Annotated in this window: 53 protein-coding genes and 1 pseudogene (2 of these 54 cut by a window edge); 37 read left to right on the plus strand and 17 right to left on the minus strand. The window is 69.9% G+C overall.

Annotated features, from left to right (window positions below; genetic code table 11):
• Nucleotides 1-675, minus strand: the 5' portion of a protein-coding gene (locus DMC64_RS04525) for a cytochrome P450 (RefSeq protein ID WP_125732183.1). 258 nt of this gene lie to the left of the window's left edge; the window shows 675 of its 933 coding nt (coding positions 1-675); it begins with the start codon at nt 673-675; its stop codon lies off the left edge, out of view.
• 15 nt (nt 676-690) lie between these two features.
• Between DMC64_RS04525 and DMC64_RS04530 the strand changes: the two genes are divergently transcribed.
• The 5 genes from DMC64_RS04530 to DMC64_RS04550 all read left to right on the plus strand — a co-directional run bounded on the left by DMC64_RS04530 (nt 691) and on the right by DMC64_RS04550 (nt 6,104).
• The gene (locus DMC64_RS04530; protein ID WP_125732855.1) at nt 691-2,388 is read left to right on the plus strand and encodes a fatty acyl-AMP ligase; all 1,698 of its coding nucleotides are present in this window, start codon (nt 691-693) and stop codon (nt 2,386-2,388) included.
• Nucleotides 2,378-2,683 carry an acyl carrier protein gene (locus DMC64_RS04535; RefSeq protein ID WP_037332633.1) on the plus strand — a complete coding sequence of 102 codons (306 nt, stop codon included), beginning with the start codon at nt 2,378-2,380 and terminating at the stop codon, nt 2,681-2,683. Before DMC64_RS04530 ends, DMC64_RS04535 begins: the two co-directional genes overlap by 11 nt.
• A 138-nt stretch (nt 2,684-2,821) precedes the next feature.
• Nucleotides 2,822-3,136, plus strand: coding sequence for a hypothetical protein (locus tag DMC64_RS04540; protein WP_005166844.1), 315 nt, complete (start codon nt 2,822-2,824; stop codon nt 3,134-3,136).
• Nucleotides 3,136-5,538, plus strand: a complete 2,403-nt coding sequence (locus tag DMC64_RS04545) for a collagen-like protein (protein WP_125732185.1) — start codon at nt 3,136-3,138, stop codon at nt 5,536-5,538. The genes DMC64_RS04540 and DMC64_RS04545 overlap by 1 nt, the downstream gene beginning before the upstream one ends.
• A gap of 29 nt (nt 5,539-5,567) precedes the next feature.
• Nucleotides 5,568-6,104: a hypothetical protein gene (locus DMC64_RS04550; protein ID WP_037332627.1), complete on the plus strand. Its 537-nt coding sequence runs from the start codon at nt 5,568-5,570 to the stop codon at nt 6,102-6,104.
• Between the two features lie 50 nt (nt 6,105-6,154).
• Here DMC64_RS04550 and DMC64_RS04555 read toward each other — a convergent pair whose 3' ends face one another.
• Nucleotides 6,155-6,979, minus strand: coding sequence for a dienelactone hydrolase family protein (locus DMC64_RS04555; protein ID WP_037332625.1), 825 nt, complete (start codon nt 6,977-6,979; stop codon nt 6,155-6,157).
• 129 nt (nt 6,980-7,108) lie between these two features.
• Between DMC64_RS04555 and glmS the strand changes: the two genes are divergently transcribed.
• The 8 genes from glmS to tsaE all read left to right on the plus strand — a co-directional run bounded on the left by glmS (nt 7,109) and on the right by tsaE (nt 16,737).
• On the plus strand, nt 7,109-8,971 hold the full coding sequence (gene glmS, locus DMC64_RS04560) for a glutamine--fructose-6-phosphate transaminase (isomerizing) (RefSeq protein ID WP_125732187.1): 1,863 nt from the start codon (nt 7,109-7,111) through the stop codon (nt 8,969-8,971).
• Between the two features lie 14 nt (nt 8,972-8,985).
• Nucleotides 8,986-10,425, plus strand: coding sequence for an NAD(P)H-hydrate dehydratase (locus tag DMC64_RS04565; RefSeq protein WP_125732189.1), 1,440 nt, complete (start codon nt 8,986-8,988; stop codon nt 10,423-10,425).
• A 266-nt stretch (nt 10,426-10,691) separates the two neighbouring features.
• A complete protein-coding gene (locus tag DMC64_RS04570) occupies nt 10,692-11,507 on the plus strand; it encodes a DeoR/GlpR family DNA-binding transcription regulator (protein ID WP_125732191.1) in 816 nt (271 codons plus the stop codon).
• Entirely contained in the window at nt 11,497-12,924 is a 1,428-nt protein-coding gene (xylB, locus tag DMC64_RS04575; RefSeq protein WP_125732193.1) for a xylulokinase, read from the plus strand. Before DMC64_RS04570 ends, xylB begins: the two co-directional genes overlap by 11 nt.
• Nucleotides 12,925-12,928: 4 nt before the next feature.
• Nucleotides 12,929-14,020 carry an ABC transporter ATP-binding protein gene (locus DMC64_RS04580; protein WP_037332616.1) on the plus strand — a complete coding sequence of 364 codons (1,092 nt, stop codon included), beginning with the start codon at nt 12,929-12,931 and terminating at the stop codon, nt 14,018-14,020.
• Nucleotides 14,021-14,048: 28 nt separating this feature from the next.
• On the plus strand, nt 14,049-15,179 hold the full coding sequence (alr, locus tag DMC64_RS04585; protein WP_125732195.1) for an alanine racemase: 1,131 nt from the start codon (nt 14,049-14,051) through the stop codon (nt 15,177-15,179).
• Complete coding sequence (locus tag DMC64_RS04590) at nt 15,176-16,273, plus strand: alpha/beta fold hydrolase (protein WP_199754874.1); 1,098 nt, start codon at nt 15,176-15,178, stop codon at nt 16,271-16,273. The genes alr and DMC64_RS04590 overlap by 4 nt, the downstream gene beginning before the upstream one ends.
• A complete protein-coding gene (gene tsaE, locus DMC64_RS04595; RefSeq protein ID WP_199754875.1) occupies nt 16,273-16,737 on the plus strand; it encodes a tRNA (adenosine(37)-N6)-threonylcarbamoyltransferase complex ATPase subunit type 1 TsaE in 465 nt (154 codons plus the stop codon). The genes DMC64_RS04590 and tsaE overlap by 1 nt, the downstream gene beginning before the upstream one ends.
• A 73-nt stretch (nt 16,738-16,810) precedes the next feature.
• Here tsaE and DMC64_RS04600 read toward each other — a convergent pair whose 3' ends face one another.
• Both DMC64_RS04600 and DMC64_RS04605 read right to left on the minus strand, forming a co-directional pair.
• Complete coding sequence (locus tag DMC64_RS04600) at nt 16,811-18,142, minus strand: carboxyl transferase domain-containing protein (protein ID WP_125732199.1); 1,332 nt, start codon at nt 18,140-18,142, stop codon at nt 16,811-16,813.
• Nucleotides 18,139-19,560: an acyl-CoA synthetase gene (locus tag DMC64_RS04605; protein ID WP_125732201.1), complete on the minus strand. Its 1,422-nt coding sequence runs from the start codon at nt 19,558-19,560 to the stop codon at nt 18,139-18,141. Before DMC64_RS04605 ends, DMC64_RS04600 begins: the two co-directional genes overlap by 4 nt.
• Before the next feature lie 402 nt (nt 19,561-19,962).
• Between DMC64_RS04605 and tsaB the strand changes: the two genes are divergently transcribed.
• From tsaB to tsaD, 3 genes are read left to right on the plus strand one after another with little or no spacing between them, the layout of a single operon-like run.
• Complete coding sequence (gene tsaB, locus DMC64_RS04610) at nt 19,963-20,616, plus strand: tRNA (adenosine(37)-N6)-threonylcarbamoyltransferase complex dimerization subunit type 1 TsaB (RefSeq protein ID WP_125732203.1); 654 nt, start codon at nt 19,963-19,965, stop codon at nt 20,614-20,616.
• On the plus strand, nt 20,613-21,092 hold the full coding sequence (gene rimI / locus DMC64_RS04615; protein ID WP_125732205.1) for a ribosomal protein S18-alanine N-acetyltransferase: 480 nt from the start codon (nt 20,613-20,615) through the stop codon (nt 21,090-21,092). The genes tsaB and rimI overlap by 4 nt, the downstream gene beginning before the upstream one ends.
• Entirely contained in the window at nt 21,092-22,138 is a 1,047-nt protein-coding gene (gene tsaD / locus DMC64_RS04620; RefSeq protein ID WP_125732207.1) for a tRNA (adenosine(37)-N6)-threonylcarbamoyltransferase complex transferase subunit TsaD, read from the plus strand. Before rimI ends, tsaD begins: the two co-directional genes overlap by 1 nt.
• Here the strand turns inward: tsaD and wecB are convergent.
• The 3 genes from wecB to DMC64_RS04635 form a co-directional block, all read right to left on the minus strand.
• Nucleotides 22,135-23,286, minus strand: a complete 1,152-nt coding sequence (gene wecB, locus DMC64_RS04625) for a non-hydrolyzing UDP-N-acetylglucosamine 2-epimerase (protein WP_125732859.1) — start codon at nt 23,284-23,286, stop codon at nt 22,135-22,137. The genes tsaD and wecB overlap by 4 nt on opposite strands.
• Before the next feature lie 104 nt (nt 23,287-23,390).
• Complete coding sequence (locus DMC64_RS04630; RefSeq protein ID WP_007031099.1) at nt 23,391-23,570, minus strand: LPXTG cell wall anchor domain-containing protein; 180 nt, start codon at nt 23,568-23,570, stop codon at nt 23,391-23,393.
• A 21-nt stretch (nt 23,571-23,591) separates the two neighbouring features.
• Nucleotides 23,592-24,368, minus strand: a complete 777-nt coding sequence (locus DMC64_RS04635) for a choice-of-anchor P family protein (RefSeq protein WP_037332577.1) — start codon at nt 24,366-24,368, stop codon at nt 23,592-23,594.
• Between the two features lie 430 nt (nt 24,369-24,798).
• Between DMC64_RS04635 and xrtP the strand changes: the two genes are divergently transcribed.
• Nucleotides 24,799-25,302, plus strand: a complete 504-nt coding sequence (xrtP, locus tag DMC64_RS04640) for an exosortase P (protein WP_125732862.1) — start codon at nt 24,799-24,801, stop codon at nt 25,300-25,302.
• Complete coding sequence (locus tag DMC64_RS04645) at nt 25,302-26,690, plus strand: glycosyltransferase (RefSeq protein WP_037332573.1); 1,389 nt, start codon at nt 25,302-25,304, stop codon at nt 26,688-26,690. Before xrtP ends, DMC64_RS04645 begins: the two co-directional genes overlap by 1 nt.
• A 14-nt stretch (nt 26,691-26,704) precedes the next feature.
• Here the strand turns inward: DMC64_RS04645 and DMC64_RS04650 are convergent, their stop codons facing one another.
• The gene (locus DMC64_RS04650; RefSeq protein WP_125732209.1) at nt 26,705-28,600 is read right to left on the minus strand and encodes an N-acetylmuramoyl-L-alanine amidase; all 1,896 of its coding nucleotides are present in this window, start codon (nt 28,598-28,600) and stop codon (nt 26,705-26,707) included.
• A 142-nt stretch (nt 28,601-28,742) separates the two neighbouring features.
• Between DMC64_RS04650 and DMC64_RS04655 the strand changes: the two genes are divergently transcribed.
• The 3 genes from DMC64_RS04655 (at nt 28,743) to groL (ending at nt 31,608) form a co-directional block, all read left to right on the plus strand.
• Nucleotides 28,743-29,393, plus strand: coding sequence for an HAD family hydrolase (locus DMC64_RS04655; protein ID WP_125732211.1), 651 nt, complete (start codon nt 28,743-28,745; stop codon nt 29,391-29,393).
• A gap of 207 nt (nt 29,394-29,600) precedes the next feature.
• Nucleotides 29,601-29,894, plus strand: a complete 294-nt coding sequence (groES, locus tag DMC64_RS04660) for a co-chaperone GroES (protein ID WP_007031106.1) — start codon at nt 29,601-29,603, stop codon at nt 29,892-29,894.
• 100 nt (nt 29,895-29,994) lie between these two features.
• Complete coding sequence (gene groL / locus DMC64_RS04665; protein ID WP_037332565.1) at nt 29,995-31,608, plus strand: chaperonin GroEL; 1,614 nt, start codon at nt 29,995-29,997, stop codon at nt 31,606-31,608.
• Nucleotides 31,609-31,923: 315 nt separating this feature from the next.
• On the opposite strand, the gene DMC64_RS04670 is transcribed toward groL, so the two are convergent.
• Nucleotides 31,924-32,244, minus strand: coding sequence for a WhiB family transcriptional regulator (locus DMC64_RS04670; RefSeq protein ID WP_007031108.1), 321 nt, complete (start codon nt 32,242-32,244; stop codon nt 31,924-31,926).
• A gap of 230 nt (nt 32,245-32,474) precedes the next feature.
• Between DMC64_RS04670 and DMC64_RS04675 the strand changes: the two genes are divergently transcribed.
• The 5 genes from DMC64_RS04675 (at nt 32,475) to DMC64_RS04695 (ending at nt 36,878) form a co-directional block, all read left to right on the plus strand.
• Nucleotides 32,475-33,389, plus strand: coding sequence for a MerR family transcriptional regulator (locus DMC64_RS04675; protein WP_370323665.1), 915 nt, complete (start codon nt 32,475-32,477; stop codon nt 33,387-33,389).
• A gap of 9 nt (nt 33,390-33,398) precedes the next feature.
• A complete protein-coding gene (locus tag DMC64_RS04680; RefSeq protein ID WP_125732215.1) occupies nt 33,399-34,238 on the plus strand; it encodes a hypothetical protein in 840 nt (279 codons plus the stop codon).
• A gap of 140 nt (nt 34,239-34,378) precedes the next feature.
• Nucleotides 34,379-34,975 (plus strand): response regulator transcription factor, encoded by a 597-nt coding sequence (locus tag DMC64_RS04685; protein ID WP_003073605.1) that lies wholly within the window; start codon nt 34,379-34,381, stop codon nt 34,973-34,975.
• Nucleotides 34,976-35,357: 382 nt separating this feature from the next.
• Complete coding sequence (locus DMC64_RS04690; RefSeq protein WP_026467317.1) at nt 35,358-35,930, plus strand: sigma-70 family RNA polymerase sigma factor; 573 nt, start codon at nt 35,358-35,360, stop codon at nt 35,928-35,930.
• Complete coding sequence (locus DMC64_RS04695; RefSeq protein ID WP_199754876.1) at nt 35,931-36,878, plus strand: anti-sigma-D factor RsdA; 948 nt, start codon at nt 35,931-35,933, stop codon at nt 36,876-36,878.
• Between the two features lie 85 nt (nt 36,879-36,963).
• Here the strand turns inward: DMC64_RS04695 and DMC64_RS04700 are convergent, their stop codons facing one another.
• Complete coding sequence (locus tag DMC64_RS04700) at nt 36,964-37,350, minus strand: DUF5319 domain-containing protein (protein WP_005166667.1); 387 nt, start codon at nt 37,348-37,350, stop codon at nt 36,964-36,966.
• A 135-nt stretch (nt 37,351-37,485) separates the two neighbouring features.
• On the opposite strand from DMC64_RS04700, the gene guaB reads away from it, so the two are divergent.
• From guaB to DMC64_RS04715, 3 genes are all read left to right on the plus strand, one after another.
• On the plus strand, nt 37,486-38,997 hold the full coding sequence (gene guaB / locus DMC64_RS04705) for an IMP dehydrogenase (RefSeq protein ID WP_016331163.1): 1,512 nt from the start codon (nt 37,486-37,488) through the stop codon (nt 38,995-38,997).
• 81 nt (nt 38,998-39,078) lie between these two features.
• Nucleotides 39,079-39,549, plus strand: a complete 471-nt coding sequence (locus tag DMC64_RS04710) for a DUF3574 domain-containing protein (protein ID WP_037332555.1) — start codon at nt 39,079-39,081, stop codon at nt 39,547-39,549.
• Nucleotides 39,550-39,700: 151 nt separating this feature from the next.
• A complete protein-coding gene (locus DMC64_RS04715; protein WP_034304399.1) occupies nt 39,701-40,834 on the plus strand; it encodes a GuaB3 family IMP dehydrogenase-related protein in 1,134 nt (377 codons plus the stop codon).
• A 120-nt stretch (nt 40,835-40,954) separates the two neighbouring features.
• On the opposite strand, the pseudogene DMC64_RS04720 reads toward DMC64_RS04715, so the two are convergent.
• Nucleotides 40,955-41,517, minus strand: a pseudogene (locus tag DMC64_RS04720) (DinB family protein).
• A 77-nt stretch (nt 41,518-41,594) separates the two neighbouring features.
• Here DMC64_RS04720 and DMC64_RS04725 point away from each other — a divergent pair.
• Both DMC64_RS04725 and DMC64_RS04730 read left to right on the plus strand, forming a co-directional pair.
• Entirely contained in the window at nt 41,595-43,301 is a 1,707-nt protein-coding gene (locus DMC64_RS04725) for a GMC oxidoreductase (protein WP_125732217.1), read from the plus strand.
• A 10-nt stretch (nt 43,302-43,311) separates the two neighbouring features.
• Nucleotides 43,312-44,034 (plus strand): maleylpyruvate isomerase family mycothiol-dependent enzyme, encoded by a 723-nt coding sequence (locus DMC64_RS04730; RefSeq protein ID WP_125732219.1) that lies wholly within the window; start codon nt 43,312-43,314, stop codon nt 44,032-44,034.
• Nucleotides 44,035-44,053: 19 nt separating this feature from the next.
• On the opposite strand, the gene DMC64_RS04735 is transcribed toward DMC64_RS04730, so the two are convergent.
• Complete coding sequence (locus tag DMC64_RS04735) at nt 44,054-45,037, minus strand: ABC transporter substrate-binding protein (protein ID WP_199754877.1); 984 nt, start codon at nt 45,035-45,037, stop codon at nt 44,054-44,056.
• A 53-nt stretch (nt 45,038-45,090) separates the two neighbouring features.
• Here DMC64_RS04735 and DMC64_RS04740 point away from each other — a divergent pair, with 53 nt between their 5' ends.
• The 4 genes from DMC64_RS04740 to DMC64_RS04755 are packed head-to-tail and all read left to right on the plus strand — an operon-like array spanning nt 45,091 to nt 49,421.
• Nucleotides 45,091-46,098, plus strand: coding sequence for an iron ABC transporter permease (locus DMC64_RS04740; protein ID WP_233629562.1), 1,008 nt, complete (start codon nt 45,091-45,093; stop codon nt 46,096-46,098).
• A complete protein-coding gene (locus DMC64_RS04745) occupies nt 46,095-47,153 on the plus strand; it encodes an iron chelate uptake ABC transporter family permease subunit (RefSeq protein WP_125732221.1) in 1,059 nt (352 codons plus the stop codon). The genes DMC64_RS04740 and DMC64_RS04745 overlap by 4 nt, the downstream gene beginning before the upstream one ends.
• A complete protein-coding gene (locus tag DMC64_RS04750; protein ID WP_038519676.1) occupies nt 47,150-47,944 on the plus strand; it encodes an ABC transporter ATP-binding protein in 795 nt (264 codons plus the stop codon). Before DMC64_RS04745 ends, DMC64_RS04750 begins: the two co-directional genes overlap by 4 nt.
• A gap of 37 nt (nt 47,945-47,981) precedes the next feature.
• Complete coding sequence (locus DMC64_RS04755) at nt 47,982-49,421, plus strand: FAD-binding oxidoreductase (RefSeq protein ID WP_233629563.1); 1,440 nt, start codon at nt 47,982-47,984, stop codon at nt 49,419-49,421.
• On the opposite strand, the gene DMC64_RS04760 is transcribed toward DMC64_RS04755, so the two are convergent.
• From DMC64_RS04760 to DMC64_RS04770, 3 genes are read right to left on the minus strand one after another with little or no spacing between them, the layout of a single operon-like run.
• Nucleotides 49,418-50,863, minus strand: coding sequence for an aldehyde dehydrogenase family protein (locus tag DMC64_RS04760; RefSeq protein WP_125732223.1), 1,446 nt, complete (start codon nt 50,861-50,863; stop codon nt 49,418-49,420). The two genes, DMC64_RS04755 and DMC64_RS04760, sit on opposite strands and share 4 nt — an antisense overlap.
• A 19-nt stretch (nt 50,864-50,882) precedes the next feature.
• Nucleotides 50,883-51,917 (minus strand): zinc-dependent alcohol dehydrogenase family protein, encoded by a 1,035-nt coding sequence (locus tag DMC64_RS04765; RefSeq protein ID WP_125732225.1) that lies wholly within the window; start codon nt 51,915-51,917, stop codon nt 50,883-50,885.
• Between the two features lie 44 nt (nt 51,918-51,961).
• Nucleotides 51,962-52,498: a DinB family protein gene (locus DMC64_RS04770; protein WP_125732227.1), complete on the minus strand. Its 537-nt coding sequence runs from the start codon at nt 52,496-52,498 to the stop codon at nt 51,962-51,964.
• 126 nt (nt 52,499-52,624) lie between these two features.
• Between DMC64_RS04770 and guaA the strand changes: the two genes are divergently transcribed.
• The gene (gene guaA / locus DMC64_RS04775) at nt 52,625-54,181 is read left to right on the plus strand and encodes a glutamine-hydrolyzing GMP synthase (RefSeq protein WP_125732229.1); all 1,557 of its coding nucleotides are present in this window, start codon (nt 52,625-52,627) and stop codon (nt 54,179-54,181) included.
• Between the two features lie 295 nt (nt 54,182-54,476).
• Here guaA and DMC64_RS04780 read toward each other — a convergent pair whose 3' ends face one another.
• Together DMC64_RS04780 and DMC64_RS04785 are read right to left on the minus strand one after the other, a co-directional pair.
• Nucleotides 54,477-54,719 carry a hypothetical protein gene (locus tag DMC64_RS04780; RefSeq protein WP_125732231.1) on the minus strand — a complete coding sequence of 81 codons (243 nt, stop codon included), beginning with the start codon at nt 54,717-54,719 and terminating at the stop codon, nt 54,477-54,479.
• Entirely contained in the window at nt 54,712-55,983 is a 1,272-nt protein-coding gene (locus tag DMC64_RS04785) for a PspC domain-containing protein (protein WP_125732233.1), read from the minus strand. The genes DMC64_RS04780 and DMC64_RS04785 overlap by 8 nt, the downstream gene beginning before the upstream one ends.
• Before the next feature lie 111 nt (nt 55,984-56,094).
• Between DMC64_RS04785 and DMC64_RS04790 the strand changes: the two genes are divergently transcribed.
• A protein-coding gene (locus DMC64_RS04790) for an ATP-binding protein (RefSeq protein ID WP_125732235.1) crosses the window boundary here: on the plus strand, nt 56,095-57,037 show its 5' portion. Its footprint extends 413 nt past the window's final position; the window shows 943 of its 1,356 coding nt (coding positions 1-943); it begins with the start codon at nt 56,095-56,097; its stop codon lies beyond the right edge, outside the window.

Raw genomic sequence — 57,037 nt, forward strand, 5'->3', positions numbered from 1 at the left:
GGTCACGCGTCGGGCGGCGAAGCGGGTCGGGGCGACTTCGTGGATCAGGCCGCGTACGTCGTCGAGAACGTCGGGGCGGCGTAGGAGTTCGAGGCCGGCGAGGGCGAGGAAGTTCATGGAGTTCTCGTACGCCGCGTGGGCGAGCATCACCGGCGTGATCATCAGCTCGTCTTCGGTGATCCGGCCCGCTTCGTGTGCTTCGCGGAGCAGCGCCAGCCCGCCGCCTTCGACGGCAGTCGCCTTCAGGAAGAACATCGCGACCCTGAGCGCGGCGGTGTCGGCTCCGGCGGGTCCGCCCGACCAGACGTCCAGGTTCGCGGCGGTCTCCGAAAGGTTCGTCAGCAGCTTCTCGCCGAGCGGCTCGACCGTGCCGAGCACCGCCTCCGTCACCCTGGCCGCCGCGGGCCTGGCGAAATCGGCCACCAGATCGAACCGCCGGAGCGACTTTAGCGGGCTAATCGTGCTCCGGAGGTCGGTGAGCACGGTCTCCGGAAGCGGCTCCACCAGGGCGATGACCTCCTTGACGACCGCGCGTAGCCGCCGGTGGTCCGCGCCGTCCATCAGCAGGAGGTTCGGCGTCTCGGCCGCGGCACCGCCCGGGTTCGAGCTGAGCTCGCGGTCGCGCAGGGCCTTGACGCGATCCGCCGGATCGTCCAGCACGAAGAAGTCGTCCACGTTCGTATGATGCCCATGCCGCGGCCGGAGGATGTGCCAGTGCGCTCAGAAGTGCCCGAAGAAGTTCTGCGGACCCCGCTCGTGCGGCGGCTGCTCGAACGCGCCGACGTCGAGCGCCCGGCGTACACGCACCTCGATTGCTCGAACCGGCACGAACCCGTCGAGGACACGCTGACCTGGGCGGAGCTGCTCGTCCACGTCCGGGCGGTCGCGGCGAAGCTGCGTGAGGTGATCCAGCCGGGAGACCGCGTCGCGATCACGGCGCGGCAGGACCTCTCTTACGTCGTCGCGTTCTTCGGCGCGTTGTACGCCGGGGCCGTCGCGGTGCCGCTGTCCGCGCCGGACGTCCGCGCGCACCGCGAGCGGCTGGTCGGCGTCCTCAACGACTGCGACGCCGATATCTGGCTCACCTCGGCAGCCTTGGTCGAGCGGCTGACGGAGTTCGCCGAGACCGAGCCGGTTCCGGCGCCCCGCGAGATCATCGCCGTCGACACCCTGCCGGCGGATCCGGCGGACCGGTCGCTGCCCTCGCCCGTTTCCCCCGAAGACCCCGCCTACCTGCAGTACACCTCCGGTACGACGCGATCGCCCGCCGGCGTGATCGTCACGCATCGGGCGTTGTCGGCCGCCTGCTGGCAGATCTGCGACGCCTACGACGTCGACGAGCGCACCACGTGCGTCGGCTGGATCCCGTTCTTCCATGACATGGGGCTGGCGCAACTCCTCGCGGGGACGATGCACTCCGGCGGCCGGACGGTGTTCATCGCGCCGCTGGAGTTCATCCGGCGGCCGGAGCGCTGGCTGCTGCTGATGTCGTCCTATCCGAACACGCTCACGGCGGCCCCGAACTTCGCGTACGACCTGGTGACCGAGGCCGTGCCCGAGGCGAAGCGCGCCGAGTACGACCTCTCGACGGTGTCGATCGCGCTCAGCGGCAGTGAACCGGTCCGGGCGGCGACCGTCCGGGAGTTCCTCGCCGCTTACGAACCCCACGGCTTCCCGCGTGGCGCGTTCCGGCCGTCCTACGGTCTGGCCGAGGCCACGGTCTACGTCGCCAGCGGCGGTTCCGACGGCCCCGTGGTGACCGAAGTGGACGGCCGGGAGGTCGTCGAGATCGGCTGGCCCAGGGGGCAGCGGGTCCGCGTCGTCCCCACCCCGGATCGCGTTTTGCCCGCTAAAGGCGAAGTGGGCGAGATCTGGGTCAAGGGGCCCAACGTGGCGGCCGGGTACTGGCGGCGTCCGGACTTGACCGCCGAGGTGTTCGGCGCCGAACTCGACGGCGAGGGCGGCTGGCTCCGCACCGGCGACCTCGGCACGATCCGCGAAGGCAGGCTGTCGGTGACCGGCCGCATCAAGGACCTGATCATCATCGACGGCCGTAACCACAGCCCGCACGACATCGAGGAGACGGTCGCCGCCGCGCATCCCCTTCTCGGGCCCGAGCGCGTCGCCGCGTTCTCGGTCGACGGCGACGAAGGCGAGGGCGTCGTCGTGGTCGCCGAACGCGCCAGGAAGGCCCCCGGCTTCGACGAATCCGAGATCGAGCGAGCCGCCACGCGAGCCGTCGCCGAGCGGCACGACGTGCGTCTCCGCGCCTTCTTCCTGGTGAAACCCGGCGGCCTGCCGCGGACCTCCAGCGGCAAGGTCGCGCGTTCCGCGGCCAGAACGCGGTACTGGACGGCGGATGGGACAGAATCCACCCATGGCAGCTGACGGGAGCGAGTACGTCGACGAGATCAAGGCCCTCGTCTGCGAGACCTTCGACGTCGATCCGGAGACCATCGACGAGAACACGCCCTTCGCCGAGATGGGGGTCGACTCCCGGCGCCGCGTCCGGCTCCTGGCGACCGTCGAGGTGGAGTTCGGTGTCGACCTCGATCTCGACGAGCTGGACCGCCTGGTCGACATCCGGGGCGCGGCGACCGTGCTCGCCGAGGCCGTCGAAGCGGGCGCGAAACCGCGAAAACGCGGTCTACCAGGCTTCTTGCGCCGAAATCGTTTGAGTTAGCAAAGGTGTGAATGTCCCTGCGGTCTCGATGACCGGTGGGTACATTCTGTGTGCATATGCGACGGCACCTGATGCCGTCGGCGTGCGTCGTAGGTAGGACAACGAGGCGGATACAGCGGGACGAAGGGGGCACCGGTCATGCCGGACGGGGGCTACAAAGCCGATTCAGAGGCGATGCTCACGGCGTCGACGTCGTTGGAGCGCGCGGCTGAGAAAACGACGTCCGAGGCGGGGAAGGTGGGGCCGACCCAGGTCGCGCCCGAGAACTTCGGCCGGGTCCACAAGGACTATCAAAAGGGCTACGCCACCGGGATTCTCGCCATTTCCGACGCGATGAAGGGCTACGCGGGCCAGCTCACCCAGCTCGCCGGCGGCGTCAGCACCGCGTCGACCCGATACACCTCTTCCGACCAGGCGAACGCCGCGGCTGCCAACAAGGCGGGAGCCCAGTAATGAGTCAACCGACGCAGGCACAGATCGACGAAATGCTGAAGGACCCCTACGTCACACAGGGGACCAAAGACGCCTTGATGCTGCCGTGGAACAGGGAAGCGGCATACAAGAAGGCCGTCGCCGAACGTGACTCGAACGCGGCCGGGGACAAGAAGCAGGCGGCCGAGACGAAACAGGCCGACAAGGACCTCGACTCCATGTCCCGCCCCGCCGCCGGGGGTGCGACCACCAAATCCGACCAGGTGCTCGACCTCGGAAAGCCGGCACTGGACTTCTTCTCCGACTGGGCCGAGCAGGTCTGGAACAAGATGCCGGAGAAGTCGGGCGAAATCAGCTACAAGACCGACATCTGGGACCGGTTCCACGAGAACCGCGAGATCAATTTCCAGAAGATGTTCGACGAGGTCGAGGATCTCGCCGACGCCAAGAAGGTCGTCGAGCAGACCCAGAAGGACGCGTCTTCGGCGCTGACCACGCTCTTCCACGATTGGAAGGGCCAGGGCGCGACGGCCGCGAAGGTCAAGTACGAGCAGCGGATCCAGCCCGACGCGAAAGAACTCATCGCGCAGATGGACGGCGCCATCAAATTGGTGCCTTCGACCATCGACAAGATCTACAGCGCGCTCAAGCTGAAGGTCGACGAGACGCTGAAGCTCCGGGTCGACAAGGTCGCGACGGCGCCCCTGTACATCGCGAAGCAGGTCGTCGACATCGCGAACGGCAAGGTCGATTCCAAAGAAAAGCTCATGGACGTCGCGTATTGGCTCGACTCCGCGTGTCCGGGCAACAACCTCGCCGAACGGCTGCGTCACGACGACTGCAAGCTGAACGACGAAAACAAGGATTACGCGATCGGGGCCGCGAAGCAGTGGCTGAAGGGTTCTTTCGCCACCGAATTCGGTGAGCGGTACGAGAACTTCAAGAAGCTCTGCAAGAACGCGACCGAGACGATCAACACGCAGTACCACGAACTTTCGCGGTTCATGGAGGACTACACGAACCCGTTCCCCGCGCCCGGATCCGAGAAGCCGCCCGCCGACGACGGCAAGGGCAAGGGCAACGACACCGGCGGCGGCGGGAACACCGGCGGCGGCAGCGGTGGCGGAAGTGGCAGCGGGAGCGGGGGGGGCAGCGGCAGTGGTGGCGGTGCCAGCACGCCGCCTGCCGCGGAGGTCCCCGAGACGCCGAAGCCCGAGGACAAGCCCGCCGAGGGAACCAACCCGGTCACCGGCAAGCCGTTGGAGATCGACCCGGAGACCGGCAAGCCGTACCCGATCGACCCCGCGACTGGCGAGGCGATCAAGGACGGCATCGACGGTCAGGACACCATGACCGTCCAAAAGGGCGACAACAAGATCGAGATGACCGAGCCGGATAAAGACGGCAAAATGGACATCAAGGTCGACGACGGCAAGGGCAACGAGAAGGACTACAAGCTCGACTTCGACGACCCGAAGGGCGAGGACGGCAAGCCCGGCGAAGAGGGCAAGGACGGCAAGGACGGCGAGTTCGGGCCGAAGGGCACGGTCAAGGAAGGCGAGCCCGGCCCCGACGGCGTCTACCGGCCCGGCCCGGACGGCAAGATCCACATCCAGGACGGCAACCTCAAGATCACCGCCGAGCAGCCGGACGGTCCGAACGGCCCGACCGTGGTGACCGTCGACGACGGCAAGGGCGAGCCGACCACCTACACCCTCGACGAAAAGGGTGAGAAGAAGGAACTCAAGCCCGGCGACGACCTCAAGAACGGTCTCGACGACCGGAATCCCGGCAACCCGCAGCCCGGCAAGACCGACGACATCCGCACGATGCCCGCCCCGGCCGAGGCCGGGATGGCTCCCGGCGGTGGCGGTGGCAGCGGCTTCAGTGCTCCTGGCGGAGTCGAGGTCGGTGTCGGCGCCGAAGGGACCGCCGGGGCGTCCGCGGGAGCTGAAGCCGCCGGTGGCGGCGCTTCGGGTGCCGGTGGCGATGGCACCGTGCCGACCGCCAGTGGCGGCGGTGGCGGCGGCAGCTTCGAAGGCGCGCTCGGGAGCCCCATGGAGGGTGCTTCGGCGGGCTCGCTGAACGAAGCCGGATCGCTGGAAGCGGGTGTGCAGTCCGGAGGCGGCGCGATGCCGGCCGGGGCCGAAGGCGGTCTCGGGATGGCTCCCGGCGGAATGGATCCGGCGCCCGCGGGTGCCGGCGGTGCCGGTGCCGGAAGCTCGCCCGCCGGAATGGGCGGCATGATGGGTGGCATGGGCGCCATGGGCGGCGCGGCCGGCGGTGGCGGGGGTGACACGCAGCGCGGGTCGAGCCAGTATCGCGTCGAGGGTGGCATTTTCGAGACCAGTGGTGCGGGCGGCCGGATCAGCGGATCGCTCGACGACGAGGGTGGCGACCGTTCGATCAGCTACGAGCGATGATCGCCTGACCGGGGAACGAGGGAGGACCGATGAGCGCTGTCGACCGGCTGGCGGCCGCCATGTCCAGGCAGGACGCCGCCATCACGGAGCAGTTGGAGCAGCGCGGGCTGCGGGAGCGGCATCTCGCCGACGCCAAGGCCCAGGCGGTGGAGACCATGCAGAAGGACGCCGCCATCCACGACAAGTACGCCGCTCACATGCAGGAGCTGGGGAAGCGGAGCAAGGAGGCGGGCGGCTGGCTGACCGGCAAGACGACCGCCGACCGTAGCCACACCATCGGCTTCGACATCGAGGACGACGAGAAGCCGGACGCCCGGTTCGCCGAGTTCGGGGCGCGGCCTGACGCGCCGCGGCCGGTGGCGCCTCCGCCGCCGCCTCCGATCGCCCCCGGGGTGCCCGGAATGCCGGCGACGGTGGACGTCCCGCCTCAGGCGCCGACGCCCGCTCCGAGTGCCGCGGCGCCTGAAGCGCCGGGCACGCCCGCGCGCCGTCGGGGTCGTCACGCCCGTGACGACAAGGGCTTCGACGACGACGACTTCTCGAACAACTCGTGGATGGTCGACTGACCTGTTTCAGGCTCGGATCGCGTTTAGCCCGCTAAACGCGATCCGGGCGGTCAGGCGGCGGGCTCGTCTTGGAGCTCGATGGGGGCGCGTTTGACGTCGGCGTCCAGCAGGGGCTGGTACTTCGTCGTCCCCGTCAGATGCGTGAGGAAGAACGCGGTGAACAGTGCCCGCGCCAGCTGCTGGGTGCCGCGGTGCGGCTTCCCGTGCAGCAACAGCTGACTCCAGTGCCTGCCTTCGGTGACGCCGAGGTGCGAAGACTTCCCGAGCTTGCGCAGCTGCACCGGGCCGCCCCACGCGTCCGCGATGGCCTCGGCGTGGCCGACCGGCGGCGCGACCAGGTCTTCGCTCGCCGCGAGGTGCAGGCCGGGCGCGGTCACCGACCGGGCCGACACCGTCGCCGGCGGCAGCGTCTGCGCGGGAGTGATGGTCGCGACGGCGCGGATCCCGGGCCGCTCGTCGTTCTCGGCCGCCTGCGCGGCGGCCAGCACCGCCGAACCACCGCCGGTCGAGTGCCCGGCCAGACCGAGCTTCGCCGGGTCGACGCTGATGCCGTCCGGTCCGAGGCGGACCGTCGTGATCAGTTCGAGCGTGGTGAGCAGGTCGCCGGCCAGCAGCCGGTGCGAAGGCAGCGGCCCGCGCTGGGTGGCCGGAGCCGCCGCGACGATGCCCCAGCTCGCGAGGTGCCGGAGCAGATGCCGGTAGCTCCCGGTCGGCTGCAGCCAGCCGTGCCCGAAGGCGATCGCGGGCAGACCGAGCCCGGAACGGGGCGTGAACACGACACCGGGCAGTCCGACCAGGGCGAGGTTGCCGCGCAGAACGTCGTGCGGACCTGGGTGGGACAGCTCCGCGAGCAGCTGCTTGGGCTTGCTGGCCATGGTCGTGACCTTACTGCCCGCACCCCCGTCCGGCCCGCGCGCCGCCCTGCGCGTCGCGTTTAGCCCGCTAAACGCGACGCGCAGGCGCCCGGGCGAGGGGGTCGGATTCCCGTCGTTAGGCTGGTGGCCGTGTGTGGAATCGTGGGATACGTCGGACACCGCCCGGCCCTGGACGTCGTCATCGGCGGCCTGCGCAGGATGGAGTACCGCGGCTATGACTCGGCAGGCGTCGCGGTCCTCGACGGCGCCGGCGCGCTGAACGTCGAGCGCAAGGCGGGCCGCCTGGCCAACCTGGAGACCCAGCTCGACACCGTCGGCAGGGACGCCTTCACCGGCACCGCCGGGATGGGCCACACCCGCTGGGCCACCCACGGCGCCCCGGTCGACCGCAACTCGCACCCGCACCGCGACGCCTCCCAGCGTGTCGCCGTCGTGCACAACGGCATCATCGAGAACTTCGCCGCCCTGCGCGCCGAGCTCGAGGCCGAAGGCGTCGAGATGGCGAGCGACACCGACTCCGAGACCGCCGCGCACCTCATCGCCCGCGCGTACACCGAGGGCGACACGAAGGGCGACTTCGCGGCCAGCGTCGCGGCCGTCTGCCGTCGTCTCGAGGGCGCGTTCACCCTGGTCGTGACCATCGCCGACCAGCCGGACACCGTCGTCGCCGCCCGCCGTTCGTCGCCGCTGGTCGTCGGCGTCGGCGAGGGGGAGCACTTCGTCGCCTCCGACGTCGCCGCGTTCATCGAGCACACCCGCGAGGCGGTCGAGCTCGGCCAGGACCAGCTCGTCGTGATCACCCGCGACGGCTACGACGTCACCGACTTCCACGGCGACGCCGCCCAGGCCAAGCCGTTCACCGTCGACTGGGACCTCTCGGCCGCGGAAAAGGGCGGCCACGAGTACTTCATGCTCAAGGAGATCGAGGAGCAGCCGGAGGCGCTGGCGAACACGCTGCGCGGCCACTTCGACGGCGGCCGGATCATCCTCGACGAGCAGCGCATCTCCGACCAGGACCTGCGCGACGTCGACAAGGTCTTCGTCGTCGCCTGCGGTTCCGCGTACCACTCGGGCCTCGTCGCCAAGTACGCGATCGAGCACTGGTGCCGCCTCCCGGTCGAGGTCGAGCTGGCCAGCGAGTTCCGCTACCGCGACCCGGTGCTGGACCGCGCGACGCTGGTCGTCGCGGTCTCCCAGTCGGGCGAGACCGCGGACACCCTCGAAGCCGTCCGTCACGCGCGCGAGCAGAAGGCCCGCGTCCTGGCCGTCTGCAACACCAACGGCGCGCAGATCCCGCGTGAGTCCGACGCCGTCCTCTACACGCACGCCGGTCCGGAGATCGGTGTCGCCTCGACCAAGGCGTTCCTCGCGCAGATCGCGGCCAACTACCTGGTCGGCCTGGCCCTCGCACAGGCCCGCGGCACCAAGTACCCGGACGAGGTCGCCCGCGAGTTCGCCGAACTCGAAGCGATGCCCGCCGCGGTGCAGAAAGTCCTGTCCACTGTGGACCAGGTCCGTGACCTCGGCCGCCGGATCGCCGACTCGAAGGCCGTGCTGTTCCTCGGCCGCCACGTCGGGTTCCCGGTCGCCCTCGAAGGCGCGCTGAAGCTCAAGGAACTGGCGTACATGCACGCCGAGGGTTTCGCCGCCGGCGAGCTCAAGCACGGCCCGATCGCGCTGATCGAAGAAGGCCTGCCCGTCGTCGTGGTGATGCCGTCGCCCAAGGGACGCGCGGTGCTGCACTCGAAACTGGTGTCGAACATCAGCGAGATCCAGGCACGCGGCGCGCGCACGATCGTGATCGCGGAGGAGGGCGACGAGACCGTCCGCCCGTTCGCCGACGAACTGATCGAGATCCCGGCCGTCCCGACCCTGCTGCAGCCGCTGGTCTCCACGGTGCCGCTGCAGGTGCTGGCCGCCGAGATCGCCCGCACGCGCGGGTACGACGTCGACAAGCCGCGTAACCTGGCGAAGTCGGTCACCGTCGAATAGAGACCGGAGGCGTCGTGCAGGGAATCTGGACCACGGAACGGATTCGCGCGGCGGAGGACCGGTTGCTCGCCGTCACTCCCGACGGCGAGCTCATGCGGCGTGCGGCTTTCGGGCTCGCCGTGCACGCCGCCGAGATGCTGGCCGAACACACGGGTTCGGTGTCCGGGCGGCGGGTGACGCTGCTCGTCGGGTCGGGGAACAACGGTGGTGACGCCCTGTGGGCCGGCGCGTTCCTGCGTCGCCGCAATGTGGCCGTCTCCGCGATCCTGCTGAAGCCTGAACGCGCGCACGGCCCGGGGTTGGCCGCGTTGAAGCGATCCGGTGGCAAGGTCGTGTCCCTTGAGGACGGTCCACAGTGGATTCAGCGGGCGGACCTCGTCGTCGACGGGATCGTCGGGATCTCGGCGCGCGGGCCGTTGCGGCCGGACGCCGCCGCGCTGCTGGAGCAAGTGAGCGCGCCCGTGCTCGCGGTCGATCTGCCGAGCGGGGTGGATCCGGACACCGGCGCCGTGGACGGTCCGGCGGTCGTGGCGGACCGGACGGTCACGTTCGGTGCGCTCAAGCCGGTGCACGCCCTCGCACCCGCGTCCTGCGGTGAGGTTTCCCTGGTGGACATCGGGCTGCGGCTGACCGAGCCGGATCTGCAGCGACTCGATACGGCGGACGTCGCCGCCGCGTGGCCGGTGCCCGGGCCGGACGACGACAAGTACAGCCAGGGTGTGGTCGGGGTGGCCGCCGGGTCGGCGACGTATCCGGGCGCGGCCGTGCTCGCGGCGGGCGCGGCGGTGCGGGCGACGTCCGGGCTCGTGCGGTACGCCGGTCATGCGGCGGACGTCGTGCGCGGGCAGTGGCCCGAGGTCATCGCGACGGGTTCGGTGACCGACGCGGGCCGGGTGCAGGCGTGGGTCGTCGGGCCGGGGATCGGCACCGGGAACGAGGGGCGGGACGTCCTGAGGTTCGTGCTCGGCCGCGGCGTGCCGGTGTGCGCGGACGCCGACGCGACGACGATCATCGCGCGTTCGCCCGACGTGCTCGACGCGCGCGATCCGGACACGCCGCTCGTGCTGACTCCGCACGCGGGGGAGTTCGAGCGGCTGATGGGTTCGCCGCCGGGGGCGGACCGGGTCGCGGCGGCGCGGGCGGCCGCGCGGAGGTATGACGCCGTCGTGCTCTTGAAGGGGCACTGCACGGTGGTCGCGGCGCCGGACGGGCGTGCGCTGGTGAACACGCCGCGGGGGTCGTGGCTCGCGACGGCGGGTTCGGGGGACGTGCTGTCCGGCCTGGTGGGCGCGCTACTCGCCGCCGGGCTCGATCCGTGGCTGGCGGCCGGGGCGGCCGCGCACGTCCATTCGCTCGCCGGGGCGTTCGCCGCCGACGGCGCCCCCACCTCGGCCTCCGGCATCCTCGGCGCGATCCCCGATGCCCTCCGGTCCGTCCGTTCCCTGACCTCCTGACCAGGGCCCCGACCTGCGTTTTGCCCCCTAACCGCGCTCTGCGGTCGCGCGCCCTCAGATACCCCAATTCTGCGGGCGGGCGCCATCAGAGCGCGGTTAGCCCGCAAAACGCAGGTCGGCGGGGCAAGCGGCGAGAGTGGGAAAAAATGCGGGAGTTATCGAGTTACGTGTTAACTCCGGGCGAATAATCTGGTAAGAAGCAGGTGTGAGCGCCGACACCCACCCCGCCGGGACCGCGATGGTCCGGGTCGTGAACGGTGTCGCCCATGTCTAAGACCAGGCCCTCGGATGCCGCCGTCGAGCACCGGCGCCAGGAGATCCTCGACCACGTCATCGCCACCGGCGAGGTCCGCATCGACGACCTCACCACCCGCTTCGGCGTCAGCCTGATGACGATGCACCGCGACCTCGACGACCTCGCCGACCGCCGTCTCCTCCGCAAACTCCGCGGCAAGGTCGATGCCTACCCCGCGACGACCATGGAGTCGGCCGCCCGTTTCCGCGACACCTTCAACCAGGCCACCAAGGACGCGCTCGGCGAGGCCGCCGCGGCGCACGTCCACTCCGGGCAGACGGTCTTCGTCGACGACTCGACGACGCTCTTTCCGCTCGTCCGCCGTCTTGGCCAGGTCGAGGACCTCACCGTCATCACCAACTCGCTCGAAGCCGCCCGTATCCTCGGGCCCGCCAAGAGCGTCGAGGTCGTCCTGGCGGGCGGGCGCTACCACCACGAGTTCGACTCGTGCGCCGGCCCGGACGTCGTCGCGTTCCTCGACCGTACGCACGCCGACATCGCGTTCGTCTCGGTCGCCGCGGTCGCGGTCGGCCGCCTGTTCCACCCGGTCCAGGACTACGCCGAGCTCAAGAAGGCCGCGCTGCGCACCGCCGACCGCAACGTCCTGGTCGTCGACAACTCCAAGTTCGGCCGCACCGCCACCTACGCGTACGGCGACATCGGCGACTACGACCTCCTGATCACCGACGAAGAGACGCCGACCGAGGAGATCGAGGCGGCGCTGACCGCGGGGACCGCCATCGAGCAGGTCGAATGCGCACCGGAGGGGCCGGAATATGAGTTCTGACCTGGTCGCCGGAATCGACTCGTCGACCCAGTCGACGAAGGTCGTCGTCTGCGACGCGAACACCGGCGAGATCGTCCGCACCGGCCGCGCTTCGCACCCGGACGGCACCGAAGTCGCGCCCGCCGCGTGGTGGGACGCGTTCCGCGAGGCCACGGACGGCCTCCTCGACGGTGTCGGCGCCATCGGCATCGGTGGCCAGCAGCACGGCATGGTGGCCCTCGACGAAGCCGGCGAGGTCGTCCGGCCCGCCTTGCTGTGGAACGACACCCGGTCGGCGAAGGCGGCCGAAGACCTCGGCGCCGAACTCGGCGCCGAGAACTGGGCGAAGTCCGTCGGTTCACTGCCGGTCGCCAGCTTCACCGTCACGAAGCTGCGCTGGATGGCGGAGCACGAGCCCGAACTGGCCGATCGCGTCGCCCGCGTCCTGCTCCCGCACGACTGGCTGACCTGGCGGCTGCTGGGCGACGGCGCCGAGCCGGTCACCGACCGCGGCGACGCCTCCGGCACCGGATACTTCTCGCCCGCCACCGGCGAATACCGCCAAGACCTCCTCGCGCACGCCTTCGGCGGCCGGACTCCCGAACTGCCCAAGGTCATCGGCCCAGCCGATGCCGCGGGCCGCACCGCGGACGGGATCCTGGTCTCGGCCGGAACCGGCGACAACATGGCCGCCGCCCTCGGTCTCGAACTCGCACCCGGCGACGTCGTCGTCTCTCTCGGCACCAGCGGCACCGTGTTCGGCGTCTCCGAGACGGCGAGCGCCGACCCCACCGGCATCGTCGCGGGATTCGCCGACGCCACCGGCCGGTTCCTCCCGCTGGCCTGCACGCTCAACGCGGCCCGCGTGCTCACGGCCACGTCCGCGATGCTCGGCGTCGAGCTCGCCGAGTTCGACAAGCTGGCGCTCGCCGCCACGCCCGGTTCCGGCGGCCTCACCTTCCTGCCGTACCTCGACGGTGAGCGGACGCCGAACCTCCCGGACGCCAACGGCACGCTCTTCGGCCTGACCCGCGCGAACATGACGCCCGAAAACCTCGCCCGCGCGGCCGTCGAAGGCATGCTGTGCGGTCTGGCCGCCGGGCTCGACGCCCTGCGCGAACAGGGGCTCGAAGTCCGACGCGTCCTCCTGATCGGCGGTGGCGCGCAGTCGGCCGCCGTCCGCGCGGTCGCGCCGATCGTGTTCGGCGTGCCCGTCGTCATCCCCGAAGTCGCCGAATACGTAGCGGTCGGTGTCGCGCGGCAGGCGGCCTGGGCCCTCGCTTCCAGCACGGAACCTCCCCGCTGGCAGGAACAGCACGGCTACACCCCACTCGAGCCGACCGAAGCGGACCGTGCCGAAGGGCGCCGGATCCAGCAGCGGCATCTCGAAGCCCGCGAACTCGGGCACGGCATTTCCGCGAAACCGAAAGAGGACTGAACCGATGGCCACGATCACCTACGACAAGGCGACCCGGCGCTACGCGGGCTCCGAGCGGCCCGCCGTGGACGCACTCGACCTCGAGATCGCCGACGGCGAGTTCCTCGTGCTGGTCGGGCCTTCCGGCTGTGGCAAGTCCACCAGCCTGCGGATGCTCGCCGGCCTCGAGGACATCGACGAAGGCGCCGTGTGGATCGGCGACCGCGACGTCACGCAGCTGCCGCCGCGCGCCCGCGACATCGCGATGGTGTTCCAGAACTACGCGCTGTACCCGCACATGACCGTTGGCCAGAACATGGGCTTCGCGCTGAAGATTGCGGGCCGCCCGGCTTCGGAGATCAAGCAGAAGGTGCTCGATGCGGCCAAGCTGCTGGACATCGAGCAGTACCTCGACCGCAAGCCGAAGGCGCTCTCCGGTGGTCAGCGCCAGCGTGTCGCGATGGGCCGCGCCATCGTGCGCGAGCCGCAGGTCTTCCTCATGGACGAGCCGCTGTCGAACCTCGACGCGAAGCTGCGTGTCTCCACCCGTACGCAGATCGCCGCGCTGCAGCGACGCCTCGGCGTCACCACCGTCTACGTCACGCACGACCAGGTCGAGGCCATGACGATGGGTGACCGGGTCGCCGTCCTCTCGGACGGTCTCCTGCAGCAGTGCGACACCCCGCGCGCCCTGTACGACAAGCCCGCAAACGCTTTCGTCGCCGGTTTCATCGGCTCGCCCGCGATGAACCTCGTCACCGCGAAGCTCACCGAAGACGGCGCCGAACTGGGTGGTGCCCGGGTGCCGCTGACCCGCGAAATCCTCGCCAAGGCCGAAGGCGACACGGTCACCCTCGGCTTCCGCCCCGAGTCGCTCGAGGTGACCACCAGCGAAGACGGCACCCTGCCGATCAAGGTCGACCTCGTCGAGGAGCTCGGCTCGGACGCGTACGTCTACGGCAAGCTGGCCGAGACCGACGCCGAGGGCGCGAAGTCGAACGTCGTCACCCGTGTGGACCCGCGCACACCGCCGGCCATGGGCGACACCCTGCACCTGCGGATCCGTCCCGACGAGCTGCACGTGTTCTCCGCCACCGACGGGGCGCGCCTGTCCTGAGCCGGTTCGTGGGAAACTGGTGGTCGTTATGACCGCCAGTTTCCCGCGTGCCGAGGTCGTCATCGACCTGTCCGCCATCCGGCACAACGTCGCCCTGCTCGCTTCCCGCGCCCCTTCGGCCCAGACGATGGCCGTGGTCAAGGCCGACGGCTACGGGCATGGCGCCCTCGAGGTCGCCCGGGCCGCCGTCGCGGGCGGCGCCACCTGGCTGGGCACCTGCTCCCTCGGTGAGGCGCTCGCGCTGCGCCGGGCGGGGATCGGCGTCCGGCTCTTCAGCTGGCTCGACACCCCCGAAGCCGACTTCGCGCCCGCGGTCGCCGAAGACATCGACGTCGCCGTGAGCTCCCTGGACGAGCTGGCCCGCGTGGTCGACGGCGCGCGCCGGGCACGCGACTTTAGCGGGCTAAACGCGATCTGCCGGGTTCACCTCAAGATCGACACCGGGCTCAGCCGAAATGGCTGCCCACCTGCGGAATGGTCGGCCCTGGTCAAGGCCGCGGCGGCCGCGAAACCGCTCATCGAGGTCGTCGCCATCTGGTCGCACCTCGCCTGCGCAGACGAGCCCGGGCACCCCTCCATCGACGCGCAGGCGAAGCGGTTCGACGAGGCCTACGACATCGCCCGCGCGGCCGGCCTGAACCCGATGCGGCATATCGCGAACTCCGCCGCCGTGCTGACCAGGCCCGACCTGCACTTCGACCTCGTGCGCCCCGGGATCGCGATCTACGGGCTGAACCCGGTGCCCACCGAAGACGATCTGCGCCCGGCGATGACCTTCAAATCGTCGGTCGTGCTCACGAAACGGATCCCGGCCGGCGAATCGGTCTCGTACGGCCACAGCTGGACGGCCGAGCGCGACACCACCCTCGCCTTGGTTCCGGTCGGATACGCCGACGGCGTGCCGCGGTCGCTGTCCGGCCGCATGGACGTGTGGCTCGCCGGGAAGCGCCGGCCGGTCGTCGGCCGCGTCTGCATGGACCAGCTGATCGTCGACTGCGGAGACGACGAGCCGTCCATCGGCAGCGAGGTGATCCTGTTCGGCAAGGACGGGCCCACGGCGCGGGAATGGGCCGACAAGCTGGGGACGATCGACTACGAGATCGTGACTTCGATGTACCGCCCGCGGGTCCATCGGACGTATCTGGAGGCAGACTCGTGACACCTTCACGAAGACTGCTGGCCATCGTCGGCGGCGTCGGTGCGGTGGCCACCGGCACCGCCGCCGCGATCGCCGTCGCCGCACAGCAGCGGCGGCAGAGTGAGGATCCGTTCGTGGACGAGCCGTTGGGGGACTTGGAACCGGACCGGACGTCGACAGTGGCGGCGGAGGACGGCACGCCGCTCGCGGTCGAGGAGATCGATCCGGCCGATGGGGGAGAACCGGAGCTGACCGTCGTCGGCGTACACGGTTTCGCGTTGTCGAAGCGCTGCTGGCACTTTCAGCGGCGAGACCTCGCTTCGCTGAAGCTGCCGCGGGTGCGTCAGATCTACTACGACCATCGCGGGCACGGGCAATCCGGCGCCGCGACCGCCGAGACCAGCACCATCGAGCAGCTGGCGCGCGACCTCGACATGGTCCTGCGCTCGGTGGTGCCGGACGGGCCCATCGTGCTCATGGGGCACTCGATGGGCGGCATGGTGATCATGGAGCTCGCCGCGGAGCATCCCGAACTGTTCGACGACCGGGTCTGCGGGGTCGCGTTCATCGCGACCGCCGCGGGCGAGGTCGGCGCGCGGGGGCTGCCGCGTTCGCTGCTTTCGAAGTACAACCCGCTCACACGAGGCGTCGGCGGGCTCGCCGGCTGGCAGCCTGGGCTGGTCGAGTTCGTGCGCGCGGCGGGCGGGCAGCTGACCCGGCAAGCCGTGCGCAGGCTGGCTTTCGGCAGCCGGGACGTGTCTCCGCGGCTCGTCGACTTCATGCTGGAAATGCTCGAAGTGACGCCGGTGCGCGGGCTTGTGAACTTCGTCGACACGCTCGGCAGCCACAACCGGTACGCCGCGCTCGCCGGGCTGAAGCACGCGCACGTGCTGGTCATCGGCGGGGATTCCGACCGGTTCACGCCGATCGCGCACGCCGAGCGGATCGCGGCGGAGCTGCCGGACGCGGAGCTGGTGCGCGTGCGCGGCGCGGGGCACATGGTGCAGCTGGAACAACCCGAACTGGTGAACAGCCACCTGATCGACTTGGTGCAACGATGCACGGGCACCGATGGTGAGACTTCCGAACGGCGGACCTGGTGGTGGCAACGCTGATGAATTTCGCTTTCCCGACTCCCGAATCGACGATGGATTTCGGGCGCGAGCTCGGGCGTTCGCTGCGCGCGGGCGATCTGGTGCTGCTGTCCGGGCCGCTCGGGGCGGGCAAGACGACGCTGACCCGCGGGATCGCGGACGGTCTCGGGGTCGGTGGGCGGGTCAGCTCGCCGACGTTCGTGCTGGCCCGGGTGCATCCGGCGGGCGCGGCCGGGGTCGCGCTGGTGCACGTCGACGCGTACCGGCTCGGCGGGGATCTCTCGCAGCTGGACGACCTGGACCTCGACACCGAACTGGAGCGGTCGGCGCTGGTCGTCGAATGGGGCGAGGGGGCCGCCGAGCGCCTGTCGGACGACTACCTCGTCGTACGCCTGGAGCGCCGGGAAGACGATGTCCGCCTGGTCACCCTGGAGCCCCACGGCACCTGGGCCACCCGCACGCCCGACCTGCGTTTAGCGGGCTAATCGCGATCCGGCCGGCCGACCTGCGTTTCGCCCCCTAATCGCGATCTGGGCGGGACGACCTGCGTTTCGCGGGCTAAACGCGATCCGCGGGGCGTACGACGGAACGCGCGATTCCCAGGTCGACCAGGTCTTGGGGGCGTAGCCGCAGCCGGTCGGCGAGTGCGGGGACTTCGTCGGCGGGCAGCTTGAGGATCGCCGCGGCCGCCTCGGGGGACGTCACCGAGAAGTACGCGTCGGGTGTCACCCAGGTCGACCCCGGCGCCGCGAACGCGAGCGCGCCCCCGGACCCGCCTTCCCCGATCACCAGCGTCGTGATCGGCACGGCCGCGCTCGCGACCGCCTCGAACAACTCCGCGATGGCCGCGCCCGCACCGGCCCGCTCGGCCGCCTCGTCGTTCGCCGCTCCGGGGGTGTCGACGAGGGTGAGCACCGGGATCCCGAGCCTCGACGCGAGCCGCACCAAACGCGCCGCGGTCCGGAACCCCGCGGGCAGCGTCGCCGTTCCGCACTGTGCCGCGTACGCGATCGCCCGGCCGCTTCGCCAGCCGAAGCCGCACAAGACGCCCGAGTCGACTCCGCCGCACCTGTCGCCCGAGAGCTCCTCTCGCCAGTCGAAGTACGCGTCGAGGTACTCCGCAGCCCTCGGTCGCTCAGCGGAGCGTGCCGCCTGGACCGCATCCCATCCACTGTCGGGCAGGTCCGTGGATCCGAGCGCTCCGGGCGGCTCGGCGGCTTCCGCAGTCGACGAAGTCAGCAGGCGCAGCCACCGTTCCAACGCCGAAGGAAGTTCGGCCGGCGTCACGATCTGGTCCACCTGGCCCCACGCGAGCTTCGCCTCCGCCGTGTACGCCTCCGGGGACGCGCCGGCGGGCCGCACGCGAGAACCGGCGAAGCCGACCTGCGCCCCGGGCAGCGCGAGGACGACGTCGGCGCTCGCACCGAGCGTCGCCCAGCCGCCACCTGTGGTCGGATCGCGCAGCACCGAGATCTGCGGCACCGACCGGGCCCCGGCCGCCGCCCGCGCGATGCGCTGCAACTGCGAAAGCGCTCGCATCCCGTGCTGCATGCGGCTGCCGCCGGTCGCGATCAGCGACACCACCGGCAACCGGGAAGTCACGGCCCGCGCGAACGCCGCCTCGACGCGATCACCGGTCCGCCTGCCGATCGATCCGCCAAGGAAGCCGAACTCGAAAGCGATCAGCACCGCCTCGACGTCGCCGATCATGGCGGTCCCACAGAGCACGGACTCGCTCTCGCCGGTCCGTTCCTCGGCGGCTTCACGAGCCGAGCGATAACCCGGCCAGCCGATCGGCCCGTCGTCCGGCTCCTCGGAACGCGGAACGTCCAGATCCTCGAAACCGGTCGCGATCTCCTTGATGACAGACCGCGCCGAGGGCCTGCTCATCCGAGCGCCCGCTTCATGACCTTGCCCATGTCGTTGCGCGGCAACGCCTCCAGATAGCGGACCACCCGCGGACGTTTGTGCGGCGACAACAGGCGTGAGACATGGTCGGCGAGCTCCGACTCCGTCGGACGTTCTCCCTCGGGCACCACCCAGGCCACGATGCGCTCGCCGAGATCGTCGTCGGGCTCGCCGGTCACGGCGACCTCGGCGACACCGGGATGCTCCATGAGCGCGTTCTCGATCTCGCCCGCACCGATCTTGTAGCCGCCGCTCTTGATCAGATCGGTCGCCTTCCGGCCGACGATCTTCACGTATCCGGCCGCGTCGCGAGTCGCCATGTCGCCGGTCCTGAACCAGCCGTCGTCGAAAGCGGCTTCGGTGGCGTCGGGACGGTTGAGGTACTCGGTGAACAGGTTCGGCCCGCGGACCTGGATCTCGCCAACGGTCTCGACCTCCTCGACGGGCTTGCCCGCTTCGTCGACGAGGCGCAGATCGACGCCGCGCAGCGGGACGCCGACGGTTCCGGGAACGTGCTCGCCGTCGGCGCGGATGCTGGTGTTCATGAGGGTCTCGGTCATCCCGTAGCGCTCGATCACGCGCCTGCCGGTCGCCGCGGTGATGCGCTGATGGTCGTGGACGGGCAGCGCGGCCGATCCGGACACGAGCAGCCGGGCACTGCTCAGCGCCTTGGCGAGCGAAGGGTTTTCGCCGACTTCGCCCGCGATGCGGTGGTACATCGTCGGGACGCCGAACATCATCGTCGCGCCGGTGGCGAGCTCGCGCGCGACGCCTTCGGTGGAGAAGCGACCGAGATGCCGGACCGAGCCGCCGCGCCGGAGCGGCCCGAGGATGCCGAGGATCAGGCCGTGCACGTGGAACAGCGGGAGTCCGTGGACGAGGACGTCGTCGGCGGTCCACTCCCAGGCGTCCTCGAGCGCGTCGAGGGTGTTCGCGATCGCGCGCCGGGGGAGGACGACGCCCTTGGGTGGGCCGGTGGTGCCGGAGGTGTAGACGATCAGTGCCGGGGTTTCGGCGTCCGGTTCCGCGGGGAGATCGACCGGTGCGCCTTCGAGAACGATGTCGCGTCGCGGCAGTCCGTCGAGACCGGCGGGCAGGTCGACGCCCGGCTCGGCGAGGACGAGGACGGGTTCGCTGTCGGTGAGGATGTGCGAGAGTTCGCGCTCGCCGATCTTCGGGTTGAGCGGGATGGCGGGGACGCCCGCGAGCAGGGCGGCGATCACGACGACGCTGGTGTGCACCGAGGGCGTCGCCCAGACGGCGACGCGGCCGTCCGGCAGGTCGCGGGCGAGCGTGCCGGCGATGGCCGCCACGTCGGCGTAGGTGAGGGAGGTGTCGCCGAAGCGGAGCGCCTCCTTGTCGGGGCCGCTCGCCAGCGTGGGGAACAACCGATCGGGCACCGTGTGACCTCCTGCTCGACTCCGCCGGCCGGGGCGCTTGGAGCCAAGGAACCCCGCTTTCGGAACCGTACCGCGCAGGCCACCCCCCGCCCTGCGACCTGCTTCACACGCCCCGCCCGACCTGCGTTTAGCCCCCTAATCGCGATCTGTGGGTCCTGAAGGTGGAGGCCCGCCGACTCGCCTTTCGCGGGCTAACTGCGATCCGCAAGGTGGGGGAGCCAGATCGCGTTTCGCCCCCTAATCGCGATCCGGTGGGCGGGGGCGCGGGGTCCGGCGGCAGGCCCGGTGCGCATCGCGTTTAGCGGGCTAAACGCGCTCCGGTGCCAGGGGAGCGGCCGCGCCACCCGATCGCGTTTAGCCCGCTAAACGCGCTCCGGGGCGCTGGTCGTAGGCTGGGTAACCGTGCTGGTACTGGCCATCGACACCTCGACCCCGGCGGTCACCGCGGGCCTCGTCGCCCTGGACGGCGACGCCCTCGAGTCACGCGGCGACCGCGTCACGGTCGACCCGCGCGCCCACGGCGAGCTGATCACGCCGCACGCCCTCGAAGCCGTCAAGGCCGCGGGCGTCACGCTTCGCGACCTCGACGCCATCGTCTGCGGCGTCGGCCCCGGCCCCTTCACCGGCCTTCGCGCCGGTATGGCCACCGCCGCGTCGCTCGCCCACGCCCTCGGCATCCCCGCCTACCCGGTCTGCAGCCTCGACGCGATCGCCGCCGACGTCGCCCCAGGCGAAGCGCCCTTCCTCGTCCTCACCGACGCGAGGCGCCGCGAGGTCTACTGGGCCGCGTACGCCGCCGACGGCTCCCGGACGGACGGCCCCCACGTCGAACGCCCCGCCGACCTCCAGACCACCATCAAGGTCGCGGCGGGCGACGGCGCCCTCCTCTACGCGGACGCCCTCGACGTCCAGCCGATCGAACCGCGCTTCCCGTCGCCTCTCGGGTTGGTCAAGGCAGCCGACTTCGACCAAGAGCCCGCGCCGCTCACCCCGCTCTACCTCCGCCGCCCCGACGCCGTCGAACCGGCCGCGCGCAAGAAGGTGACCACGCCGTGAGGCTGGAACCCTTACGCCGCAAGGACATCCCGCGCTGTGTCGAGATAGAGAAGATCCTCTTCCCCGGCGATTCGCCCTGGACCGCCTACGCCTTCCACGCGGAGCTCGACGCCGGCGGCCACTATCTCGTCGCCCGTCCGGATGAAACCGACGAGGTCATCGGGTACGCCGGGCTCGCCGTCGTCGGCCGCCGCGGCGACTACGAGGCGAGCATCCACACGATCGGCGTCGACCCTGCCCACCAGCGCCAGGGCATCGGCACCAGCTTGCTGAAAGCGCTCCTCGACCGCGCGGACGAGCTCGCCGCGCCGGTCTTCCTCGAAGTCCGCACCGACAATGACGCGGCGATCACGCTCTACGAGCGACACGGTTTCGAACGCGTCGGCCTCCGGAAGCGCTACTACCAGCCTTCCGGCGCCGACGCCTACACGATGGTCCGCCCGCGGGCCCAGGTCCGAGACGAGGTGGCGGGCTGATGCCGCGCATCATCATGGGCATCGAGAGTTCGTGCGACGAGACCGGTGTCGGTCTCGTCCGCCTGCACGACGACGACACGGTCGAACTCCTCGCCGACGAGGTCGCCTCCAGCGTCGACCAGCACGCCCGCTTCGGCGGCGTCGTGCCCGAGGTCGCCAGCCGCGCGCACCTGGAGGCGATGGTCCCGACGGTTGAACGCGCCTTCGACAAGGCCGGGCTGAAACTGTCCGATGTGGACGCCATCGCGGTCACCGCCGGCCCCGGTCTCGCCGGTGCGCTGCTCGTCGGCGTCGCCGCCGCCAAGGCGTACGCCGCCGCGCTCGACATCCCGCTCTACGGCGTCAACCACCTCGCCGGGCACATCGCCGTCGACACGCTCCAGCACGGCCCGTTGCCCGAGCGTTGCCTCGCCCTGCTCGTCTCGGGCGGGCACACGCAATTGCTGCTGGTGGACGACATCGCCTCCGAGATCACCGAGCTCGGGTCCACTGTGGACGACGCCGCGGGCGAGGCCTACGACAAGGTCGCCCGCGTCCTCGGGCTCCCGTACCCGGGCGGCCCGCCCATCGACAAGGCCGCCAAGAACGGCGACGGCGCGGCCATCGCGTTCCCCCGGGGGATGACCGGGCCGCGCGACGCCAAGTTCGACTTCTCCTTCTCCGGCTTGAAAACCGCGGTCGCGCGCTGGGTCGAGGGCGCCGAACGTCGCGGCGAGGACATCCCTGTCGACGACGTCGCCGCGTCGTTCCAGGAGGCCGTCGCCGACGTCCTCACCATGAAGGCGATCCGCGCGGCGAAGGAACACGGCGTGGACACGCTGGTGATTTCCGGTGGCGTGGCGGCGAATTCACGACTGTCCGAACTCGCCGCCGAGCGCTGCGCCGAAGCCGGGATCACCCTGCGTGTCCCGCGGCCGAGGCTGTGCACGGACAACGGCGCGATGATCGCCGCGCTCGGCGCGCACGTGGTCGCCGCCGGACGGCCGCGAGCCTCGCTCGACTTCTCCGCCAACCCGGCCCTGCCGGTGCAGATCGTCTCGATCTAGCGGGATTCGGCGGCGGTGCGCGGCGCCGGGGCGAGATTGAGCAGCTCCTCCAGCGCCGCCACCGACAAGGCGGCGGCATTGCCGTCCCCGTAAGGGTTTCCGGCGTGCGTCGGATGCAGGTCGCCACGCAGGATCTTCGCCGCGGTGTCGGCGATGAGACCGGTGTCCGTCCCGACCAGCCAGGCACAGCCGGCCTCGATCGCTTCGCGTCGTTCCGTGACGTCGCGAAGCACGAGGACGGGTGTACCGAACGTCGGCGCTTCCTCCTGGATACCACCGGAATCGGTCAGGACGAGCTCGGCGAGCCGCAGCGCCCGCACGAGATCGGGATATTCGAGCGGTTCGGTGATCGTCACCCTCGGCGTCCCGCCGAGCGCGGCCGTCACCTGATCCCGCACGGCCGGATTGGGATGCACCGGGAACAGCACCTGGACGTCGCTGTGTTCCGCGACGATCAGTTCGATGGCCGCGAGCGTGCGGCTCAACGGTTCGCCCCACGACTCGCGCCGGTGCGACGTCACGAGGACGAGACGCTCGCCCGCCTCGGCGATCTCCATCTCCAGCAAGGCGAGCGCGGTGTCCCGCGCGGGGAGATCACGTTCGGCGATCGCGATCACGGCGTCGACGACGGTGTTTCCGGTGACGGCGATCCGTTGGCGCGGAACACCTTCCGTACGCAGCGCGGCCGCGGCGCCCGGCGTCGGCGCGAGATGCAGGGCGGCGATGCGCGAGATCATCTGCCGCGTCCCCTCTTCGGGGAACGGCGCGGCGAGGTCGTGGGTGCGCAGTCCCGCTTCCAGATGCACGACCGGGATGCCCTGCCAGAACGCGGCGAGCGCGCCCGCGAGTCCCGTCGTCGTGTCGCCCTGGACGACGATCGCGGCCGGCGCGACCCGGCGCAGCACCTCGTCGAGCGCGGGAAGCAGGCCGGAAACCAGTTCCGCCTGGGTGCCGGTGGTCCTGGGCGGAGTGTCGAGCCAGGCGTCGACAGGCAGGCCGAACGGGATCAGCGCCTGTTCGACCATGCCCGGATGCTGTCCACTGTGGACGACGAAGGGCCGTAGGTGCGGGTGCTCCGCCAGTGCCAGTGCCAGCGGCGCGAGCTTGACCGCCTCCGGCCGCGTCCCGGCCAGCAACATCACATCCACGCGTTCGCGCTCCTCATCCACGTTTCGAGTGTCCCGCACAACGCGGGTGCCGGCCGCCGGCGTGCGAGGGGCCCACGCCGGCGGCCGTTCCGTCCAGGGGAGGGTCAGCTCCCCATCTCGCCGAGCCGTTTCGTGCGGCGGTAGCCCGCGATGACCGCGATGGTTCCGAGAACCAGCAGGATCACGCCGACGGCCAGCCACCAGCCGACATCGGCCCCGGTGGCGGCGAGGGCACCCACCCCGCCACCGGCGACGCCGACACCGGCGCCAGGCAACTTGTACATTTCGACCTCACTTCACCCTGGTCAGGCGGTGGTCGCCGGACGCCGGTTGCGGACCACGCGGATGCCGACCGGGATGGCGACGGCACCGAGCAGGCCGAGACCGATCCACAGTCCCGCGCCCGAAGCGAGCGGCACGGGCAGACCGGCCGGACCGCAGGTCGCCGACGAGACGATCACGTCGCCGGAACCGAGCGGGGTGAGGGCGTCACCGAGCAGCTTCACGTGGATGGCGTTGACCGTGAGGCTGCCGTCGGGGTTCTTGATCTGCTCGTTCAGGATGATCGTCGCGACGTTGACCGTGCCGAGGCCGACCTTGATCTGCGTGTTCGGGGCGGGCGTCGCGTCGACCGCGCCCGCGCTGCCGAAGTTCGCGCCGACCAGGTTGGTAGCGCCCTGCACACCCTTCTGGGTCGCGGTGCAGGTCGCTTCGACGACCTTGACGCCGACGTCGCCGAGGGCGCCCTTCAGCAGCGGCAAGCCGACGTCGGCGGTGCTGGCCTTGGCCGTCACGGCACCGGAGTTGTCGTCGCGCTTGGCCTCGGTGTTGATCGCGCCCGCGGTCAGCACGCCGGTGAGGTCGGCCTTCGCGAGGCTGTTGGTGGTCGGCCCGGAGGTCTTCGCCTCGGCGAGCGGCCCGGCCTTCACCGCGTCGAGGCCGAGGAGCTTCACATCGACCTTGACGCCATACGCGGAGCCGTCGCCGGGGGCCGCCGAGGCGGGCACCGCACCGGCGAGAGCCACGCTCGCCACCACAGCGGCGAGTACTCCGCCTCGTCGCAAGAGGTGCGTGTTCTTCAACTGGTCCTCCGAATTGATTCGTGGGGGAGTTTCTCTGGATCTGCGGTCGGCACGAAGGCACAACCGTCGCGGACGAATCCTCAGCTGGCCTGACTCGGCTCGCGGATCGTCTATCGCCGAGTGTTTCTTAAATTGAACAGAAAACTGCGAGGATCACCGGATCAGGTGGTCTTGCGGACATTTCCCGCAGGTCGCCGGATGCTTCACCCTTTCGGCCTAGTCAGTTTTTCCACGATCGTGCCGAAAGGGCCCATGATCACGTTGGAAATGCGAACCCCGGTCGAAAGGGCCGGTTCTCGCTGACTTACGCTCGTCGGCGAGTTCCTGTCCGCTGTGCCGGATCCCCGTCGTCTGCTGCGTCTTTCCTGAGAGGGTCACCGTGGCCGTTGCGAGCGCTCCTTTGCCGAGTCACCACCGGTTTACCCTGCGTATGGCGGTGCCGGCGGTGATCGCCGTCGCGGTCGGCCTGGTGCTGGCCGAACGTCTGTACCGGGTGTTCGAGGTCCAGCTCTCGGGCCTGATACTGCGGGTCATCACCACATCGGGTGTCTTCGTCGCCGGTGAACGCGAGACTGTCTACTTTGGGTTGTCGGGCGATACTCCACTCGGGTTAAGAATGACTCCGGAATGCTCGTCGGCATTCATGTTGCTGCCGCTGCTCCTGGTGACCGCCGTCATGTTGTATTTCCGTCCGAAAAATGCGAAGCGGCTCTTCACTTCGTTGCTCATTTCCGCGATCGTCGTCATTCTTGTCAATCAGATGAGGGTTTTGGCCATCGTCGGTCTCGTGAACGTGATGGGTATCGACGAGGGTTATTACTGGGGTCACACCTTGCTCGGCTCGATGGTCAGCGTCCTCGGCGGCGCGGTCGCCCTCGTCCTGTTCGTCTGGCTGAGCACCCGCAAGCCCCGCGCCGAACGCGGGACCGCCTGATGGGCGGCGGCTCGATCAAGATCCTTCTCGCGATCACGCAGGCCTTCGCGCTCACCATGAGCGTGGCGTTCATCGTCTACGTCGTCGTGATCGTCGTGCCGTACCTGCGGCGCAAACCCGCACCCGTCGGCGACGCCGACGACTTCACCTGGCACTTCTTCGTTCCCTGCCGGGACGAACAGACCGTCATCCGGGAAACCGTGCGGTACCTGCGTTCGACGTTCCGGCAGGCGCACGTCTGGGTCGTCGACGACGACTCCGAAGACCGCACGGCCCGGGTGGTCCGGTCGATCTGGCGGCGCAACGGCGGCTACGACCCGTATCTCCACCTCGTCCCCCGCCGTCGCCCGGAAGCGAGGACGGGCAAGGGCGACGCGCTCAACGCGGCCTATCAGGCGCTCAACGACTGGATGGGGCCGGACGCGAGCCGTGACGACGTGGTCGTCGTGGTCGTCGACGCGGACGGACGGCCGGCGGAGAACTGCCTCGAGGTGTGCGCCGCGGACCATCTCTTCGGCGACGAGACGATCGGCGCCGTACAACTCGACGTCTGGATGGGCAACGCGGGCACCCGTCCGCCGGGGAAGAACTGGTTCTCCCGCGCGTTCGGGCTGAAACTGGCCCAGATGCAGGATCTCGAGTTCCGCACGGCCATCGCGGCCATCCAGACCTCGCGCGGGTTCACCGGCACGATCTCCATGGGCGGCAACGGTCAGTTCACACGACTGTCCGCATTGGACTCGATCGCCGGATCGGACGAGCAGCCGTGGCGTGGGTCGCTGCTGGAAGATTTCGAACTCGGCGTGCACCTGCTGACCGCGGGCTGGCGGACCGGCTACACGCCGGATTCCCATGTGAAACAGGAAGGTCTGTACAGCCTGCGTCGATTCCTGGTGCAGCGCACGCGCTGGGGCCAGGGCACGATGCAGTGTTCGCGGTATCTGCGGCGGATCTGGGATTCACCGCACGTGAGCACGCTGGGCGCGGCGGAGATGATGTACTACCTCGCGCAGCCCTGGATGCAGTTGCTCGGCTCGCTGCTGTACCCGATCCCGTTCATCCTGCTGCTCTTCAGCACCGCGGGGGATCCGGCGCAGGTGTGGACCTGGTTCGCCGACGACGGCGCGTGGATCCTGTTCGCGATCTACGGCTCGTTCGGGCTGCTGCCGTTCATCGTGTGGGGCCCGATCTACCAGTTCAAATGCCTGAAGAGCCGCAATGTCCTACGTGGACTCGGGATGGGCTTCGCCTACGCGCTGTACATCTACACGTTCTACATCACGTCGTGGCGGGCGCTGTTCCGGCTGGTGCGCGGCCGCAACGGCTGGTCGAAGACGCGGCGGAACACCGAGCACGCCCCCGGGGTCAAGGTCGCGCTGGACTCCTGACCCCGGGGACGGCTTCAGACGGCGGGCAGGATCCGGACGTCGTCCGCCTTCACGAAGGCGATGCGGTGTCCGAACTGGATCTGCACGTACTTCGTCTTGCCCTTGACGACCACGTGGTTCGCCGGGTCGAACGTCGTCGCCGAGTAGTACTCGGAACCGAGGACGTTGCCGAGCGAGTACCGCTGTCCGGCCGAGAACGTGTACGGCAGCGGGATCACCTGCTGCACCGGCACGTTCGCCGGGTACGCCTCCGCCTCGGGATACGCGCGGCCGAACACCGGCACGGTCGCCAGGCCGGGCTTCGGCGTGACGACCAGGCCGAACGCCGGGCTCGTCGTGCGCTGGTCGCGGAACCAGCCCTTCTGGCCGAGGTACCAGATCGCCGTCCAGCCGTCGCGCCGTTCGGCGACGACGTAACGCTGGCCGGTCTCCGCGCGGCTGCCGATGTCGGAAACGGCCATCGTGCTCGCCGAACCGTCCGGGCGCAGGCCGATGTCCTTCAGCAGCGGTGCCGCGTCATTCGGCTCGCTGCGCAGCACGACCGAACCGGAACCCCTTGCCGGGCAAGGCTTTCCCGCGGTCTCGCAGCCGGTGAACGCGGGCTGGTTCGTGGCGAAGTCCGGCGTGATGGTCACCAGCGGCGAACCGGGGCGGCCGAAACCGGACAGCGGCGCGCCCATCAGGTCGAAGTAGTGCGCCCAGTCCCAGTACGGGCCCGGATCCCAGTGCATGCCCTTGATGGTCGAGGGGATGGTGCCGGGGACGTTGTCGTGGCCGAGAATGTGCGCGCGGTCGAGCGGGATGTCGTACTTCCGCGCGAGGTAGCCGACGAGCTTCGCGGAGGTGCGGTACATCGCCTCCGTGTACCAAGTGCCCTTCGCGGCGAAGCCCTCGTGCTCGATGCCGACCGACTTCGCGTTGACATACCAGTTGCCCGCGTGCCAGGCGACGTCCTTGGTCGGCACGTGCTGCGCGATCTGGCCGTCCGACGAACGGATCGTGTAGTGCCAGCTCACGTAGGTCGGGTCACGGACGAGGTCCATCGCCGTGTCCCAGTAGCCCTCGGTGTCGTGGATGATGATGTATTCGACCTTTTGGCTCTTCGGCCGGTCCGCCTTGTCGTGGTTGCCGTAGTCGTTGTCCGGCAGCTCTTGGTACGGCGCCGGCACCGAAAGGCACGAGACCTTCTTCGGGCACTCCGTCTTCGGGGTTTCCGCCTCGGCGCGCGCCGGGCTCACCGGTGACGCGGCGAGGGTGACGTTCTGACCGTCGTCGGTCCTGCGGCTGACGCCCTTGGAGATGGTGTCGAAGACTTCGTCGGCGAAGGACTGCGCGCCCTCCGCGTCCTTCGCGCCGCTGTAGCGCGCGACGGCGGCCCTCCAGTCGCCGGTTTCGCGCTGGTACTTCGCCAGCAGGGCGGCGCCACCGCGGATGTTCTGCGTGGTGTTCGTGCGCAGCGTCGCGACGTCCTGGCCGATCAGTGTGGCCGCCTCGTCGATGGTCTGGAGACCGGGCGGGGGTGGCTTCGGCGCCGGCGTCACCGGGAGTTTCGCCGTGCGGGCGTCGTCTCCGCGCGGATCCTCCTCGCCGTCGTCGTGATGCGTGCCCGTGCCCGCTTCGCGCAGGTCGGTCAGGTGCATCGGGCCGTAGCCGGCGGACGTGCTCGGGGTGCCGGCGTTGAAATCCCAGCGGGACTCCAGGAACGAGACGCCGAGCAGGACGTTCTCGGGAACGCCGAACTCCCGCGCGGCGGCCGCGAAGTCCCGCTGACGCTGTTGATCCGCCGGAGCGGCTTCAGCGGGGACGGCGGCGAGGAGCCCGGCGGTGAGGCTGAGGATCGCGAGCCCGGCGGTCCGTCTGGACCGGCGCCGGGGCGGCGCGAGGGAAACGGGACGGAAGGGACGCGGCATGGGCGTATACCCCCAGTGACTAGGTCTGCTGAACAGGACCGACCCCAATGGTCGGAACCTAACCAGAAACCGGCTTGGTCCGTAAGGCCCCTCCGGATCGCGATTAGGGGGCTAAACGCAGGTCGGTGGCAAGGTGGGAGGCATGGGTGAGGTGCGGGAGCTGCTGTGGGGGAAGGACCACGTCTTCCTCGACTTCGACGGTCTGGTGTGCGACGTGTTCGCCCGGCTGCCGGCGAGCGAGGTGTCCGACAGGCTGAAACGCCTCGTCGAACCCGAGGTGATCGCCTCGGCCGATCCGTTCGACGTACTCCGGTTCGCGGTCTCTTGCGGGCCGAACACCGCGAACGTCGTCGAGCGGCAGCTCAGCCGCCTCGAAGGGGAGGCGGTCGCGCAGGTCCCGCCGTCGCCCGGGGTCGCGGACGTGCTGCGTGACTGGCGTGCGCAGGGCTTCACGGTGACGATCGTCAGCAACAACTCCGTCGACGCGGTCAGGGCGTTCCTGGGGCTGCACGATCTCGCCGAGCTCGTTCGCGGGATCAGCGCGCGGACGTCGAGCGACCCGGCGCGGCTGAAGCCCGAACCCGCGCTCCTCGACGCGGCGGTCAAGGCACTCGGCACGTCGCCGGGGCAGTGCGTCATGGTCGGCGACTCGGCGGCGGACATCCTGGCCGCTCGTGCCGCCGGTGTCGCCTCGATCGCTCTCGCGAAAACGCCGGCGAAGCGCCGGGCCCTCGCCGCCCTCGACCCCGATGCCCTGGTGACCGACCTCGCCGACCTGCGTTTCGCGGGCTAAACGCGCTCCGGCGGAACCGGGGCGGAACAAAACGGCCGGTCAGGGGCTCGCGGACAAGGTGAGCGGACCCTCCTTGCGAAGCTGGCACTCACATGGCTAGAGTGCTAATTGCACGGCCCGAACACGCCCCGGCACCCGCGACGGCGGGGGTGGTAGGAGCCGTAACTAATCCTGCCAACGCTTTCGACGACCGTGGAGGTCAACCCGGTGAGCGTGAACATCAAGCCGCTCGAGGACAAGATCGTTGTCCAGACGAGTGAGGCCGAGGAGACGACCGCTTCCGGCCTCGTCATCCCCGACACCGCCAAGGAGAAGCCCCAGGAGGGCAAGGTTCTGGCCGTGGGCCCGGGCCGCATCGACGACAAGGGCAACCGCGTCCCGCTCGACGTTTCCGTCGGCGACGTCGTCATCTACTCCAAGTACGGCGGCACCGAAGTGAAGTACAACGGTGAGGACTACTTGATCCTTTCCGCTCGCGACGTGCTGGCCGTCATCAACTGACGTCCGCTCTCAGCGCATGACGCCCCGGGCCCCGCATTGCCGGGGAACGGGGCGTTCGTGTTTTCCGAGCTTTAGAACTGGAAGGTAAGCGGAACAGGCCATGCCCAAGCAGATCAGTTTCGACGAGGACGCTCGTCGCGCGCTCGAGCGCGGGGTGAACAAGCTCGCCGACGCGGTCAAGGTCACCCTCGGCCCGCGCGGTCGCCACGTCGTGCTCGACAAGAAGTTCGGTGGCCCGACCATCACCCTCGACGGCGTCACCGTCGCTCGCGAGATCGAGCTCGACGACCCGTTCGAGAACCTCGGCGCCCAGCTCGCCAAGAGCGTCGCCACCAAGACCAACGACGTCGCCGGTGACGGCACCACGACCGCGACCGTGCTCGCGCAGTCGCTGGTGAAGGTCGGCCTGCGCAACGTCGCCGCCGGTGCCAACCCGACCGCCGTCGGCCGTGGCATCGAGGCCGCCGCGGAGAAGGTCATCGCGGTCCTCAAGGAGAAGGCGACCCCGGTCAAGGGTCGCGACAACATCGCCCAGGTCGGCACCGTCACCTCGCGTGACGCGGCCATCGGCGCCCTGCTCGGCGAGGCCGTCGAGCGGGTCGGCGAAGACGGCGTCATCACGATCGAGGAGTCGTCCACGCTGGCGACCGAGCTCGTGATCACCGAGGGTGTCCAGTTCGACAAGGGTTTCCTGTCGGCGCACTTCGCGACCAACCCGGAGGAGCAGAAGGCGATCCTCGAGGACGCCTACATCCTGCTCGTCCGCGAGAAGATCTCGTCGCTGGCCGACCTGCTCCCGGTGCTGGAGAAGGTCGTCGAGGCCAAGAAGCCGCTGCTGATCATCGCCGAGGATGTCGACGGCGAAGCGCTGTCCACCCTCGTGGTGAACTCGCTGCGCAAGACGATCACCGCCGTCGCGGTCAAGGCGCCGTTCTTCGGTGACCGCCGCAAGGCGTTCCTGGACGACCTCGCGGTCGTCACCGGTGGTGAGGTCATCTCGGCCGAGATCGGGCACAAGCTGTCCGAGACCACGCTGGCCCAGCTGGGCAACGCCCGCCGGATCGTCGTCACCAAGGACGACACCACGCTCGTCGACGGTGCCGGCACCAAGGACGACATCGCGGGCCGCGTCGCGCAGATCCGCAAGGAGATCGAGAACACCGACTCCGACTGGGACCGCGAAAAGCTGCAGGAGCGGCTGGCGAAGCTCGGCGGCGGTGTCGCGGTGATCAAGGTCGGCGCGGCCACCGAAACCGAGCTGAACGAGCGCAAGCACCGCATCGAGGACGCCGTGGCTTCGACCAAGGCGGCCGTCGAAGAGGGCATCCTGCCCGGCGGCGGTTCGGCTCTCGTGCACGCGGTCAAGGAGCTCGACGGCGGCCTCGGCCTCGAGGGCGACGAAGCGACCGGTGTGCGCATCGTCCGCGACGCGCTGTCCGCCCCGCTGTTCTGGATCGCGACCAACGCGGGCCACGAGGGCGCGGTCATCGTGAACAAGGTCCAGGAGCAGAAGTGGGGGCACGGCTTCAACGCCGCCACCGGTGAGCTCACCGACCTGCTGGCCGCCGGCATCGTCGACCCGGTCAAGGTGACCCGGTCCGCGGTGGCGAACGCCGCTTCCATCGCCCGGCTCGTGCTCACGACGGAGAGCTCCGTCGTCGAGAAGCCGGTCGAGGAGGAGCCCGCCGCGGCCGGTCACGGCCACGCGCACTAGTTCCACCCCTGAAGCGGGGCGGCACTCCACTCGGAGTGCCGCCCCGTTTTGCTGTCCCGCCCCTCCCACGCCCGGATCGCGTTTAGCCCGCGAAACGCGATCCGGGCGTGGGGAGGGCGCGACCGCGGGCAGAGCGACTTTCGCGGGCTAACCGCGATCTGACGGGATCCCCGCGCCGACCTGCGTTTCGCGGGCTAAACGCGATCCGGCCCCGCTGACCTGCGTTTCGCGGGCTAAACGCGATCCGGTGCCCGGACATGCGGAAGGGCGGCACCCCACCCGGATGCCGCCCTTCCGCGTTGCCGACCCGGCCGATCAGCCGTTCGACATGCTCAATGTGCGCTTGTCCGCCTTGATGATGTGCTCGCGTTCCGATTCCGACAGCCCGCCCCAGATCCCGTACGGCTCGTGCACGGCGAGCGCGTGGTTCCGGCACATCGCCAGTACCGGGCAGGCCAGGCACACGGCTTTGGCCCTCGCCTCGCGGCGGGCTCTGGCCGGCCCGCGCTCGCCGTCAGGGTGAAAGAAGGACGCGCTGTCCATGCCTCGGCACGACCCTTCGAGCTGCCAGTCCCATACATCCGCGTTGGGCCCCGGGAGCCTGCGTGTGTCCGCCATCCTGACCGCCTCCGTCATCCGGTCGAAGCGTTTACCTGCTCTGCTGCGCTGCGGATACTCCATTCGGTGCAACGGCGGTAACGTTAGAAGCGCGCCAATACTTGTTCAAGAGATTCAAGACGATTCAGCCGTTAGGCATCCCCCGGATGTGTGAGCCGTACTTTCCGCTCCGGTTGCCCCTGCCCCGGCCTGCCTGGATATTGGGTCGAGTGGGATCTCGGACGAGCAGTGAAGAACCCACCCTGCCGGTGGCCTCCGTCGCTCGCCGGCTCGGGGTCGCACCGTCCACCCTGCGCACCTGGGACCGCAGATACGGCGTAGGGCCGAGCCGCCACACCAACGGCCGTCACCGCCGCTACGGCAGCTCCGACATCGGCCGTCTCGAACTGATGCAGCGCGCGCTCCTTCGCGGCGCCTCGACGGCCGAAGCGGCGAAGTACGCACTCGAGCAGATGCCCAGGATGGCGACGGAGCCTCCGGAATCCGCCGCCGTCCAAGTGGCGGAGCAGGCCGCCGCGCCTGCCGCCGAAGATCACGACGTCCCGTCCCGCCTCGCCAGGCGGTTGAGCACGGCCGCGCTCGCGATGGATTTCGGCGCGGTCCAGCGCATGCTCGCCGACACGATCCGCGAACTCGGCGTCCTGCCCGCCTGGACCGGTGTCGTGTCGCCGGTCCTGACCGCGCTCGGCGCGCGCTGGCGCGGGGTGAGCGCCGGAGCGGAGGTCGAGTACCTGCTCGCCGAATGCGTGTACGCCGCCCTCGTCCGCGCGACACCGGTGCTCCGCGAGCCGCGTAACCAACGCCCGGTCCTGCTGACCTGCGTCCCGGACGAGCGCGACAACATGCCGATGTACGCGCTCGCCGCGGCGCTGGCGGGACGTCGGATCGGCGCCCAGCTGTTCGGGGCCTCCCTGCCCGCCGAAGTGCTCGCGGTGACCGTCCGCCGCAGTGTGCCGGCGGCGGTCGTCCTGTGGTCGGGGCGGCGGGCGACCGCGGACCCGCGCCTGTTCGCCAGGGTGTCCCGCGGCCGTCAGCGCAGCAGGCTGTTCGCGTGCGGTCCCGGCTGGGATCCCGCCACCCTCCCGGACAAGATCGAACTGCTCGGCGAACTGACCACCGCCGCCGACCGGATCGAGCACGTTCTTGTCGGTGCGAGGCGATAGAAAGGACGCATGGAATCGTCCTTGCGGTCCGCCGCGTTCGGTGACGGCGTGCCGCCGCCGGACCCGTTCGCGGTGCCCGCGTCGCCTCGCGGACGGTTGCTCGCCGCGATCGGGCTCGGCGCCCGCGGCCGGTACGCGGCGGCGGCGACGCTGCTGAACGGGTTGCGCGTGAACGGCAGCCCGGTGTTCGCGTCGCTGGCCGCGAGCACGCTGGCGTCGCATCGGCGGCAGCTGGGCGGGCACGCGGCGGCGCTCGTCCTCGACGGCGAGGCGCTCGCGCTGGCGATCGCGGAGCCGTCAGGCGAGCCCGACCCAGACGGGCTCGACGCCGAGGGCGCGCGGGCGGACGCCCTCCTGGGGCTCGCGGCGGACAACCTCGGGCGCGGCAGGCTGACCGCCGCCCGGCGGTTGGTCGCGCGGGCGGGCGTGCACTGCGGCAACTGGCGGACCCGGACCAGGGCCGGTTGGGTGGGCGCGGAAATCGAACTGGCGGGTAACATTTCCGGGGCGGCCATCGCACCGGCGGAAATGGCGTGGGAAACCGCGCGCGCCAGGGGCGCGTGCCGACATGTCGTCAAATCGAGCCTTGTACTCGCCGTGACGATCGCGAATGGCGGTTCCGCTGAGCGGGATCGCGCGAAAGCGCTGGTAGAGAGCGCGCGTGAAACCGCCGAGAAATACGAATTCAATTCACTTCTGTGGGTGGCATGCCTGCTCGAGGCGGACTTCGGGGCAGGACACGCCGATGAGTATCGATCCAGAAGTGCCGAACTGTTGCACGCAGTGTTACGGCATGCGGATCCTTGCGGGAGGTGGCTCGCCCGGGAATCTCCGTGGGTCCCCCTCTGAGGGCGTCTAGCCTGTTGGAGGGCCCATTCCGGCAACCGGGCTAAGAACTTTCAAAAAAAGCCACCGGATCGTGTCAAGGTTCGGGCTAAAGCGTCCGATAGGGGAAGTGGAATGTCACCCGGCTGCAGGAAGGAAACCCCGTGACGACGGTCTTGATCTGCGACGACCGACGCAGTGTCCGCGAAGGGCTCACTCGAGTGATGTCCGCGGTCCCAGGGGTCAGTCGCATCGACTGCGTAGCGCACGGTGACGAGCTGCTGGCCCGGTACTCCCGTCAGCCGGTCGACGTCGTGCTGGTCGGAACCCAGCGCGCTGTCCCGACTGGCGTCGAAGCCACCCGGCGGCTCGTCTCTGCGAACCCCCAAGCGAACGTGATCGTGTTCGGCGCCCCGGACGACGCGGGCAGCATCGCCGCCGCCATCGCCGGCGGTGCGCGCGGCTACCTGCGCTGGGACGCCTCGCGTCCCGAGCTGGTCGCCGCACTGGCGCACACCCTCGCCAGCACCTCGGTGCCGGCGCCGCGCCAGCCGTCCGACCCCGGTGTCCAGCTCACCGAGCGCGAGCTCCAGGTGCTCCGCGGGATGAGCCAGGGCAAGAGCAACGGACAGATCGGCCGCGAGCTGTACCTGTCCGAAGACACCGTGAAGACCCACGCGCGCCGCTTGTTCCGCAAGCTCGGCGTCCGTGACCGCGCTCAGGCGGTCGCCCACGGATTCCGCCGTGGACTTGTTTCCTGACAACGCTTTCCTGATTTCATCGGTCAGATTGCAGAACGGGTGACGAACGGGCCGGGGGAGTACCCCTGGCCCGTACCTGTGTTCCCTGTCACGCTTCGCGCTTTTATGTTCGACGCTCGGGCACTCTTGCCCGAGCGAGTCCGCCTCCGGGCGGACCGTCGTACCCCACTGCGTTCCGGCTCGTTGAAAGTTCGACTACGAGCGAAGGGAACCAGGAAGACCCGGGTTCAGCGTGCTCGCCGGAAAAGGCGGCGCGCCGACGACGGCCGTCAGCGAAGGTGTCGGACCCGGGCGGTACGGTAGCTGTCACCGGTAGTGGTCTCCGAAGTCACACACCGGACTCTTTGCACGCCTATACGTAACACTGGGACTGTTGTCTGCGATGGCCAATGTGGGGGACGGACTGGATGAGCCGGTCGCCGCTGCTGTTGAGGGTGATCCTCAAGCGGTCGAGCGGTTGCTGGCGGCCATCCGTCCTTTGGTAGTGCGGTACTGCCGCGCTCGGGTTGGCAGGCAGGAGCGTTCGTTCGCTTCCGCAGACGACGTTGCTCAGGAGGTGTGTCTCGCGGTGCTCACGGCATTGCCTTCGTACCGTGATCAGGGCCGCCCGTTCCTGGCCTTCGTCTACGGGATCGCCCAGCACAAGGTGGCCGACGCGCATCGCGCCGCGGCCCGCAACCGCGCCGAACCGGTCGCCGAAGTCCCCGACGAGGTCGAGGGCGGCGTCGGTCCCGAGCAGCGTGCTCTCCAAGGCGAGCTGAACGAGCGCATGTCGCAGCTGCTGCGCGTCCTTCCCGACAAACAGCGTGAGATCGTGGTCCTGCGGGTTGTCGTGGGATTGTCCGCCGAAGAGACGGCAGAGGCCGTGGGGTCCACCCCCGGCGCCGTCCGGGTGGCCCAGCATCGCGCCCTCGCGCGCCTACGTAAGGTTCTGGCCGCTGAGGAGGTGATCTGAGTGACCGATCGCGACCATCGGTTCTCCCCTGGGACCGATCGTGAACTGACGGCTTTCGATAGAGGGCTGACGCCCTCGGAAGCCGAGTTCGCGGCTGATCTGTCGGCCGTCCAGGCCGATGACGCGCTGCTCGACGCTCTCGGCGGCTCGGATCCGAAGATGGCCGACGACCTCGGCGATCAAGAGCTCAACGCCCTGCTGCTGGCCTGGCGTCGTGACATCGACAGTGAGCCGCTGGCGGAACTCGTCGACGTCGACACCGCCGTCGTCACCGTGAAGACCGCCGCGCTCGCCCGTAAACACGGGGGAAGACGCCGGCTGCTGGTCCCGGTGGCCGCAGCCGCGGCCGTCCTGGCCATCGCCTTCGCCGGTACCGGTCTCGCCGCGAAGGACGCGCAGCCTGGTGACACTCTCTGGGGCCTGACCAAGGTGCTTTACGCCGACCACGCCCGGTCGGTCGAGGCCGCCGCGGCGGCCAAACTCGATCTCGAGAAGGCCAACCTCGCGCTCGCCGGCGGGCGCCTCGACGACGCACGCAAGGCGCTCGACGAGGCCCAGGCCGCGCTGAACCAGGTGACCGACGAAGAGAACCGCGATCAGCTGCTCGAACAGCACCGTCAGTTGAGCGCTCAGCTGCAGAACCCCGGTCAGCAGCCGCTGCCCCCGGATCAGCAGTCGCCTTCGCAGACTCCGGTCGCGACCACCCCGCAGCCCACCCCGCAGCCGACGGCTCCGCCGACGTCGCTGCCGGGAGGCGGCAACCCCGGCACGTCGCTGCCGGGCACCACGACTCCCTCGCCGACTCCGCCGGCCACGACCAGTGAGCCTCCGCCGCCCACGACGTCGACCACGCCGCCGGCCTCGGGCAACGACCCGGGCGGCTCGCGGAACGAACCGTCGCCGGGTGCCGGAGCGCAGGCTCCCGCGGCCGCCGTCGATACGCCGTAACACCCAGAACGCCGAAAGGGCCTGGTGAGATCTCTCTCACCAGGCCCTTCGGCGTCTCAGATCGCGTTTAGCGGGCTAAACGCGCTCAGTAGGCGCTTTCGTTGGCGGTGACACCGTCCGCGAAGCCGCGGCAGTAGTCCCAGCTCACGTAGTCGCCGGGGTTCGGATCGAACGCGGGCTCGTGCGGCCGCATGCGGCCGTCGGCGAGCAACTGCTCGAGACTGGCGCGCAGCAGATGCCAGTCGTGATAGTGGGGTTCGTCGCATTCACCGCAGTCGACCACGATCCCGCGTACTCCGCGCGGCTCGAGAAGCGCCTGGTACACGGCGAGATCGGAGAGGTCGGCCAGCAACTCGGTGCGCTCTTCGTCGCTGATCGGCTCGTCGAGCCGGTCGGCGTCGTCGATGAACGCGCGGGCCGGGTCGTCCGGGTCATCCGCGAACGGGTCTGGGGGCAACGCATCTTGCGGCACGCCTGCACGCTACCGGGCGCCCACCCGGGCCGGGCGGCCGCCCGGCCCGGATATCATGAGGAGCAGGCCCCCGCCAAGATGCCACCAGCCACGGCGGCTTCCCTCCATCACCGCCAGGAAGGCCCTTCGCCTGCTATGACCAGCGACAGCGTCACCGCCCCCGTCCCGAGCAAGTTCGCCATGCTCGGGCTGACCTTCGACGACGTGCTGCTGCTGCCGGCCGAGTCCGACGTGGTGCCCAGTGCGGTCAGCACCCGCACCCGGCTCTCGCGCAACGTCACCCTGAACATCCCGCTGGTCTCCGCCGCCATGGACACGGTCACCGAAGGCCGGATGGCCATCGCGATGGCGCGCCAGGGCGGGATGGGCGTGCTGCAGCGCAACCTGCCGATCGACGACCAGGCGGCCGCCGTCGAGGTCGTCAAGCGCTCCGAAGCGGGCATGGTGACCGACCCGGTCACGTGCTCGCCCGAGGACACCCTCGCCGAGGTCGACGCCCTGTGCGCGCGGTTCCGGATCTCCGGCGTGCCCGTCACGGACGCCGCCGGGACGCTGGTGGGCATCATCACCAACCGCGACATGCGGTTCGAGGTCGACCACACCCGCGCGGTGCACGAGGTGATGACGAAGCCGCCGCTGGTCACCGCGCAGGTCGGCGTCACCGCGGAGGCCGCGCTCGGGCTGCTGCGCCGCCACAAGATCGAGAAGCTGCCCATCGTCGACGGTGCGGGCAAGCTGCGCGGGCTGATCACGGTCAAGGACTTCGTCAAGACCGAGCAGTACCCCAACGCCTCGAAGGACACCAACGGCCGCCTGATCGTCGGTGCCGCCGTCGGGGTCGGCCCGGACGGGCACAAGCGCGCGATGGCGCTGGCCGACGCCGGAGTGGACGTGCTGATGGTCGACACCGCGCACGGGCATTCCCGCGCCGTCGTCGAGACCGTCGCGCTGCTGAAGAAGGAACTGGGCGAAACCGTCGACATCGTCGGCGGCAACGTCGCGACCCGGGCCGGCGCGCAGGCGCTGGTGGACGCGGGCGCGGACGGGATCAAGGTCGGCGTCGGCCCCGGTTCCATCTGCACCACCCGTATCGTCGCCGGGGTCGGCGTGCCGCAGATCTCCGCGATCTACGAGGCCGACCAGGCGGCGCGCCCGGCCGGGATCCCGGTCATCGGCGACGGCGGCATCCAGTACTCGGGTGACATCGCGAAGGCGATCGCGTCCGGCGCGTCCACGGTGATGCTCGGCAGCCTGCTCGCGGGCACCGCAGAATCGCCCGGTGACCTGATCCTGGTCAACGGCAAGCAGTTCAAGACCTACCGCGGCATGGGCTCGCTGGGCGCCATGCAGTCGCGCGGCGAGGCGAAGTCGTACTCGAAGGACCGCTACGCCCAGGACGACGTGCTGAGCGAGGACAAGCTGGTCCCCGAGGGCATCGAGGGGCGGATCCCGTTCCGCGGGCCGCTCGCGAACGTCGTCCACCAGCTGGTGGGCGGGCTGCGGTCGGGGATGGGCTACGCGGGTGCGTCGACGATCCCCGAGCTGCAGGAGGCGCAGCTGGTGCGGATCACCGCGGCCGGGCTCAAGGAGAGCCACCCGCACGACATCACCATGACCGTCGAGGCGCCGAACTACACCACCCGTTAGTCCGCCCCTTAGGACACTTACCCATCCGGTTCCGTTCCCGGGAGACTTGGCCCGCTGATCAAGTCTCCTGGGAGGAACCCGATGTCTTTCACGTCGCGCCGAACCGCGCTCGCCGTCTTCGCCGCCGCCGCCCTCGGGCTCGGCGGCGGGGTGGCTGCTTCCGCCGTCCCCACCGCTTCCGCCGCGCCGTCCGCACCCGAGGCCGCCGCTCTCCAGGCGTCGCCGGGTGAGCTGTGGAAGCGCACCGAGCTGTACTTCGGGACGACGAAGCCGGGCGGCGGGGAGCTGACCGACGCCGAGTTCACCGCGTTCACCGACAAGGCCGTCACGCCGAGGTTCCCGGACGGGTTCACCGAGCTGACCGGACGCGGGCAGTGGCGCGGTTCGGACGGGGTGATCTCGCGGGAGAGGTCGAAGGTGATCGTCGTCGTGTACCCGTTCACCGATCGCGACGCGAACCGCGAGATCGAAGAGATCCGGACCGACTACAAGAAGGCCTTCGCGCAGGAATCCGTCCTCCGGACCGACTCCGTCGAAAAGGTCTCCTTCTGACCCCGAGCGCCTTTAGCGGGCTAAACGCGAAACGGGTGAGGCACCTGGGGCTGGTGTGACTTCCGGCCCGGTTCGGGTGCCCCGTGCGCAGGTCACCCACGCGGCCTAGCGACAATGGGGTGTAACGGTCGTCGGCGAGAAGGGACTTGACGTGCGGGATCTGGTCGAGATCGGCATGGGCCGCACCGCGCGGCGGGCGTATGACCTCGATGACGTGGAGATCGTGCCGTCGCGGCGCACCCGGTCGTCTTCGGTCGTGTCCACCGCCTGGCAGATCGACGCGTACCGGTTCGAGCTGCCGCTGGTCACGCACCCCACCGACGCGATCGTGTCGCCGGGAACCGCGGTGGCCGTCGGCGAGCTCGGCGGGCTGGGCGTCCTCAACGCCGAAGGGCTCTGGGCGCGGCACCCGAACGTCGAGGACGCGATCTTCCGCCTCGTCCGGGCGGCCGAGGACACCGAGGATCCGACCGCGATCGTGCGTGAGCTGCAGGAGCTGCACTCCGCACCGATCCGGCTGGACCTGCTGACCGAGGCGATCAAGACCGTCCGCGAGTCCGGGGTCACCGTGGCCGCGCGGGTCAGCCCGCAGCACGCCGCCGAGCTCACACCGGATCTGCTGGCGGCGGGCGTCGAGATCCTCGTCGTGCAGGGCACGATCATCTCGGCCGAGCACGTCCAGCGCGACGCCGAGCCGCTGGATCTGAAGGACTTCATCGGACGGCTCGACGTCCCGGTGATCGCGGGCGGCGTGAGCGACTACCGCACCGCGATGCACCTGATGCGCACCGGCGCGGCCGGCGTCATCGTCGGCCACGGGGCCAGCCGCGGCGTGACGAGCACCGACAGCGTGCTCGGGATCGGGACGCCGATGGCGACCGCGATCGTCGACGCCGCGGCCGCGCGCCGCGACTACCTCGACGAGACCGGCGGCCGGTACGTCCACGTGCTCGCCGACGGTGGGATGAGCACGTCCGGCGACATCGCCAAGGCCATCGCCTGCGGTGCCGACGCGGTCATGCTGGGCGCGCCGCTGGCCGCCGCCTCCGAGGCGCCGGGGCAGGGGCTGTACTGGACGTCGGCGGCCGCGCACCCGTCGCTGCCGCGTTCGCGCGTGGCGCTGGGGCCGGACTACGCCGTCGACCTGAAGACGCTGCTGTTCGGGCCGTCCTCGGACGCTGAGGGCGTCGTGAACCTCTTCGGCGCGCTTCGCCGCGCGATGGCGAAGACGGGCTACTCGGACCTGAAGGAGTTCCAGCGGGTGGGCCTGACCGTTCGCCGCTGATGCTCGCTTCCCGGCCCGGATCGCGTTTAGCCCGCTAAACGCGATCCGGGCCGTTCTTTGCTCACGTGCCCCAGTAGTCACACCTGCCCAATGTGCCCCACCAGTGTCGCGTTTAGCCCGCTAAAGGCGCTCTGAGGCCGCCTGGGCGGCGCGGGTGATTTCGGTGCGGCGGGATTTCCAGAAGGCCGGGTCTTTGGTTGGGGCCAGGTCGACGGAGCCGTCCAGTTGCTCTCGTAGGATGTCGGCGTGGCCGGCATGCCGGCTGGTTTCGGTGAGCATGTGGACGAGGACGTTGAACAGCATCACGTCGGGACTCGGCCACCACGGCACGCGGCCGGGCGCGTCGATGGGCAGCGCGGCGATCGTCGCGTCGGAGTGCTCCCAGACGCGCCGGTAACGGCCGATGATCTCCTCGCGGGTTTCGTGCTCGGTCGCCCACAGGTCGGTCCCGCGCTCAGGGATCGCCCCGGGGAACGGCCGATCGAAGACCTCGCCGAAGTACCGGGCCTCCCCTCCGCCAGGTGTTTGACCAGGCCGAGAAGGTTGGTCCCCGTCGAAGTCAGCGGACGCCGGACGTCGTACTCGGAGAGCCCGTCGAGCTTCCGGAGCATCGCTTCGCGGATCTCTCGCAGGTCACTGTGCAGGTATTCCTTCGCGAAATCGTCGATCACGACTCCGAGCATGCACCATCCGAGTGGAAGGTAACCGGCGAGTAACTTACCTCTGGTCAGAAGGGGTGGCCGGGGTTACAGTCGAGGGTGTGACTGCGAGTAACACCACCACTGAAGACGACTTCGACTACGACGTGATCGTCGTCGGCTCCGGGTTCGGCGGCAGTGTCGCCGCCCTGCGCCTGACCGAGAAGGGCTACCGCGTCGCCGTCATCGAGGCGGGGCGCCGCTTCGCCGACGACGAGTTCGCGAAGACGTCCTGGGACCTTCGCCGCTACGTCTGGGCACCTCAGGTCGGCTGCTACGGCATCCAGCGCATCCACATGCTCAAAGACGTCATGGTGCTCGCCGGCGCGGGCGTCGGCGGCGGCTCGCTGGTCTACGCGAACACGCTGTACCGCCCGCTGAAGCCGTTCTACGTGGACCCGCAGTGGTCCCACATCACCGACTGGGAGGCCGAGCTCGGCCCGCATTACGACCAGGCCAGCCGGATGCTGGGCGTCGTCACCAACCCCAGCGTCACGCCGTCCGACGTCGTCATGAAGGGCGTCGCCGAGGACATGGGCGTGCCGGAGTCGTACCACCCGACCCCCGTCGGCGTGTACTTCGGCAAGCCGGGGGAGCGCGCGGAGGACCCGTACTTCGGCGGCGCGGGCCCGGCGCGCACCGGCTGCACCGAATGCGGCGCCTGTATGACGGGCTGCCGCGTCGGCGCCAAGAACACGCTGGTCAAGAACTACCTCTACCTCGCGGAGAAGGACGGCGCGAAGGTCATCCCCCTCACCACCGTGAGCGCGATTAGCCCGCTAAACGCAGGTGGGTACGAGGTGAGCATCAAGAAGACCGGGACCACCTCGCGCAAGTTCCGGCACAAGCTCACGGCGGGGCAGGTGGTGCTCGCGGCCGGTACGTGGGGCACGCAGAACCTGCTCCACAGCATGCGCGACACGGCCAAGCTGCCGAAGCTCTCGCCGCGTCTCGGCGAACTGACCCGCACGAACTCCGAGGCCATCATCGGCGCCGCCCGAACCTCGGTGGACGAGGAGCGGAACTTCAGCCGCGGCGTCGCGATCACGTCGTCGATCCACCCCGACGAGAACACGCATATCGAGCCCGTCCGCTACGGCAAGGGCAGCAACGCGATGAGCCTGCTCCAGACCATCGCCACCGAAGGCGACTCGGCGGTCCCGCGCTGGCGACAGGCCGTGAACTTCATGTTCAAGCATCCGGTCCAGACCGTGAAGCTGCTCAACGGCTACCGCTGGAGCGAACGCACGGTGATCCTGCTGGTGATGCAGAGCCTCGACAACTCCATCACCACGTACACGAAACGCGGGCTCTTCGGCCGCCGCAAGTACACGTCCAAACAGGGCCACGGCGAGCCGAACCCCAGCTTCATCCCCGCCGGGCACGAGGCCAACCTCCGCACCGCCGAGCGCATCGGCGGCATGGCGGGCGGCACCTGGGGCGAGATCTTCGACATCCCGCTGACGGCGCATTTCATCGGTGGCGCCCCGATCGGCACGGCGCCCGACAACGGCGTGATCGACCCGTACCACCGCGTCTTCAACTATCCCGGCCTGTCCATTGTGGACGGATCAGCCATCACGGCGAACCTCGGCGTGAACCCTTCGCTGACCATCACCGCGCAGGCCGAGCGGGCCTTCTCGTTCTGGCCCAACAAGGGCGAAAAGGACAGCAGGCCGGCACAGGACGCGCCGTACGCGCGGCTCGAACCGATCGCGCCGAAGAATCCGGCGGTTCCGGCGGCCGCGCCGGCGGCGCTTCGGCGCTAGGTTGGGGGGTGTGACAGCCTCCGAACGCGCACACGCGCTGCTGAACCGCGTCCGCGCCCTCCATGAAGAATGGGCGCGCGTAGTAGGACAGATGGACGAGGAGGCCGTGCACGCCCCCAGCGCGTTGCCCGGCTGGACGCGCGCGCATCTGTTGTCCCATTTGGCGCGCAACGCCGACGGCCTGGTCAACCTGCTCACCTGGGCGAAATCGGGTGTCGAGACGCCGATGTACGCCGGTGAGGCGGCCAGGGACGACGACATCGAGAAGGGCGCGTATCGGTCCGCCGAGGAGATCGCCGAAGACGTCGTCGCGTCCGCGGCACGGTTCGTCGAGGTCGCGTCGAGCATGCCGGACGACGCGTGGCCGGTCCGCGTGCGCGCCCGGCAGGGGCGTGAGATCCCGGCGGAGTTCGTGCTGTGGCTGAGGCTTTCCGAGACGTCCATCCACTTGGCCGATCTCGATCTCGGCTACGACTTCGCGCGGGTCGCGGAGTTGCTCGGCGACGAGTTCGAGATCGTCGTCGGCAACGCCATCGGCATGTACGGCGGCGAGCTGCCCTCCGTCCTGCTGGTCGCCGTCGGCGAAGACGGGACGCGTCACGAATGGCGGATGGGCGCCGGAGAGCCGGTCACGCTGACCGGCTCCCCGGGTGACGTCCTGGCGTGGATCACCGGCCGCAGCGACGGATCCACTTTGGACGGTACCGCGCCGCCGCTGCCGCATTGGCTGTGACGGCGCGGTCCACAAAGGACTAGGCGCGGAACGAGTCCACGCCGAACTGCTTCGCGATGTCGTCCAGCATCGCGTGCGCGCCCTGCAGGCTGACCGACGTGAACCACGTGGTGTCGTTGACGTCGATCACCTTTCCCTTGAGGGTGCCCCAAAGCGGGTTCGACTGGAACTTCGTCTTGGGGCTCTCGGCCTGCTTGGTCTCGTCGGCGTAGGTGGCGACGAAGATCGCTTCGGCGTCGAGTTTCCCGATCTCTTCCTGGCTCAGGTCGTTGGAGATCTTCGCCTTGTTGTCCGGCTGCCCGGCGGGCCGCTGTAGCCCGGCGTCGGCCATCACGGTGCCGGGGAACGACGCGCTGCTGTACAGCCGCACGGTCGGCTCGCCTTCGACGAAGCGGACCACCGACACGGCGGCGGGCTTGCCGAGCTTGGCCTTGATCGCGTCGCCGACCTTGCGGGCACGCTCCTCGTAGGCCTTGATCTTCTGCTCCGCCAAGGCTTCCTTGCCCAGCGCCTTGCCGAGCATCCGGATGTTGTCCTTCCAGGTGGCGCCGGTGGTCTGGCTGAACACCGTGGGCGCGACCTTGCCGAACTCGGCGTAGAACTTCTCGTGGCGCACCTTCGCCGAAACGATCAGATCCGGCTTGATGTCGTACAGCTTCTCGATGTCCGGGCTTTCGAGTGCGCCGATCTCCTTGGCGCCCTCGGCGTACTTGCGGTCGTCGCCCAGGTAGTCCGGCAGCTTGTCGTAGTTGCGATATTTGGTGTACGCCACGACCTTCGTCTCGAGCGCCAGCGTCGCGTCGACGTAGCTGGAGTCCAGCGCCGCGACGGTGGCGGGCTGCTTGTCGATCGTGGTCGACCCCATCACGTGTTCGATGGTGCGCGGGAATCCACTTTGGCCGGTGCCGGTGGAGGCGGATTCCTGTGCCCCGCCACCGCATGCGGAGAGTGCCAGGCAGGCGGTCACGGCGAAGGCGACGGCTGCGCGCCGGGGTGGGGTCATGGGTCACTCTTTCTGTGCGGTTAGGCTTTCCTAACCGGAGCATAGGATGGCGGATGTCCACAGTGGAAGTTCGTGTTGGAAAGGCGACAGCGGGAGCCCTGCTCCTCGCCCTTCTGGCTGTGATCTGCGTCGCGAGCGTCGCCCTTGGTGCGCGTTCGATTCCGTTGAGTGTGGTCTGGGACGCGATCTTCCATCCCACCGGTGTGCCGGATCACCTGATCGTCCGTTCGTTGCGGGTGCCGCGAACGCTGCTCGGTGTCCTGGCGGGACTCGCGCTCGGCGCGGCCGGGGCGCTCATGCAGGGACACACCCGTAATCCGCTCGCGGACCCCGGTCTTCTCGGTGTCACCCAGGGCGCGGCGTTCGCGGTGGTGCTCGCCGTCGTCGTGCTGGGCATCGACGACCTCTACGCGTTCATCTGGTTCGGCTTCGCGGGCGCTCTCGTCGCGAGCGCCGTCGTGTTCCTGCTCGGCGCCGTCGGCGGCCGCGGCGCCACACCGGTGACGCTCGCGCTGGCGGGAGCCGCGGTGAGCGCCCTGCTCAACGGCGTCATCTCCGCGATCGTCCTCGGCGACGACCGCGGGATGGAGACGTACCGCTTCTGGCACGTGGGTTCGATCGCGGGCCGGGACCCCGCGATGATCGGCCAGATCGCCCCGTTCGTGGCCGCGGGCCTGCTCCTCGCGGTGATCAACACCCCGGGGATGAACACCCTCGCGCTCGGTGACGACGTCGCCGTCGCGCTGGGGCGGCGGGTCGGCCGGACGCGATTGCTCGGCGTCGCCGCGATCACGCTGCTGACCGGCGCCGCCGTCGCCGCCTGCGGGCCGATCGCGTTCCTCGGCCTGCTCGTCCCGCATTTCGCGCGGGCGATCAGCGGACCCGATTACCGCTGGCTGGTGCCGTTCTCGGCGGTGCTCGGCGCGATCCTGCTGCTCGCCGCGGACCTCCTCGGTCGCGTGGTCGCCTCGGACAGCCTGGAGGTCGGCATCATGCTGGCGGTACTCGGCGTGCCGGTGTTCGTCCACCTCGTCCGCAAGAAGGGCCTGGCACGGATATGACCGCTCCCAAGGTGATCTCGTTCGGCCCGGCGGCCTGGACGGTCCGGCCGAGGACACTCGCCGTCGCGACCCTCGCGGCGATCGCGCTGGTACTGGTCGCGGCGCTGAACATCGGCATCGGCACCTCCCACATCGGCCTCGGCGACGTCTTGAAGACGCTGTTCGGCGGCGGCACCGCGCGCGAACGCGGGATCATCTTCGACCTGCGGATGCCGCGCACGCTGACCGCGATCGGCGTCGGCGCCGCGCTCGGCCTCTCGGGTGCGCTGTTCCAGACCATCGCCCGGAATCCGCTGGCCAGCCCGGACATCCTCGGGATCACCTGGGGCGCGGGTGTCGGCGCGGTCGGCGTGATCGTCGCCGGCGGCACGGGCGGCCAGGTCAGCGGCCTGGCGAGCACGCTGGGCGTCCCGCTCGCCGGGCTGGCGGGTGGTGTGGTCGCGGGGATCCTGCTGTACGCGCTTTCGTGGCGGCGCGGGATCGACGGCTACCGCCTCGTCCTGATCGGCATCGCGCTGTCCGCCGTCGGCTACAACCTCGTGTACTGGCTGCTGACCGTCGGAGACGTCGACAACGCCGCGCGCGCGACCACGTGGATCGTGGGCAGCCTCGCCGACGTCGGCTGGGAATCGGTCGGTCCGGTCCTGCTCGCTCTGGCCGTGCTCGCGCCGGTCACGCTGATCGCCGGGCACACCATCGGCGGCCTGCAGTTCGGCGACGACACCGCGCGCGGTCTCGGGATCCGGGTCGACGCCGCCCGGGGTTCCCTGCTGCTGCTCGCCGCGGCGCTGGCCGCCGTCGCCACCGCGGCCGCCGGGCCCATCACCTTCGTCGCGCTGGCCACCCCGCAGATCGCCTTGCGGCTGGTCCGCTCGGCGCAGCCGCCACTGTTCGGATCGATGCTCCTCGGCGCGCTGCTGACCGTCGGCGCGGACTTCGTGGTGCGCGTGACACCGGTCCTGTCCGGGCTGCCGGTCGGCGTGCTGACGGCGATCCTCGGTGCGCCGTACCTGATCTTCCTGTTCATCCGCAGCCGTAAGGAGGAGCGCGCGTGAACGCCAGACTGCGTGCCCGGGAACTGGAACTCGGTTACGGCGAAACGCCCGTCGTGACCGGCCTCGACCTCGACGTCCTCGACGGGACCGTCACCGCGATCATCGGCCCCAACGGCTGCGGCAAGTCCACTTTGCTGCGTGCGCTGGCGAGGTTGCTCAAGCCACGCCAGGGCGCGGTCCTGCTGGACGGCGAGCGGATCGACAAGCTGCCGACCCGTGAGGTCGCCAAGATCATCGGCCTGTTGCCGCAGACGCCGTCCGCTCCCGAAGGCCTGACCGTCTCCGATCTCGTCCGGCGCGGGCGGCATCCGCACCAGAGCTGGTACCGGCAGTGGTCGTCTTCCGACGACGAGGCGATCGAGCGGGCGCTGCGGCTGACCGGGATGGACGAGTACGCGGGGCGGGTCGTCGACCAGCTTTCCGGCGGGCAGCGGCAACGGGCGTGGATCTCGATGACGCTGGCCCAGGAGACCGGGCTGCTCCTGCTCGACGAGCCGATCACCTACCTCGACCTCGCGCACCAGATCGATGTGCTGGACCTGGTGTACCGGCTGCACAAGGAACGCGGGACCACCGTGGTGATGGTGCTGCACGATCTGAACCTCGCCGCCAGGTACGCGGACAAGCTGGTCGCGATGCGCGACGGCCGGATCGTCGCGCAGGGTCCGCCCGCCGAGGTGCTCACAGAACCGCTCCTCGACGAGATCTTCGGCCTGTCGGCGAAGGTCATGGAGGATCCGGTGTCCGGGACACCGCTGGTCGTGCCGGTGAGCGCCCACCTTCGGGCGTAGCGTCGCAACCTGCCCGTCCGCTACGCGTCTAACGGGCATGGAGAGAAGGGCGTTCCTCAAACTCGCCGGTGCGACCGTGGCCGGAGTGGCCGCGACGGCGTGCTCGGCCGCGCCTCCCGCGCAGGCGCCCAGTTCCGCGCCCGGCACGTCGCTGCCGCCGAGCACCGGCGTCACGCCGCCGTCCGGTCCGCCGGACTGGGCCGCGCTGCGGAACAAGATCTCCCTTCTCCTGCCGGGGGATTCCGGCTACGACAACGCCAAGCGCGTGTTCAATCCGGCCTTCGACGGGCTCAAGCCCGCCGCGATCGCGAACTGCGTCAAACCCGAGGACGTGCAGGAAGCCGTTTCCGCCGCGGCACGGCGCGTTCCGATCGCCGCTCGTAGTGGTGGCCACAGTTACGCCGGTTACTCGGTTCCCGACGGTGGCTTGATGATCGACCTCGGCGGAATGTCCTCAGTGGACGTCCAAGGTGAACAGGTCGTGATCGGCGCGGGCGCGAAACTGAAGGACGTCTACGCGACGCTCGGCGGCGCGGGACGTTGTCTTCCGGCGGGTTCCTGTCCCAGCGTCGGGATCGCCGGGCTGACGCTCGGTGGCGGAATCGGTGTCCTCGCCCGGAAATACGGCCTCACCTGTGACCACCTGGTGTCCGCGCGAGTCGTCACGGCGGATGGGAAACTCCGGACGGCGTCGGCGGATTCCGAGCCCGAGCTGTTCTGGGCGTTGCGCGGTGGGGGAGGCGGCAACTTCGGGGTCGTCACCTCGTTCACGTTCCGCACCGACCCGGCGCCTTCGGCTGTTTCGGTGTTCTCCTTGCGATTCCCGGCCGGGAGCGCGAACGACGTGCTCGCCGAGTGGCAGCGGTGGCTTCCCGAAGCGCCGCCGGAGTTGTGGGCGAACGTCGTGCTGTCCGGGGGATCGCCGGTCGGCGCGCGTATCGCCGGTTGCTACGTAGGCGATTCCGCCTCCCTGGGCAAGCTGCTGAACGGATTCCCCGGTGCGACGCGTTCCGTGAAGCAGCTCGACTATCTCGGCGCGATGAAGTACTTCTCCGGCAGCGAAAGCCGACAGTCCTTTGTGGCCTCATCGCGAATACTTGAAGAACCGGCCGATCCGGCGAAGCTGACGTCCGTGCTCAAGGGCAGGCGCGGAATGGATCTCCTGGTCGACGGTCTCGGCGGTGCGGTCGCCGACGTCGCGCCGGACGCCACCGCGTTCTGGCACCGGAAGGCGATCGGCAGTGTGCAGATCTACAGCCAGGCCGACACGCGTAACCGTTCCGCGGCAACGGATTCCGTCGCGGAAGTGGTGACGGGGCTCGGGCTGGGCGGGGGCTACGTCAACTACATCGACCCCGCCCTGCCCGACTGGATGACGGCGTACTACGGCGGCAATGCCACCCGCCTCAAGCAGGTGGCCAAAACCTACGACCCGGACAAGGTCTTCCGATTCGCGCAGGCCGTCACTCCGGACTAGAGGTCGATGCCGGTGAAGACGGTGACCCGTTCCTCGGTGAGGTCGTTCATCGCGGCGAGAACACCTTCCCTGCCCACGCCCGATCCCTTGACGCCGCCGTACGGCATCTGGTCCGCGCGGTAGGACGGGACGTCGCCGATGATCACGCCGCCGACTTCGAGTTCGGTCGACGCGTAGAAGGCGAGATGGACGTCGCGGGTGAACACGCCGGCCTGCAAGCCGTAGGCGGATTCGTTGACCGACGCGAAAGCCTCGTCGACACCATCCACAATGGACACCGCGAGGACCGGGCCGAAGATCTCTTCCGCCCAGGCCTTTGTGGACGGTGGGACGTCGGTGAGCACGGTCGGCTCCACCGTGGCTCCGTCACGCTTGCCACCGGTGAGGATCTTCGCGCCCGCGGCGACGGCCTCGTCGATCCAGGCCACGATCCGCTCCGCGGCCGCCTCGTCGACGACCGGGCCCACGTCGGTGTTCTTGTCGTACGGGTCGCCGGTGCGCTGGGACTTCACGGCTTCCACCAAGGCGGGCACGAACTCTTCGGCGACCTCGCGTTCGACGATGACGCGTTGCACGGCGATACAGGACTGCCCGGCCTGGTAGTTGCCGAAGGTCGCGATCCGCTCCGCCGCGCCCTCGGGATCCGGCCAGTCGCGCAGCACGACCGCGGCCGCGTTGCCGCCGAGTTCGAGGACGACGTGCTTGCGCGGCGCGGCGTCCGCGATCGACCAGCCGACCGGACCCGAACCGGTGAACGACACGACCGGTAGCCGGGGATCCGCGACCAGCGCCGACGTCTCCTCGTTGCCGAGCGGCAGCACCGAGAACGCGCCCTCCGGCAGGTCGGTCTCGGCCAGGATCTCACCGAGGATCAGCGCGGCGAGCGGCGTCCGCGGGGCGGGTTTGACGATGATCGGCGCGCCGACCGCGAGCGACGGCGCGACCTTGTGCGCCACCAGGTTCAGCGGGAAGTTGAACGGCGCGATCCCCAGCACCGGGCCGCGCGGGACGCGACGGGTGAGCGCCAGCCTGCCTTCGCCCGCCGGGTCGGTGTCCAGCCGCTGCAGGTCGCCGCTGAACCGGCGGGCCTCCTCGGCGGCGATCCGGAACACCGACACCGCGCGCCGCACCTCGGCTTCGGCCCATTTGAGCGGCTTGCCGTTCTCGGCGGTGATGACCTCGGCGATCTCCTCGGACCGGCCGGCGATGACGCGCGAAACGTGGTCGAGCGCCGCGGCGCGGCTGTGCGCCGAGGACCGCCGGAACTCCTTCGCGACACTCACCGCCGCGCTCACCGCTCGCTCGACCTGATCGTGGCCGGGCACCGCGACGGTGGCGACTTCGCTTCCGTCGAAGGGGTGATGCACGGTGAGCGTCGAAGCGCCCTGCTCGGGGCGTCCGGCGATCCAGGCGGGGCGCGGCTCCGGGGTGATCATGTCCATGGGTGACAAGGTATTCCAGTCAGGGTTCGACGAGCACCTTGAGCGCCTCGCGGTCGGCCATCGCACGGTAGCCGTCGGGAACCTCTTCGAGCCCGATGGTCCGGTCGAAGACCTTGCCCGGCTGGTACTTGCCCTCGACGACGTCTTCGAGCAGCTCGGGGATGTAGTGGCGGGCCGGGGCGACGCCGCCGGTGACGGTGATGTTGCGGCGGAAGAGCGCGGGGCCGATCGGGCCCTCGGCGTACTGCGGCACGCCGACGCGGCTCACCGTGCCGCCGGGGCGGACAGCGCCGACCCCCATCTCGAAGGCGGGCTTCGTGCCGACGCATTCGAGGACGGTGTGCGTGCCTTCGCCGCTTGTCAGCTCTCGCACCTTCTCGATGCCTTCGTCGCCGCGCTCGGCTACGACGTCTGTCGCGCCGAACTCACGGCCCAGGTCCGTGCGGGTCCGGTGGCGGCCCATCAGGATGACGCGCTCGGCGCCGAGGCGTTTCGCCGCGAGAACCGCGGAGAGACCGACGGCGCCGTCACCGATGACAGTGACGGTGGTGCGCTCGTTCACGCCCGCCTTGACCGCCGCGTGGTGGCCGGTCGCGAACACATCGGAGAGCGTGAGGAACGAGGCGAGCAGGTCGTCGTCCTCGGTGTGCGGCAGTTTCACCAGCGTGCCGTCGGCCTGCGGGACGCGGACGGCCTCGCCCTGACCGCCGTCGACGCCCTTCGCGCCCCAGTTGCCGCCGTGCAGACAGGAGGTGTGGAGGCCTTCGCGGCAGAACTGGCACGTGTTGTCGGAGTAGACGAAGGGCGCGACGGCCAGGTCCCCCGGCTTGAGCGTGGTGACGTCGGAGCCGACGGCCTCGACGACACCGAGGAACTCGTGCCCGATCCGGACGCCGCGGTCGCGTGCGGGCATGCTGCCGTACGGCCAGAGGTCGCTGCCGCAGATGCAGGAGCGGGCGACGCGGAGGAGGGCGTCGGTCGGTTCGCTCAGCTTCGGGTCCGGGACGGTCTCGACGCGCACGTCACCGGCGCCGTAGATGAGTGTCGCTCGCAAGACGGGTCCTTTCCTCGGCTGGCCCCAGTATGGGCGCGTCGCGTTTAGCCCGCTAAACGCGATCGGTGGAGGTCGCGCAGCAGGAGGATTTCGGCGCCGTGGTGGATGGCCTCCCGGTTGATATGCAGAACGAGGGCGGCGAAGGGGTACTCCGCGTACGGGCCCTCAGCCTCGCCGCAGGGCCGTTCGAGGCCTTCGGCGGTGAGGGCGCGGACGCCGTCACGCCAGCGCGCGTAGGCGTCGTCGAGTTGCTCCAGCGCTTCCTTGGCGGAGGCCGCGTAGGGGAACGTCTGATAGTCGACGGGCGGGCCGTCGAAATGCGACGCGTTCCGCATCCCGAAGACGCCGACGATGATGTGGGCGAGGCGCCAGGCGATCGTCGTGACCGGCGGCGGGGACGGCTCCGGATACGCCCAGTCGATCGTGACGTCACCGTTCTCGCCCGGCCGCACAGTCCAGCAGTCCTCGACGGGTTCCCAGAGGTATTCGTCGTCGGTGAGGGTGTCCAGCCGAGGGCGCAGGTGGTTCTTCCAGTGCCAGTCGAGCTGTTCGGAGAGTTCCTTGCTCCAGTCGATGCCCATGTCCCGGACGCTAGGCCGCGTCGCGGTCATCCGCTGTCCTGAATCGTGAGGGGGTTGGCGGCGGGGTGACCGGGCCCACCTGGGACGATGGTGGGGAAGCGTACTGCTCTGATCTGGAGGTTTCAGGTGCCCAGTCCCACCGGTCCGGTACTCGTCGTGGACTTCGGGGCGCAGTACGCGCAACTGATCGCGCGCCGGGTGCGTGAGGCGCAGGTCTACTCCGAGGTCGTCCCGCATACCGCCACCGCCGAGGACATCCTCGCCAAGGACCCCGCCGCGATCATCCTTTCCGGTGGTCCTTCCAGCGTGTACGCGGAGAACGCGCCCGCCCTCGCCCCCGGGCTGGTCGACGCGGGCGTGCCGATCCTCGGCATCTGCTACGGCCACCAGGTGCTCGCGCAGGCCCTCGGCGGCACCGTCGAGCCGACCGGGATCCGCGAGTTCGGCCGCACCGAGGTCCGCGTCGCCGGTGAAGGCGGCGTCCTGCACGCCGGTCTCCCGAGCAACCAGCCCGCGTGGATGAGTCACAACGACAGCGTCACCAAGGCCCCCGAGGGCGCCACTGTGACCGCTTCGAGTGACGGCGCAGCCGTCGCCGGGTTCGAAGACGTCGAGCGCCGCTTCGCCGGCGTCCAGTACCACCCCGAGGTGCACCACTCGCCGCACGGCCAGGAGGTGCTCCGCCGGTTCCTGCACGACATCGCGGGCATCAAGCCGCAGTGGACGACGTCGTCCATCGTCGACGACCAGGTCAAGCGCATCGCCGAGCAGGTCGGCGACGGCCGGGCGATCTGCGGGCTGTCCGGCGGCGTCGACTCCGCCGTGGCCGCCGCGCTGGTCCAGCGGGCCATCGGTGACCGGCTGACCTGTGTGTTCGTCGACCACGGCCTGCTGCGCGCGGGCGAGCGCACCCAGGTCGAACGCGATTTCGTCGCCGCGACCGGGGTGAACCTGGTGACCGTCGACGCGCGCGACCGGTTCCTCGACGCGCTGGCCGGGGTCACCGACCCCGAGGAGAAGCGCAAGATCATCGGCCGCGAGTTCATCCGCGTGTTCGAGCAGGCCGAGCGCGACCTCAAGGCCGAGGGCGACTACAAGTTCCTGGTCCAGGGCACGCTGTACCCGGACGTCGTCGAGTCCGGCGGCGGTGAGGGCGCGGCGAACATCAAGAGCCACCACAACGTCGGCGGGCTGCCCGACGACCTGCAGTTCGAGCTCGTCGAGCCGCTGCGCCTGCTGTTCAAGGACGAGGTGCGGCGCGTCGGGCTGGAGCTCGGGCTGCCGGAGACGATCGTGCAGCGGCAGCCGTTCCCCGGCCCGGGGCTCGGCATCCGGATCGTCGGCGCCGTCGACGCCGAGCGGCTGGAGACGCTGCGCGCGGCGGACGCCATCGCGCGCGAGGAGCTCACCGCGGCCGGGCTCGACGGCGAGATCTGGCAGTGCCCGGTGGTGCTGCTGGCCGACGTCCGCAGCGTCGGCGTCCAGGGTGACGGGCGGACCTACGGGCACCCGATCGTGCTGCGGCCGGTGTCGTCCGAGGACGCGATGACCGCGGACTGGACGCGGCTGCCGTACGAGGTCCTGGAGCGGATCTCGACCCGCATCACGAACGAGGTCGCCGAGGTGAACCGGGTGGTCCTGGACGTCACGTCCAAGCCGCCGGGCACCATCGAGTGGGAGTGACCGCTCCCGCTCCGACCTGCGTTTCGCGGGCTAAACGCGATCTGTCCGTCCTGGGGGCACCCAGGCGACCGGATCGCGTTTAGCCCGCGAACTGCGTTCTGGGGCCTGGGGCACCCGCCGCGGCCCGGATCGCGATTAGGGGGCGAAACGCAGGTCGGCGGGGGTGGGCACCGTGGCGACGTCGGATCGCGTTTAGCCCGCGAAACGCAGGTCGGCGCGGGAGGGGGCGGAGCAAGGCGAAGGCCCCGGCGAGGGGCCGGGGCCTTCGGAGTGGGGTGGAGCGTCAGCGGCGCCGCTAGCGGCGGCTCTTGCGCAGCGAAGCGGCGAGCAGCAGGACGCCGACGAAGATCGCCCCGCCCGCCATGACCCACCGGAAGTCGAACTGCGGGAGCCACGTGGAGCCGTCCGAGAGGACGTAACCCGACACCAGCAGCGTCGCGATCCCGACGATCAGGGTGATGACGTCCACCCCGCGCTTCGCCGGCTGAGTCGCCTGGGTCTGCGTGCTGTCGTAGTTGTCGTAGTCGTACTCAGCCACGACGCACCTCCACGTTCCCGACACCGTTCTTGACCTGCAGAGTGATCTTCTGCCCGTTGTCACCCGCCGAAGTGAAGTCGATGCTGTCCTCGCCGACCCCCGAGCGGGACTGGCCGAGGCAGTCGACGTCGCCCGCGCCCGTCTCGCAGGAAACCTTCACCTCGGCTCCCGCCGGAACGAGCACCGTCGAGTTGCCCGCACCGCTGGAGACCTTCGTGGTCACCGAAGCGCCCGCCGGCAGCTTGGTCAGGTCGACATCGACGTTCCCCGCCGAGCGGTGGTATTCCGGCAGCACCTCGGACACCTGGACCGGGGTCGCCGTCAGGTCGCCGACGCCGCCCTTCACGGAGAAGCTCTCGAACGGCACCGTGGTCAGCGCCATCCCGACGATCGCCAGCGGCACCGCGAGCCCGATCAGCCCGCGACCGCCCCGCACGAACGAACCGGCCACCAGGCCGATACCGACCACGCCCAGGGTGAGCCCGACGACGTGCTGCATGGTGAACCACGGCTCGCCGTCCAGGCCGAGGACGGTGCCGACGCCGCCGACCAGCACGGCGATCCCGAAGGTCGCGGCGCCGATCTTCGACTTGCGGCGGCGGGGCATCGGCGGCGCGGGCGGCGGCGGAGGGGTCTGCGGCGGCATGCCACCGGACGGCGAGGCGTTCGGCAGATCCCAAGCGGACGGGTCGGCCGCGAGCGGGTCCCAGCCGCCCTCGGTCGCCGTCGAAGCGGAGGCGGCCGACGCCGACGCCATCGAGAACGCGGCGGCGGGCTGAGCCGGGGCGGGCATCGACGGCCGGTTGAACTGACCGCGGTTGCGGTGCAGCAGGTACAACGCGACGGCCATCAGCGCGAAACCGATCAGCCCGGTGCCGTCGGTCATCCAGCCGCCGCTCAAGGTCCAGGTGAGACCGGGGAACAGCAGGATCAGCAGCAGCACCGCGAACGCCGGAGAACTCGACGCGCGCCCCCGGCCGATCAGGCCCTCGAACGCGGAAACGCGGTCGCCTTCCTGCGGCAGGAACAGCCAGCCCAGCAGATAGACGAAGACGCCGAACCCGCCGAACACCGTCGCGGCGACCAGCGCGACCCGGACCACGGTCGGGTCGATGCCGTACCGGTAGCCGATGCCCGCGGCGACGCCGGCGAACTTGCGGCCGTGCACCGGCCGGACCGGCCTGCTCCGCCAGAAATCCTTGACGGTCTCCTCGAAGCCGGCCGCGGGGCCGCGCTTCGGAACCTGTGTCTCACTCCCACTCATGCCACAAAGAATGCGCTCCGGCGGGCCCTCGCCACATCCGGGAACTCCCCTGAGGTTTCCCCCAGCGGGAAGAGTCAGGGGTTTCCCCGATGGATCAGTACCCCACTCCGTGTGACCATGGAGAACGTGCAGGAATCCGCCCCGACCGACCTCGCCGGACAGGTGAAGCCGACGATCATCGAGCGCCCTCCGGTGCCCGTTCCCGGCAGCCTGTCCCCGGCACCGTTCGAGCCGCCCAAGATGTACCGCCGCCGTTCCGGCCGCGCCATCGCGGGTGTCGCCGGCGGTCTCGCCGACCACCTCGGCGTCAAGGTGCTCTGGGTCCGGATCGCGTTCGCGTTGCTGGCCGCCCTGAACGGCGCGGGTCTGCTCGCGTACGGCCTGCTCTGGGTGTTCGTCCAGCAGCGATCCGGCGAGGCCGAGCCGGAGAAGTCCGCGCCGAAGGAGAAGCAGCAGGCCTTCGGGCTCATCGCGCTGGGTGTCGGCCTCGCCGTCGCCAGCGGCACGCTGACCGGTCTGATCAGTGGCTGGGTCGCCATCCCGCTGGCGCTGGCGATGATCGGTGCGGCCGTCGTCTGGCGCGAGGCCGACGAGTCACAGCGGCGGCGCTGGCGGATCAGTGCCAAGGGCGGGGTCGCCACGGCGTTCCTCGGCGGCGGGGGCTGGTCGGCCGCGATCCGGCTGGTCGCCGGTGTCGCGCTGGTGATGACCGGTATCGGCGTCGTCGTCCTGGAAAGCGGCAGTATCGACCAGGTCAAGTTCGCGCTGGTCGCGGTGATCGCGACGCTGTTCGGCGTCGCCGTGCTGACCGTCCCGTTCTGGCTGCGCCTGGTCCGCGACCTCTCCGACGAGCGCACCGCCCGCATCCGCACCGACGAACGCGCCGAGATCGCCGCGCATCTGCACGACTCGGTCCTCCAGACCCTCGCGCTGATCCAGAAACAGGCGGAATCGCCGCGCGAGGTCGCCAGGCTCGCGCGCGGTCAGGAACGCGAGCTGCGCGGCTGGTTGTACGGGCCGTCGGGATACGGCAAGAGCAAGAAGACCGAGGAAG

The sequence above is a fragment of the Amycolatopsis sp. WAC 04197 genome (genome assembly GCF_003947475.1).
Classification (GTDB): domain Bacteria; phylum Actinomycetota; class Actinomycetes; order Mycobacteriales; family Pseudonocardiaceae; genus Amycolatopsis; species Amycolatopsis japonica.

Bases quoted from the DNA above. Each gene is read 5' to 3' on its own strand.
- DMC64_RS04645 (WP_037332573.1), top strand. From the start codon at position 25,302: ATGGGCGGCGGCTCGATCAAGATCCTTCTCGCGATCACGCAGGCCTTC.
- DMC64_RS04680 (WP_125732215.1), top strand. From the start codon at position 33,399: ATGGAATCGTCCTTGCGGTCCGCCGCGTTCGGTGACGGCGTGCCGCCG.
- DMC64_RS04535 (WP_037332633.1), top strand. From the start codon at position 2,378: ATGGCAGCTGACGGGAGCGAGTACGTCGACGAGATCAAGGCCCTCGTC.
- tsaD (WP_125732207.1), top strand. From the start codon at position 21,092: ATGCCGCGCATCATCATGGGCATCGAGAGTTCGTGCGACGAGACCGGT.
- DMC64_RS04650 (WP_125732209.1), bottom strand. From the start codon at position 28,600: ATGCCGCGTCCCTTCCGTCCCGTTTCCCTCGCGCCGCCCCGGCGCCGG.
- guaB (WP_016331163.1), top strand. From the start codon at position 37,486: ATGACCAGCGACAGCGTCACCGCCCCCGTCCCGAGCAAGTTCGCCATG.
- DMC64_RS04545 (WP_125732185.1), top strand. From the start codon at position 3,136: ATGAGTCAACCGACGCAGGCACAGATCGACGAAATGCTGAAGGACCCC.
- alr (WP_125732195.1), top strand. From the start codon at position 14,049: ATGACCGCCAGTTTCCCGCGTGCCGAGGTCGTCATCGACCTGTCCGCC.
- DMC64_RS04580 (WP_037332616.1), top strand. From the start codon at position 12,929: ATGGCCACGATCACCTACGACAAGGCGACCCGGCGCTACGCGGGCTCC.
- DMC64_RS04760 (WP_125732223.1), bottom strand. From the start codon at position 50,863: ATGGACATGATCACCCCGGAGCCGCGCCCCGCCTGGATCGCCGGACGC.
- DMC64_RS04755 (WP_233629563.1), top strand. From the start codon at position 47,982: ATGGAGAGAAGGGCGTTCCTCAAACTCGCCGGTGCGACCGTGGCCGGA.
- DMC64_RS04655 (WP_125732211.1), top strand. From the start codon at position 28,743: ATGGGTGAGGTGCGGGAGCTGCTGTGGGGGAAGGACCACGTCTTCCTC.
- DMC64_RS04745 (WP_125732221.1), top strand. From the start codon at position 46,095: ATGACCGCTCCCAAGGTGATCTCGTTCGGCCCGGCGGCCTGGACGGTC.
- DMC64_RS04550 (WP_037332627.1), top strand. From the start codon at position 5,568: ATGAGCGCTGTCGACCGGCTGGCGGCCGCCATGTCCAGGCAGGACGCC.
- xylB (WP_125732193.1), top strand. From the start codon at position 11,497: ATGAGTTCTGACCTGGTCGCCGGAATCGACTCGTCGACCCAGTCGACG.
- DMC64_RS04570 (WP_125732191.1), top strand. From the start codon at position 10,692: ATGTCTAAGACCAGGCCCTCGGATGCCGCCGTCGAGCACCGGCGCCAG.
- tsaE (WP_199754875.1), top strand. From the start codon at position 16,273: ATGAATTTCGCTTTCCCGACTCCCGAATCGACGATGGATTTCGGGCGC.
- DMC64_RS04770 (WP_125732227.1), bottom strand. From the start codon at position 52,498: ATGGGCATCGACTGGAGCAAGGAACTCTCCGAACAGCTCGACTGGCAC.
- DMC64_RS04670 (WP_007031108.1), bottom strand. From the start codon at position 32,244: ATGACGGAGGCGGTCAGGATGGCGGACACACGCAGGCTCCCGGGGCCC.
- DMC64_RS04600 (WP_125732199.1), bottom strand. From the start codon at position 18,142: ATGAGCAGGCCCTCGGCGCGGTCTGTCATCAAGGAGATCGCGACCGGT.
- xrtP (WP_125732862.1), top strand. From the start codon at position 24,799: ATGGCGGTGCCGGCGGTGATCGCCGTCGCGGTCGGCCTGGTGCTGGCC.
- DMC64_RS04540 (WP_005166844.1), top strand. From the start codon at position 2,822: ATGCCGGACGGGGGCTACAAAGCCGATTCAGAGGCGATGCTCACGGCG.
- DMC64_RS04530 (WP_125732855.1), top strand. From the start codon at position 691: ATGCCGCGGCCGGAGGATGTGCCAGTGCGCTCAGAAGTGCCCGAAGAA.
- DMC64_RS04630 (WP_007031099.1), bottom strand. From the start codon at position 23,570: ATGTACAAGTTGCCTGGCGCCGGTGTCGGCGTCGCCGGTGGCGGGGTG.
- DMC64_RS04740 (WP_233629562.1), top strand. From the start codon at position 45,091: ATGTCCACAGTGGAAGTTCGTGTTGGAAAGGCGACAGCGGGAGCCCTG.
- DMC64_RS04735 (WP_199754877.1), bottom strand. From the start codon at position 45,037: ATGACCCCACCCCGGCGCGCAGCCGTCGCCTTCGCCGTGACCGCCTGC.
- DMC64_RS04690 (WP_026467317.1), top strand. From the start codon at position 35,358: ATGGCCAATGTGGGGGACGGACTGGATGAGCCGGTCGCCGCTGCTGTT.
- DMC64_RS04785 (WP_125732233.1), bottom strand. From the start codon at position 55,983: ATGAGTGGGAGTGAGACACAGGTTCCGAAGCGCGGCCCCGCGGCCGGC.
- DMC64_RS04555 (WP_037332625.1), bottom strand. From the start codon at position 6,979: ATGGCCAGCAAGCCCAAGCAGCTGCTCGCGGAGCTGTCCCACCCAGGT.
- groL (WP_037332565.1), top strand. From the start codon at position 29,995: ATGCCCAAGCAGATCAGTTTCGACGAGGACGCTCGTCGCGCGCTCGAG.
- DMC64_RS04710 (WP_037332555.1), top strand. From the start codon at position 39,079: ATGTCTTTCACGTCGCGCCGAACCGCGCTCGCCGTCTTCGCCGCCGCC.